This window comes from Microcoleus sp. B13-B6 (assembly GCF_036705405.1).
Lineage (GTDB): Bacteria > Cyanobacteriota > Cyanobacteriia > Cyanobacteriales > Microcoleaceae > Microcoleus.
In genome coordinates this window covers 1-57,671 of sequence record NZ_JAUBUJ010000004.1, presented here as the reverse complement: position 1 = coordinate 57,671, position 57,671 = coordinate 1, and the positions used below count along the sequence as shown (strand labels likewise).

The following is a 57,671-nucleotide window of genomic DNA, read 5'->3' as shown; positions in this document are numbered from 1 at the left end:
GAGCTGAGCGGAAATTTGGGTAGCAAACTTAATTTCGGAAGATTCCCAGTTGCGGGGAGCCGAACATTGGTGTACGCACAGCAACCCCCAAAGGTCGTTGCCTTTCATAATCGGTGCAACTAAAGTAGCTTTGACCTGAAATTGCTCCAAGACTTGCTCAAAGCAATCTTCCAGTCCGGCTTGTGTGATGTCAGACATGGCGTGAACTCGCCCCTGAGAGTAGAGATTGGCGTAGTTTTCTCCAAAGCAGCGATCGTGCACTTTGACTGCCATTGCTGACCGAAAATCTGGCAAAACATCTTCGGCAACGAATTCGCCGTCCTTAAATTCTGATGCGGAATCGAAGCGGTAAACTGCCACTCTCTCTGCATTTAAAGCCCGCCGCACTTCCTGGGACATCGTGCTAAAAATCTTGTTTAAGTCGAGGGATTGCCGCATTTTTGCCACCACTTCAAACAGCACTCGTTGGTGTTGGGTCAACTGCTGTAGTTGAGCAGTGCGCTTTTGAACTTGATTTTCTAAATTTGTGTTAAGTTCCTCTATTTGTTGATCGAGTTGGTAGTGGTTAATAGCATTAGAAAAGTGGTTGCCCAAAATTTGGAGCAATTCAATTTCTTCAGCCTTCCATTCGCGAATTTGGGCAGCTTTTGACTCTTTCCACGCTTCAAAAGATATCCGAGATTGGGCGAGCCGCTCGTCGCTATCAAACTGTCTAGCCCAGAGAGTTTCGGTGTCAAATTCTTCTCGAAAAATGGTCAAGTAACCGAATATTTGCTGGCGGGTTATGAGCGGTACGATTAAAATGCTGCGAATTTTGGTCGATCGAAATGCAGGTTGCAGGCTTCTCAAACTGCTAATTTGGTACAAATCGGGAATTGCCCAAACCTGTTGCTCGCCGGATTTAAAATATTCGTGCCAGACGCTGTATTGCTCAACCTGCGGGTATTTGGCCGAAATTGGCATCTTCGGCCCTGAGCCGCAAGTGTAGACTGTGAGTTCCCGATTCGAGTTATCCGAATAGGGAACTAGATTCGTAACTTTGCTGCTGTCGCAAACGAATGGCGTGGCGAAAATGCACAGCCTGCCGCCGGCTGCATCTAGTGCTGCTACCGATTCTGCCAAAGCTGTTTGGAGTTCAATCGCCGGCGGGGAGTTAAGGGCAGTGGCGACGCGGTTGACGGCAGCTTCCCGTTGAGCTTTCGCCCTCGCTCTGGCGAGGAGGGTTGATTGGGCTATGGCGACGCCGAGCTGATCTGCCACCGTCTGAACGCCTTGGAGTTCGTTTTCTGTCACACTCCGGGACTCGGAGTGGTGAGATACCAACAACCCCCAGAATTCTTCGCCGTGAAAAATTGGTACTACCAAGCAAGCCTTGACGCCCAGTGCAGTCAAGTATTCAGCGTGGCAGGGGTCAACCGCACGAAAGCGCATTTCGTCGTCGGGCAGCAGTTGGCCGGAAACCGCCTCGCGACGCGGACTTTGGCCTAGCAGCCCGGAATCTATATCGACGATCGATCGCACCTGTAGTTGCGCGAACATTTCGCGGGCGTGAGGGGGAATATCGTCTGCGGGAAAATGCAGCCCCAATAGGGATGGCAAGCGGTTGCCGTTAATTGATTCGGCAATCACTTCACCGCTACCGTCGCTATGAAATTTGTAGATTTTTACTCTGTCTGTTCCCAAGAACGATTGAACTTCGGCTGCTGTTGCGCTCAGAATTTCGGGTAGTTCTAGAGAGTGGCGAATGCGCTTGGCGATGCGTTCGAGCAAATTTGCTCGATCGAACCTCACCTTGACATTTTCGATCTTTAATGAGTCCATTATTAATCTTTTGCTTTCCTAGCAATAATAGTAAGCGGCCCAAAACTTTTGTGCCTGTTAAAAAATTCGGCAAGCACAGCCATTTAATAAAATATAAATATGCTGAGGGCGATCGTCGATTAGTTTTGCACCTGTAGCGATCGGCCTTCAAATTGCAACTTTCCATTGCAACTTTCCATTGCAACTTTCCATTGTGTGGGATTACAACTTTTGTACTTTAAATATAAACTTTGTAGAGCCTGCCTTGCAAGCTCTTTACCCCAACGGATTAAAATTGTCAAGTTTCAAGAGTGGCAGAGTCATTCACCGCCACCGATGAAGGTCGCACCGAAATATCTCAGTCCTGGATGCAAAAGCTCGCTGAGGAACGAGCTTACGGAAAGAAACAGCATGGAATTCAAAAGGTTAACTCAGAAATCTGGTTTCTACCTCTAGGATTGTATCTGCTGCTAGTGGGATCGGAGAATGGTCGATCGACAATCCGCAGCTTTTTCAGATATGGGAGCAAAAAAAAGCTCCTGCCGTTAAGCAGGAGCCTTTTTTGATTAGACAATCAAATCAGGAATAAACTCGATCGATTAGTCTAAGTCTGGCATAGCCAGCACTGGTTCATTTTCGCGATCGATACCCTTCTCAAAGCCAGCGACAGCCGCGCGAGCGCGACCAGCGTGCCACAAGTGGCCGACCAAGAAGAAGAAACCCATCACAAAGTGGAAACAGGACAGCCAAGAACGAGGAGAAGTGAAGTTAAACGAGTTAACTTCAGTCGCCACACCGCCCACAGAGTTCAAAGAACCCAAAGGAGCGTGAGTCATGTACTCAGCCGCGCGCCGAGCTTGCCAAGGCTGAATGTCATTCTTGATTTTGTTCAAGTCCAAACCGTTAGTACCGCGTAAGGGCTCCAACCAAGGGCCTTGGAAATCCCAGAAACGCATCGTTTCACCGCCGAAAATGATTTCGCCAGTAGGAGAGCGCATCAGGTATTTACCCAGACCGGTGGGGCCTTGTGCAGAACCGACGTTAGCACCCAAGCGTTGGTCGCGGATCAGGAAGGTCAAAGCTTGCGCTTGAGAAGCTTCCGGGCCCGTCGGGCCGTAGAATTCGCTGGGGTAAGCAGTGTTGTTGAACCAGACAAAGCAGCAAGCGATGAAGCCCATCAGGGACAAAGCGCCCAAGCTGTAAGACAGGTAAGCTTCGCCAGACCAGATTAAGGCGCGGCGAGCCCAGCCGAAAGGCTTGGTCAAAATGTGCCAAACACCGCCAGCGATACAAATCAGGCCCAGCCAGATGTGACCGCCGATGATGTCTTCCATGTTGTTGACGCTGACAATCCAGCCTTCGCCACCAAAAGGAGAGCGCACCAAGTAGCCAAAAATCACAGCCGGATTCAGAGTGGGGTTCGTGATAATACGCACGTCGCCGCCGCCCGGAGCCCAAGTGTCATAGACACCGCCGAAAAACATGGCCTTAGCTACCAACAGCAAGCAACCGCCACCCAACAAAATTAGGTGATAGCCGATGATGTTGGTCATCTGGTTCTTGTCTTTCCAGTCGTAGCCGAAGAAAGAAGAGTATTCTTCGAGAACTTCCGGGCCGCGAACGGCGTGATAAATGCCGCCCAAACCGAGAACTGCAGATGAAATCAAGTGAAGAACGCCGACTACGAAGAACGGGAAGATATCAGTGACTTCACCGCCGGGGCCTACACCCCAACCCAAAGTAGCGACGTGGGGCATCAAAATTAAGCCCTGTTCGTACATGGGCTTTTCTGGGATAAAGTGAGCGACTTCAAACAAAGTCATTGCACCGGCCCAGAACACGATCAAACCAGAGTGAGCGACGTGTGCGCCCAGCAGTTTGCCGGAGAGATTGATTAAACGAGCGTTGCCAGACCACCAAGCGAACCCGGAGGATTCTTGGTCGCGACCGCTTGCGTAGGAATTAGAGAGCGTTACCACCCGGTAGAACCTCCAACGATTTTAGATTTTGGATTTTGGGTTTTTTTGTTCCCCAGTAGGACACGGGAGTACCGCACCTGCGCCGGGGAATTGGGATTTGGATTTCAGATTAATTTAAAAAAAGTAAATTAATCTGAAATCCAAATCCTGATTTTTTTAAAGTGCGTTACCGCGAGGCAGAACTTCTTCAGGGAAGATGAAGTTTTCGTGAGGTTGGTCTGTCGGAGCCATCCAAGCACGAATGCCTTCGTTAAGCAGAATGTTCTTAGTGTAGAACGTTTCAAACTCAGGATCTTCAGCAGCGCGTAATTCTTGTGATACGAAGTCATAGGCGCGCAGGTTTAATGCTAAACCGACGATGCCAATGGAGCTCATCCACAAGCCTGTGACAGGTACGAACAGCATGAAGAAGTGTAACCAGCGTTTGTTGGAGAAGGCAATTCCGAAGATTTGCGACCAAAAGCGGTTAGCTGTAACCATCGAGTAGGTTTCTTCTGACTGAGTTGGGTTGAAGGCGCGGAAGGTGTTTGAGCCTTCGCCGTCTTCAAACAAGGTGTTTTCTACGGTTGCACCGTGGATAGCGCACAACAGCGCACCGCCCAAGATGCCTGCAACGCCCATCATGTGGAAGGGGTTGAGCGTCCAGTTGTGGAAGCCTTGCAGGAATAGCAAAAAGCGGAAAATTGCTGCGACGCCGAAACTGGGGGCGAAGAACCAGCCTGATTGACCCAAGGGGTAAAGCAGGAACACCGAAACAAACACGGCGATGGGGCCGGTGAATGCTAGGGCGTTGTAGGGACGGATGCCGACTAAACGGGCGATTTCAATCTGACGCAGGCAAAAGCCGATCAGTGCGAAGGCGCCGTGGAGGGCGACAAATGTCCACAGCCCACCGAGTTGGAACCAGCGAGTGAAGTCCCACTGTGCTTCGGGGCCCCACAGGAACAGCAGGGAGTGTCCGAGGCTGTTGGCTGGGGTGGAGACTGCTACGGTGAGGAAGTTGGCTCCTTCGAGGTAGGAGCTTGCCAAACCGTGGGTGTACCAAGATGTGACGAAGGTGGTGCCTGTTAACCAGCCACCGATGGCTAGGTAGGCGCAGGGGAATAGCAGGATGCCAGACCAGCCTACGAAGACGAAGCGATCGCGTTTGAGCCAGTCGTCGAGGACATCAAAGATGCCTCTTTCGTTCTGGGCGCGTCCGACTGCGATTGTCATTGGGGTAAAATCCTTTTGCTTGTTAAAAGACCAAGGTTTCTAATTAAAGTTAACATAACTATATATTAGAAGTTCATAATTTTTCAACTAGAACAGTAGAGTTCCCCCACTAGAGGCGTAGTCGATGAAAGCGTGGTTGAGAGGAAGGCCATCTTGGTTGACGATGCTCAGCAACAATCCAACTGACCCTTCGTCGCCAAGCGGCGAGGTGGCGGTGGTTGAGGAGTTGATACACAATCCCGATCAGTCGATCGCGATCGCCTCAGCGAAGCGTCACGCTCGGTGGACTAATTGAATTAAGATTTGGCTTTAAGGCTGTTTAATTTTATGACTGCAAAAACAATGACCTCGATCGATCCTGTCCTGCGCTACCCGGTTTTGGGCTCCCGCCGCTTCAGCAATTACTGGTGGGCGACGGTGGTCAGCATTGGAGGGACTGGTTTCCTGCTGTCGGGCATTTCCAGCTACTTGCACGTTAACCTGCTGCCTTTTGCTGACCCGACTCAGCTTGTTTTCATCCCCCAAGGCATTGCGATGGGTTTCTACGGTGTCTGTGGCGTGCTGTTGGCGCTTTACCTGTGGCTGACTATTCTCTGGGATGTCGGTGGCGGTTACAACGAGTTCGATCGACAAACTGGTAACATTCGGATCTTTCGCTGGGGATTTCCCGGCAAAAACCGCAAAGTTGATTTTACTTGCAAGACATCGGACGTGCAATCTGTGCGGGTGGACATTAAAGAAGGTCTCAATCCCCGCCGCAGTATTTATCTTAAGCTCAAAGACCGCCGTCAGTTTCCCCTGACTAGAGTCGGACAGCCGATTGCTTTGTCTGAAGTGGAAAATCAAGCGGCCGAATTGGCTCGATTTTTGCAAGTTCCCCTAGAAGGACTTTAGGGATTTTCGATTGGCGATTTGATATCTGAGATTGGTAATGTCTCGTAGGGTGCGCCGGGCCGCGCACCTTACCTACCTGGTAAGTGAAAAAGATTGATCGGCGAGTAAGCCCGTTACCAATTTTGGAATCTATCAATTAACCATACTTGCGAAAGTTTTTGATTGCCAACCGTAGAATAAGGGTTTCAAGGCTCCAAAGCAAGTTCGCTATCCAAGGAAAATCGCTGGTTTTAGACTACGAACTAAAAACAGTTCGGACTATTGAATTAAAATCTTTAGTTGCAAAGTCCGTAATTGACTCAAAGTGAAAATACAAATGCAAATGCAAATCAAAATTCAGCGGTGGTTGTTCTCACTTTTAATAATTGGCGCGTTGTTTGTCGGAGGATGCAGTAGTTCCCCTGTGGCAAACTCGACTCCGACACCGAATCCGGTGTCGGGTGAAAATATTTCTTTGTCTCCGTCTCCTTCTCCTGCTGCTGTAGCGGCGAGTTCGCAATTTAGCAATTTGCCACGATTGCAAGGAAAAGCAACGGTGGTGATGACGGTTAAAGGTGCTCCAATTACGATCGAGCTCGACGGCACAAATGCGCCAATTACTGCGGGCAATTTTGTCGATTTGGTTCAGAAAGGAGTCTACGACGGGCTGGTATTTCACCGAGTCGTGCGGGAACCTCAGCCTTTTGTAGTTCAGGGCGGCGACCCCCAGGGTAAAGACCCTAAATTCCCTACGGCGCGGCTGGGAACTGGTGGTTTTATTGACCCGAAAACTACTGTAGAACGCAGGATTCCTCTGGAAATTAAAGCTAAAGGTGCTGCCAATCCGACTTACAGCGCGACGCTACAAGAAGCTGGGGTTAAGGAAAAACCCGTGTTGATGCACAGTCGTGGGGCTGTTGCTATGGCTCGATCGCAAAGTCCTGATTCGGCTTCTTCTCAGTTTTACATTACTTTGACCGATGTACCGTTTTTGGACGGTAGCTATGCGGTTTTTGGGTACGTGAAGCAAGGGATGGATGTGATTGATAAGATTGAAGCGGGCGATCGCATTGAGAAGGCTACTGTTACTCAGGGTTTGGAAAATTTTAAGCCGGTTAGCTGAAGGTAGTCATTAGTGATTAGTCATTAGTGATTAGTCATTAGTGATTAGTCATTAGTGATTAGTCATTAGTCATTAGTCATATCAAATCCGGTAGCATCGGAATTAATCTTACCCACAGTCAGGACACGGCACTGCCGTGTCCCTACAATTAATCTGGCGCGCAAGAAACGGCACTGCCGTGTCCTCTATACCATTCCGGTGTAACCGGAATAGATATCATTAGTCATCAGTCATTAGTCATTAGTGAATGGATGTTGTTGTTACTGGAATTGGTCTAGTTTCGAGTTTAGGCAGTCTGGAAACTAGCTGGATAAGACTGCTGTCTGCAGAGTCGGGAATTCGGGAACATCAACCTTTTCTAAAAATTGAGCCGCAACCTTTGGCTTTAATTCGCACAAAACCTGCGGATTTAATAACTTTAATTCGGCAGGTTTTAGCAGATGCTTTGCAAGATGCTAATTTGACTTTGCCTTTGCCAGATTGCGGGATTGCGATCGGTTCTAGCCGAGGTTTCCAGGCAAATTTGGAACTGTTGGCGAGGGAAGGAAGAGGGAAGAAGGAAGAAGGAAGTTCAGCAACGAGCACTGTACAAGATGTAACGGATGGATGGAAGACCGAAGTTGGAAGACCGAAGTTGGAAGAAGGAAGAGGGGAGAAGGAAGAGGAAAGAGAATTCTCAATTACCGATTCTCAATTCCCTATGCCCCATGTCCTATGCCCCATGCCCCATGCCCTATGCCCGATTCCCAATTCTCAATTTGTGAATTTTTTGCCTCACATGGGGGCGATGGCGGCGGCGAGGGCAATTGGCTCAATGGGGCCGGTGCTGGCGCCGATGGCTGCTTGTGCGACCGGCCTACAGTCGATCGCCCGTGCTGTTGATTTAATCCGCACTGGTGAGTGTCAGCGGGCGATCGCAGGTGCTGTGGAAGCGCCTATCACACCGCTTACTCTGGCTGGATTTAGCCGGATGGGTGCTTTGGCAAACAATGGGTGCTATCCCTTTGATGAAAATCGGGAAGGCTTTGTGCTCGGTGAAGGCGGGGCTTTATTTGTATTAGAATCTGCCGAGTTGGCAAGGCGTCGTGGCGCTAAAATTTACGGTCGAGTTTCCGGTTTTGGCTTGACAAATGATGCTTGCCATGCTAATGCCCCGGAGCTGGGGGGGAAAAGTGCGATCGCGGCGGTAAATCAATGTTTGAAACGCAGCAATTTATCGGCGATTGATATAGATTTTATTCATGCTCACGGTACTGCAACTGAGTTAAACGACCGACACGAAGCACTGTTAATTGAGAAGTTATTTCACCCAGGAGTTGCTGTTAGTTCGACTAAGGGGGCGACGGGTCATACTTTGGGAGCTTCGGGAGCTTTGGGCGTGGCTTTTTGTTTGATGAGTATTAAATATCAGATGTTGCCGCCTTGCGTGGGAATGAAAAAACCGGGGTTTGAATTAGATTTTGTTCGCTGTGCGCGATCGGCTATTGTCAGAAATGCGGTTTGTTTAAGTTTTGGCTTTGGCGGGCAGAATGCTGCGATCGTTTTAGCGGGCGATCGTTAATTTTTGTAAACTCGGTCGATCGGCATTTAAATTACACGATCTCTCTACAGTTAAAATCTTCTGAGGAGGCCGGAGAACCCCCGCACATCCAATTTAAATCTCAAAAATACTACAATACTTATGTATTTTAGTCAATTAACTGAGAATTTTGGTGAGATTGCTGGTGCTGCTATGCTAGTCTGGCTCTGCATCCCGACGCTAATCCTTGCGTCAAAGCCTCGGAGGCTAGAAAAGAGAGCCAGATTAAAGCAGTATTGTATTTTATTAACGCACCGATGGTGATCAGCGAAAATAGAAGAAAGAAACTGTTTAAATTAAGTCTCAGGTATTTTCACATGGATCTGGCCTCTCATCGATTTATGTCTTATTTTGAACCAGAGCAAGCTGCTCACCTTTGCCAAATAGCTGTTTTGGAGAGTTTTGCTGAGGAAACGCTGGTTTTTGAAGAAGGAGAAACAGCGGATTTTTTATATCTAGTTTTAGAAGGTAAAGTCGAGTTTAGCAAGCGGATCGAAAATCATAAATATCAAACTGTTGCTGTCGCTAACCCAGACGATTATTTTGGCGAACTCGGAGTTTTAGACGGAGAGCCTCGCAGTGCTAGAGCTGTGGCAGTTACCGGCTCGACTTTGGCCAAAATAGACCGTGAAGAACTAATAACAACTCTCCAGTTTGCTAAAGGCAGTTCGGTACTGCAAATGTTTAGTTTCATTACTAAAAATTTACGGGATACCACGGATCAATATGTTAGCCAGTTGGTACACAAACAAAAAATGGTATTGGTAGGAGAAATGGTGAGTACAATTATTCACGATTTCAAAAGTCCTTTTACCGGAATTAAACTCTCCAGTGAAGTGCTCAAAGAAATGCACCCGGATGAGGAAACTCAGGAGTGGTGCGAACTTATTCAATTGCAGGTTCAGCGAATGTTGGGGATGGCTGAAGAAGTGTTAGAATTTTCGCGCGGCAATTCTGTATTAAATAAAAAACCAGTTAATCTAATTCAGACGTTGCAGCAGTTTCAAAAGTTGAACCGAGTTTATTTTGAAGCAGCAAAAGTAGATTTGGTAGTACGGGTGACAGAAGTGATAGTGGAAGCGGATGAAAATAAGATTTTGCGCGTTTTACAAAATTTAGTTGGGAATGCTGTTGAGGCTTTTGGCGGACGAGGGGGGCGGGTGGAGATTGCTGCGTGGCAAAGTGAGGATTGGGCAGAAATTAGCATTTACGATAACGGCCCCGGCATTCCACCTGCAATTAAGGAAAAGTTATTTGAACCGTTTGTGACCTATGGTAAACGGACTGGTACTGGGTTGGGAACGGCAATTGTTAAGTCGATGGTTGAGGCTCACAAAGGGCAAATTACTTATGAGTCGGAGGACGGAAAAGGGACAACTTTTTACATCCGCTTGCCGAAAACCGAGGCTTTAGCAGATCAAAATTAAGTAGGTTAGAAGATATATACTGAGGACTTTTTCACTAAGCCTCAGAGACTTGGTTGATGAGTAGATATTTTGTAATCAAACAATATTTTTCTAAGAAACCGGCTGGAAGAGCGTAAGTCCTAATACTGTGTAGCGACTTGCAGAATAAAGTAGAATTGAATTAACGAAATGCTAAAAATCTGATGCCAGTTACTATTCAAACCTTACCCACAGAAGTTATCAATTTAATTGCCGCCGGCGAAGTGATTGACTCGATCGCCGCAGCGGTACGAGAATTAGTTGAAAATTCTCTGGATGCTGGCGCAACTCGCATCGTTGTTTCTGTCTGGCCCGAACAGTGGCGGGTGCAAGTTGCAGATAATGGTACAGGAATGGATCTGGAAAATTTGCGGCAGGCGGCTTCCCCTCACAGTACGAGCAAAATTACCACTGAAGCTGACCTTTACAAAATTGATACTTTGGGATTTCGTGGGGAAGCTTTGCACAGTTTAGCTCAGTTGGGCTGTTTGGAGGTTTTGAGCCGATCGAATGATTTGGGATTAGGGGATTTTTCGGAAAATCGAGATTCGGCGCAAACCCCCGCTAAATCTTCCTTTAACAAGGGGGGAGTTGAAAATGCTCGATCGGGCTGGCGGGTGGTTTACAATAACGCAGGCGTTGCTGTAGAGCTGGAAACAGCGGCGATCGCTCCTGGTACGGTGGTGACTGTTGATAATTTGTTTGGCAATTGGCCTGTGCGCCGCAGTTTTTTGTCGCCGGCACAGCAAATGCGATCGATCCAATTAACCCTTCAGCAAATTGCTATTTGTCACCCGCACGTTAATTGGCAGTTGCGTCAAGGAAATACGCCTTGTTTGCACGTAACTCCTGGTAGCACAGCGGAACAACTTTTACCTCAATTCGTGCGGGGAATTCGCTTGAATGATTTGCAGTATTTAAAAGTAAATTTGCCTTCATTTCCTGAAAGGAATAAATCGCCAGATTATTTCGCACACACGCAATTGTTTTTGTCAAAAACACAGCCGAGTTACCCATGCCCAATTCCCGATGCCCAATGCCCAATGCCCAATGCCCCATGCCCAATTCCCAATTCCCAGTTTTTAGAATTAGTAATTGGTTTGCCCGATCGCTGTCACCGCAGGCGGCCGGATTGGGTGAAGGTTGGGGTAAATCGGCGAGTTGTGCGATCGCCCGAATTAGAGCAAACTATTCTCAGCGCCTTTGCCCGCACTTGTCCGCGCGATCGCTATCCCGTGTGTTTTGTTCACCTGCAAATCTCCCCTTCGGAAATCGACTGGAACCGCCACCCGGCTAAGGTTGAAATTTATCTGCACGATCCGAGTTTTTGGCAAGAACAAGTTAGCGCGGCAATTGCTCGTGCTTTGCACCTGAACGATGAAGTTTTGCCGTCTGCCCCAATTCCCGATCGAGTGGGAAAATTGCTGAAGGCATCGGAACAAAAAAGTGCTTACAGTGTCGGGATTTCGGCTATACAAAATGAGGAAGGCGACGAACAGGAAAAAGCTAATAAAATAGGATTGATGGAATTGAGGGCGATCGCTCAAGTTCACAATACTTACATTGTTGCAGAACATTCCAGCGGCATGTGGTTGGTGGAACAACACATCGCTCACGAGCGCGTTTTATACGAGCAATTATGCGCGGCTTGGCAGCTAAAATATCTGGAAAAACCAGTAATTCTCAGTCAATTATCGGCGCTGCAAATTGAGAATTTATCCCGCTTGGGTTTGGAAGTAGAAAGTTTTGGCGAACAGCTATGGGCTGCCCGCGAAGTTCCTGAATTGTTAGCCGAGCGAGATGACTGTGCGGATGCGCTGTTTGAGCTCAGTAAAGTCGCAGATTTACAAGCGGCTCAAGTTGCGACTGCTTGCCGTAGCGCTATGCGAAACGGTACTCCTTTGAGTCTTTCCCAAATGCAAAATTTGTTGGATGAATGGCAGCAAACTCGCAATCCGCGCACTTGTCCTCACGGCCGCCCTATCTATTTTGCTTTGGAAGAATCGACTCTGGCTCGGATTTTTCGCCGCAGTTGGGTGATTGGTAAAAGTCACGGGATTTGAAAGTTCATTTGACATCCGAGGGCGTTCACGTCAATCTGGCTCGATCGAAAAAAACATCGTGAAGCTTTATTAAAAATAGGGGCTGATTTAGATAAAACAACTTAGAATATATTAAAATTTAAATAATGCAGTGTTTTTAATATCTTTTGGGCAACAGGCAAGATGCCTGTTCCACAAGAAAAAATGCCTCTATTACCAGCATAAAAAGTTTCATTGTACTACAAAAAGCTGCAACAGGCAAGATGCCTGTTCCACAAGAAAAAGTTCCTGCTTTACCATGAAAAAGGTTAATTATACTACAAAAAAATGCCGATTTACCCGAATAATCTTTGTTGTGGAACAGGCATCTTGCCTGTTCATGATATTAGTCCAATAAGTAAATTAAAAATAAATCAATAAATATGGATTTTCCGATCGCCCGACAACTCTTTTATCGAGAAATAAATCAGCCTGATGGCTCGATTGACCTGGCGAAAGCTGCTCTTTACATGGCTTTGGAAGAATACCCAAATTTAGATCCACACGAGTATCTCAACGCTCTCGACACGATCGCAGATGAGGTGCGCTCACGCCTGCCGGCACAGAATTATCCGCTGCGGATTATTCAAACTATTAATAGCTATTTATACGGGGAGTTGCAGTTTGGGGGCAATGATGCGGATTATTACGACCCCCGCAATAGCTTTTTGAATGAAGTGATCGATCGGCGTACTGGCATTCCCATCTCTTTATCTTTGGTTTATTTGGAGGTTGCTAAGCGCATTGATTTTCCGATGGTGGGAATTGGGATGCCAGGACATTTTTTAATTAGACCGGATTTTGAAGATGCTGGTATTTTTGTTGATGCGTTTAACGGCGGCGAAATCTTGTTTCCTGAAGATTGTCAAGCCAGACTTTCTCAAATTTATGGTCAACCTATGGAGTTGCAGCCGGCTTTTCTCGCCCCGGTAAGTCGCCGACATTTGTTGGGGCGAATGCTGGGAAATCTGAAGGCGATTTACTTGCAACAGGGAGATGCTGTGAGGGTACTCTGGGCGATCGAAAGGATTTTGCTGCTGTTTCCCGAGGCGCTGGGGGAACGGCGCGATCGCGGAATTCTCTATTATCAACTGGGACGCTTGGTCGAAGCGCGCCACGATTTGGAACTATACCTGAGAAATGCTCCGAATGCTCCTGATGCTGCTAGAATTCGCCAATTGGTCGATCGGCTCGATCGGGATCTGTGAACGTGAACAAACCTGACGGTCAACTGAGTACAGTTAGACTGCAGGCTTCTTTTTCCTTTTTTTTCTCATGCTTTTTATAGTGAGGTAGTTCCACCCCCACTTGCTAATATAGTATCAGAGTATTTCCCGATCATGAAGGGGTATAAAAGAATAATTGTCGCTTTGGGTCCCTACACCCGACGAGCCTTTCATCACGCGGGCGTAATTTATTCGGGCTACGGGGCTCCGCGCTCAGATTAATCCCCTCTAAATATACGCCCGGGACTTCCCGGCTGGTAGTTAAATTTGGTATATGTCGCACAGCACACTATAAGACATAAAAGTGAGACTCAATAAACTGCTGACCGACGACCAAATTTCGCTTTTATAATTTTTGCAAAGGTATCTAAAATTGTCAAACAGCTAATTATAACATATTAATTCTCAATTAATACCTATCTTTTGATAGGTTAAATTTGCTTGACATGACTGTAAAATCATAGGTCATTTACCGAACTTCCGAGTCCACTTTCCCGACTGATACCCGCACTGATACCTGCACTGATACCCGCAATGACGAGCGATCGAAAAAGTATTTTGACGTAAAGAGGCACAAACTCATGAACTTTCAGTTTCAACAAGGTTATCTCAACGGAATGCAACCGCTGTCAGCCAATTTAACCAAAAGAATGTCAAAGTCTTTATCATTTGGTTTGGCGCTTTTGTTGGGAACAAGTGCAGTATTCCTAAGCAGCGGCAAAGCCTTGGCATTAGATAATGTCACCGTAAAATACGGTGCTGTTGACGTAACATTACCGATGAGCGACTTACAAAGCTTTGCACAAACCGGCAAACCATCATCTCAACTGCAAAGCGTTCTGAGTCTTGCGAAACAAACTCCCGAGTCGGTGCGCCAAATATTAACGCAAGAAGTCCCTTTAGATTCCCAATTAGTAGCGGGGCTGGCAAATACTTATTTTGGGGAAATTGTTTTCAAACAATTGGGGGAGGTTGCTTATACGCCGGCCACTCGTCTTCAAAGCGCGCCCGCACTGCGCGATGCTTTAGTCGCAGCTTCCAAAGATGGCAAAATATCGCTGATTGAAGTGATGCAAAATTACGGCCCTGCGGCCTTAGAAGTTGACGGGAATCAAGCTATGGCTATTTACCAACGAGTGATTAAAGACTTGCAAAATTTGCAAGCTATGTATCAGAATTCCCCTGCTTTGCAAAATACCGCCGGCCAAGCGGTGAATTCGGCCCGACAAATGATTTGTCAGCCCAGTCCATCAGGAAGTGCGAAATAAATAACTGAAGTTGGAGGGAATTGGGAATTGGGAATTGGGAATTGGGAATTGGGAATTGGGAATTGGGAATTGGTGCTTTTTTTCCTATTAGCTCTAGCTTTCAGCTATTACCAATTACTCATGACCAATTACCAATTATTCGGCTACGCGAGGGTAATAGTTTCCCAGGGAGCATCTCATATTTGCAAAAACACTTCTTTCTTCTTCCTTCTGACTCTTTTCTCCTGGCTCCTGACTCCTGACTCCTAATTCCAATTTCGAGCTTTGCTGCTTTCATTGAGATGCTCCCGTTTCCCATTACCCATTATCCATTACCCCTTACCCATTCTTTGAGATAGTTGCTCGGCTACCCGCTTGAGTCGGCGGAGTTGGTCTTTCATATCTTTTTCCGTCCAAGGGGCGGCAAAGCGATTGAAACCAAATCTAATTAAACGATTGGGAATTTGAAATTCAAAGCGGTTAATCAAGAGAGTTCCTTGGATTTGCGGCTGGCATTCCCAACGATCGCATCCTTTGAAAAATCCGTCAAACCCCCAAACAATTAAACCTGGTTGTCGCTCCAACACAACACTCTCTAAAGAGGGTTGCAAAACAGGAATTTTTATGATAAACAAGCTGCGACTTCCTACGGCAGTATCCCATTCGCCCTGGGGATCGCAGCGTAGCAAGGGATTGAGCCACTTGTGCATTAAAGTACGATCGACTATACAGCGCTCCACCAGAGTAGCAGCAGCCTGAATTTCAATGGATTGCTCGAAAACTTGACGAATTGACATGAGAACCTGCAACAACGAGGGTATTACAAAACTTTGCTTACTTGATAGTCCTTTATTTACTTGTAACGTCAATTTTTCCAGAAATTAAAAGATTGACACACTCATAAATACAGTGTATCATCTTCAAATAAAGTATATATACTGATTATGGAGTTAGTCGAAAGGCACATCATTAAACCAAATCATAGGTTTTATCGAGAAGGCGATCGACTGTCTTGGCTGTGCAAAAATCTTTACAATAGCGCTAACTACATCTACCGTCAAAACTTTTTCGCCAGCCAACAAACAAATGCTCTGGCTGTTTATCTCGCGCTCAAAATAAGTCCTGATTACAAAGCACTGCCCGCAAAGGTAGCACAAAGCACGATCGGCTTAGTCCTCAAAGCATGGACTAGCTATTATCTGGCGGTGCGAAACTATCAGGAATACCCAACTAAATTTAAAGCCGCCCCGAAAATCCCTCATTACAAAGGTTCAAGAGAGCGAAAAAGAGAGGACGGGCGCTATGTAGTTGTATTTAATTGTCAAGCTGTCAGCAAAAGAGCCTTAAAAAAAGGATATGCTCGTCCCTCTGGGACTAATATTTGGTTGCCCTCAAAAGTCAGCTCGATTCTGGAAATCCGGATTGTTCCCAAAGTAGGTTGTTATGTTGTCGAGGTGGTCTATGAAAAGTTAGAACAGCCTTTACAAGTTAATCAGAGAGCAGCAGCCATAGATTTAGGATTAAACAATCTGGCAACATTAACTTACAATGTTCCTGGGTTAGTACCGACAATCTTCGATGGACGGGCTGTTAAGTCAACCAACCAATACTGCAATCAAGTTTCATCGGCATTGAAATCATTGCTGCCCGCAGCGCAAAAAAACAGTAAAAAACTTGCCCCATTGTGGCACAAGCCTAACTGTAAAGTGGATTACTACCTCCACACGACGAGTTCCGCAATTATTAAAGAACTCGTTAATCATCAAAGGGGCTTGCTAGCGATAGGCTGGAACCATGATTTTCAAGATGGGATTAATACTGGTAAGGTTAATAATCAAAATTTTGCCTGTATTCCCCATCGCCGATTCGTGCAAATGTTGCAGTACAAAGGACAACTTGCGGGAATTAAAGTTGTGTTAGTTGAGGAGAGTTACACATCCAAATGTTCAGCTTGGGATTTGGAACCAATTCAACAACATTCCGACTACATTGGCAGTAGGGTAAAAAGAGGATTGTTCAGAACCCAAACTGGACACTTCATAAAGGCCGATGTAAACGGTTCTTTGAATATTGGCACAAAAGCAGTCGGAGATGGGTTGATCCCAAATTCGATAGAGGGTTTTGTAGTTAACCCAGTACATTAAAAGTGTACAAACATTAAATTTAGGCGATGTCTAGATTTTTTGGAACTATTATTAAAGTTTCGTCTTCTCCTTGTCAAATGTGACGTTAACCTGAGAAAAAAATGAATGAAACTTGGCAAGAAATAACTCAACCGATATCGGGCCCCATAGCGGCTTTGTCCGATCGCCTTTTGGCACAGGCCCAGCCCGCAAATCCGCTGGCACAAGCCGAACGCGGAATTAACAATCTCTTTCAGGGCTCAAACATTGAAAATCTCCTCTGGGCCGTCGGTATCCTGCTAGTTGGCTTGATAGTATCAGCCGTCGTCTCATCTATAGTCGGGGGATTGCTCAAGAAGACGACGATCGACAATCGGCTGGCGGCTTGGATTACCGGCCGCCCGGAAGGAGCTGAAACCCCGCAAGTGGAAAAATGGATTTCCACAGCGGTGTTCTGGATCATTTTTATCTTTTTCCTAATTGCCTTTTTCGATCGCCTGAATCTAACGGCTGTCTCGCAACCGCTCAATACTTTTCTCAATCAAATTACCGGTTTCTTGCCGAAGTTAGCCGGCGCGCTAATTTGGTTGGGGATTGCTTGGGTGTTGGCGACAGTCGCCAAAATGGCCGTATCGCGCGTGATGCGGACTTTTAGCGTAGACGAGCGCTTGAATCAGGAGGTGGGCGCAGCGCCCACTGAGCGCCCTTTGCTGCTGAGCGATACTGTGGCGAATGCGCTGTACTGGTTCATTTTTCTGCTGTTTTTGCCGCTGATTCTCGACTCACTGGAAATGCAGCAGGCTCTGCTGCCGGTTAATAATTTACTCAACCAAATTCTGGCGGCAATTCCGAAAATTCTGGAAGCTGTGCTGATTGGGTTTGTGGGCTGGCTACTGGCTATGGTGGTGCGGCGGATTGTCACGAATCTGTTGGCTGCTGCTGGGGCGGACGGTTTGGGCGCTCGGTTTGGAATTTCGCGGACTTCTGGCGGACAATCGCTGTCGTGGATTGCCGGGACGATCGTCTATGTTTTGATTTTGATTCCAACCGCGATCGCAGCTCTCAACGCTTTGGACATTCAAGCGATTTCGCAGCCGGCAATCGCGATGCTCAACGACATTTTGGGCGCGGTACCCAAAATCTTCACGGCAGCCCTGATTCTGGCGCTTGCTTACATTTTGGGGCGCTGGGTAGGCGATTTGGTTACTAATATCCTGACCGGAATTGGCTTTAACAATGTCTTTTCTTGGTTGGGAGTGCAGGCACCGAAACAGTCGCTGAGGCTACCGCCAAGTTCGATCGATCCGGAGGCAACGATTCTTCAGGAACCGGAACTTCCGGCCCGCACACCTTCTGAGTTTGTCGGTATTGTGGTGCAGGTGGGCATCATCCTGTTTGCTGTGGTGGCAGCTACCGACGTGCTGCAAATTCCCGCGCTGACGGCGATTGTTAGCGGTATTGTCCTGGTTGCAGGTCGGGTGCTCGCCGGTTTGGTGGTATTTGCGATCGGCTTGTATTTGGCGAATCTGGCGTTTAGTTTGATTGCCAGTTCTGGAACTCGTCAAGCGCGGCTTTTGGGCCAAGCGGCTCGGATTGCTATTATTGCCTTTGTTTCGGCCTTGGCGCTGCAACAGATGGGCATTGGCAGCGATATTGTGAATTTGGCTTTCGGGCTGCTGCTTGGGGCGATCGCAGTTGGTATTGCTCTAGCTTTTGGTTTGGGCGGGCGCGAGATTGCGGCCGACCAAATTCGCGAATTGTTAGCGTCGTTTAAACAAGATAAGACGCCGCGTTCGTAACTCTATAAAATGGCGTTTGTCAAGTACAAACGCCATTTTTTTATGATTAATTTCATTGTAAGGGTCGCGAACCAATCGCAAAGCCTTTGAATTTGAGGATACAGCTATAGCAATCCTCGCATCATTTGCATAATTATTGTAGGGGCAATCCCACGCCCGGTTGCCCGATAGATAGGGGGTAGGCACTCTTAGCACTACCCGTACAAATTTATCTGAATCATTTAGGATTGCTATAGCGCGTCGCGTGAGAACCCCGGTCTTTCCCGCAGGGTATGAAACGCAGTTGCAGCCTTTAGGCTGCGAGTAATCTGTGTTATAATCTAACAATGCGGAACAAGTAGGCGTATCAACTACGTGTTGAACCATTCCTAGAACGGTGAAATTCCGGGCAGTAAGACACCCTCAGCATTTTTGACCGAAGAACGAGCCCGCCTGGCCCCTGGCTTTAGACGGGGGGATAAGTCGGTAGCGGTTTCAACCGCCTTCAGTTTTTGATATAATTCAAACAGCAAGTAAGAATAACCATCTACGCGAAGAATCATCAAGCGTGCGGAGAAATCCCGGCAACGGAGACATCCGCCTTTGATGCGGAATACTTAAAGGGCGAATAATGGCAGGGTGAGGAGCGTACCTATCTGGCTCGTGCGATGGACTCTGAAAGTAAGAAAAACTCTAAAAGTAAGCGCAATTGCAATATCTTTGATACGGGTATTGTTTTGAGCGTCTAGGGGGACTTTTGCCTGTCCCTTCCAAGTTTAGCTTGGAGAATCCCCAGGCTTCAGCCGTGGGGAGTGTCAAATCACCATAATCAGTGGTTTTTATTAGCCCGTTTGGAGCGAGCCTTTGGGAGGGTTGGGTAATTTTTGATTTTAGATTGACCAGCGCAAAAGTTGAGGTAGAGCAACTCAACCATTCTTAGGCCGCTTTTTGACAATTTTTTCAACTTTCAGGTCCATCAAATTAAGGAAGTATTTATTACGTTCAGATAAATTTAATTCAATCCTCACAAATCACTTTTCTGTAAAACTCCAAACACCATTCCAGTTATCAGGCACACCCTCCCTCATCAATTGCTCAATCCTCTCCAAATAAAGGAGAGCAGTTTTATCAGCAGGATGTACAGCAATCACCTTCTCAAAACTTTCTCTCGCAGATTCCAGCCGATCTTTGTGCCGATATAATTCCAATCCTTGTTCAAAATCCAGTTTGGTTTTCAACTTCAGTACCCTGACATCCTCATGTTCTGCATCCAGGACCTCATAAACCGCAATCGGCTCATTTCGTCCCTTCACAATCGCCCGGTCTAAAAAGCGCAATTGGTATTCATCGGCATTAGTTGAATCGTCTAGCACTTGCTGAGAAATCAGAAGAGAAACGCCGTAAAACTTTGTTAGCCCTTCCAACCGTGCCGTTAAATTAACATTGTCAGAAAAAGCATCACCCTGCATCCGGTTCTCTTCGCCGACCATGCCCAGCATCATGTGACCCACATGAATACCAATCCCAATCTTAATAGGTTGCTCACCTGCCTGAAGTCGCCCCTGATTAAATTGCTCAACGACTCTAAACATAGCAACGCCCGCCGCCAAAGCATCATTGCCTCCATCTGGAAAAACAGCCATCATACCGTCCCCCAGAAACTTGACAATCAAACCATGATTAGTACGAATTTCTGGACTAACTTTCTGCAAATAAGTATTGACAAAAGCAAAATTTTCCTTGGGAGTCATTTTTTCAGACAGCGTAGTAAAGGAGCGAATATCAGAAAACATCACTGCCATAACTTTGCTGACATGATCCCCTAATTGCACATTAGTAATACTTTTCTTCCGCAGAAAACGCAGATAATCATGAGGAACAAAGCGACCATAAGCTGTCAGCAGCTCTTCCAAATTTTGATTTGCCCTGGTCAATTCCTTCTCTCGTGCTTTGACCGTATTGACCATCTGAGTAAAGACTCGTGCCAGTTGTCCTAGTTCGTCACTGCGTTTAGCAACCTCTGTTAGTGCATCCGGTTGAAAAGCATCTCGTTCCACCTCAGAAGCAGCACTTGTCACCTTACCAACTTGCTCAATATATGCTGCTTGACGTAAAATTTCAGCTTTGAAAAGTCCTTCAGCTTCCTGTCGCTTGAGGAAATTCAAATAGGCATTGGAGTGATAGCGGATGCGAGCGATCAGTTCCATGCGATCTGGCAGTTTCACTAGGTAGTCATTGGCGCCAAGTCCAAAGGCCTTAGCTTTGATAGTAGGGTCTTCTTTACTGGACAGCACAATTAGCGGAATATTACAGGTAAAACTGTCTTTGGATCGTAGAAATCGAACTAACAGCAAGCCATCCATTTGGGGCATAACCAGGTCTTGCAGTATGACAGTTGGCTGGCACTCCTCCGCAATGTCAAAAGCTTGAGTTGGATCGCTACAGTAGTGAAATACGATGTCCGGTTCGGAAGCCAACATTCGACGAATGGCTTCACTAATGATGGGTTGATCGTCAATTAATAAAACTGTTATTTGCTCGTGTATCAAAGTTGTCATAAGTGGTAAAAAGAATAAAGTCAGTATAGAGAGCCAGCTTTTAACTAATCCGTGTTTGACGTTTTATTAGATGTATTTACTTAATTAGCGGTTTAGTATGAGATTTTGGCGGAGGGTAGTGCCGATCGCATCTGGTGATAAAACCTCTACAGCAGCATTCAACTCAACCGCTGCTTTAGGCATTCCATATACCACACAACTGTCCTTATTTTGAGCAATCGTGTGCCAACCTTGAAGCTTCAATACGCTTAATCCCTCCGCCCCATCTCTACCCATTCCTGTTAGCAGAATCGCAGTTCCCTTGCGCGTCCAATGTTGAGCAACACTCTTGAAAAATACGTCAACTGATGGACGATAGGGATAATTAATCGGCTCTTTGGTGTAGCCGAGAGTCAAGTCCGGTTTTAAATACAAATGATCGTTAGTACCTGCCACTAAAATAGTTCCCTTTTCCAATCGATCGCCCGCAACCGCAATTCTTATGGGCAATACTGTTTGTTGTCTCAACCAATCAACCAATCCACTAGAAAACTGATCGTCTATGTGTTGGACGATCGCGATCGCTGCACCAAAACTAGCAGGTAGCTGCGAAAGGATGGTTGCTAATGCTTTCGGGCCACCTGTAGACGATCCAATCGCCACTAACGGGACAGTAGATACAGTAGATGAAAGTCCACTTCGTCGATCCAATTCCAGCGATGAAATGGACTTTTTTGCTTGTATCTTTGTTGAAGAAGGCTGTTTTAGCAGTTTGCGAATTGTGCCAACTTTAGCGAGTAGCGCGTTTGCTGTATTAGCGGTATCTGTGCCACTCAAAACAGGTGTATCAACTGCATCTAAAGCGCCGTATCCCATCGCTTCATAAACTTTTGCAAGATTTTTATCAGCACTGGCTGTAACAATCAGAATACGGCAGGGAGAGTGTTTCATAATCTGACGGGTTGCTTCTACTCCATCCATGACAGGCATCAACAAATCCATTAAGATCATGTCTGGCGTATCTTGAGCGCACTTAGCAACTGCTTCGGCTCCATCCCGTGCAGTCCAAATCACCTGGTAGTCAGAAACTGTCTGCAAAACCCGTCGGAGTGCAGCAGTTGCGATCGCCAAATCATTAACAATTGCAATTCTCATCAGCAAATCCCCCTAAATTAAACGTAAAACACGGATGAGTCAGTCGATTTTAGATTTTAGATTTTAGATTTTAGATTTACCCACAGAAAAATCAGGAAGCTTGAACTTTGGTCTAAATTTTTTATCTTTCCACGGCTTAAGTACGTGGCACGGTATCCGTTTTTGGGCTGGGTCATCAGTCGATTTTAGATTTTAGATTTTAGATTTTAGATTTACCCCACAGATAAATCAGGGATCTTGAACTTGGGTCTAAATTTTTTATCTTTCCACGACAGGAGTACGTGGCACGGTATCCGTTTTTGGGTTGGGTCAAAAGCTTGGTGTCTATGCCTTCTCCCTCCTGCCTTCTTCATTCTACTTATCAACGCCCAATTAAATTCACGACAGCCTCAATCAGGGTTGCATCATGAAAACTACTTTTAGTTAGATAGTAATCTGCACCCGCTTCTAAGCCCTGAATCCGATCCTCCTCGCGATCGCGATAAGACACAATAATCACAGGAATGGAATACAAACGGGAATGGTTCTTCATTTGCTTCACCAGTTCAATCCCATTCATGCGTGGCATATCAATATCACTGATCACTAAATCGTAGTGGTTAGTCCGAACAGCATTCCATCCCTCCATCCCATTGACAGCAATATCCACGCTATAGCCGCGATTTTCTAGCAGCTTACGTTCCATTTCCCGCACCGTGATCGAGTCATCCACAACCAAAACTTTCTTGCGTTTGTCTTTAACGACATCCGTTACCTCGCCTCCCACCTTTGTTAATCGTCCGGCGTTGAGGATAGCATCGATCGATCGCACCAGATCCGATACATCAACAATTAGAATCGGCGAGCCATCTCCCATTATAGATGTGGCACTAATATCAGGTACTTTGCCCAAACGCGGATCGAGTGGTCGAACCACTAAATCGCGCTCACCTAAAAACTTGTCCACCACCAAACCATAGGGATTAGATTGATCGCTGATCACCACCACAGACAGCGAACCTGGATTAGAGGATGGTTCAGGTAATTCTAGAACTTGATGGGCAGCGATTAAACCAATATTTTGTTGATTCATCGTAAAGTATTGGCGATTTTCCACCTCCGAAATGTGCGATCGCTCCACAGTAACAATCTGATCGATGCGAGCCAGGGGCACCGCATACGGCTTGCCAGAAACTTCCACCAACAACGTGCGAACCACCGACAGCGTTAGCGGCAGTTGAAAGTGGAAACTCATTCCTTTGCCCGGTTGCGATATAGCACGCACCGTTCCGCCTACTTCCTGTGCCATACTTTTAGCAATATCCAGACCCACACCTCTTCCAGAGATTTCCGTTACCTGTTTAGCGGTGGAGAATCCAGGTAAAAACAGAAACTCCATCAATTCAGCATCCGTAAGCTGGGCTGCCATTTCCGAAGTTGCCAGGTTTTTGTTAATCACCTTTTGGCGCAACTGCTCTGGATTGATACCTCGCCCATCGTCGGAAATGGTAATTGCTAGCATTCCACCTCGATGAAATGCCTCCAGTCGAATCATACCCACCGCCGATTTTCCAACAGCAGTCCGTTCGTCTGGTAGTTCAATTCCGTGATCCGTTGCATTTCGCAAGATATGAGTCAGGGGAGCTTCCAGCTTTTTGAGAATGTCGCGATCGACCGGCGTTGCCTTACCTACAATTTCTAACCTAACTTGCTTATTCAACTTGCGTCCCAAGTCGCGGATCATGCGCGGAAAGCCTTGTACGCCATCCACAAAGGGACGCATATGCGAGGTAATGACTTCCCGGTAGAGGCGATCGGACAGATTAGCAGTCCGTTGGGCATATAGCTCCAGTTCCCCCAAGCGCTCGCCCAGAAAGTCTAGACACTCTTGTTCTTGGTTTCTTGCTGTTTCTAGATACTCCTTTCCTTCTGGCTGATAGGCACCGTGTTCAAGGCTATCCTGCAACTGTTCTAGCGTTCTGGAAATTTCGACCATCCGCCGTTTCAGGGACATCATGGAGTCTGCGTAGGGTTGCAGCCAGTTGGCTTCAATCAGTGACTCACCTGCGAGCCCCATAATTCGATTTAAGTTCTCAGCACTGACTCGCACTACGCGATCTTGAGTAGCCGCGTGTTCTGATTCTGAAGAGGAAGATTTACCCCGCTCTGGACTTTCCTGCACCATCACGTCTGATGGCGATGATTCAGCTTGATCGATCGCGATCGCGGTATATGAAGATGTGGACTGAATGCTAGATTGGTTGGAAATTTCTAGGGATGATTCGGAAACTGTAGAAGCGACTGAAACACGGGACTGAGAAACTATATTTTCCTCTTCTCCATCTCTAACTCTCGCGCGATCGAGTTTGGGTGCAGATTCTGGGGTCAAAATAGCAGCGATCGCCCCTCTTGTTATTTCAAATTCGGCATTATGTTCTGCTAACCAACTGGCTAATTCTACATCGCTTACTTGACCTATACCTTCGAGCAAATCCACACCTTGAAGCAGCACATCGACACAATCGGGATTCAGTACCACTGTCTTGTTCTGTGCTGCCACAAAACAGTCCTCCATCACATGAGCTATATTGACTAACGCATCGAGCCCAACAATGCGAGCAGCCCCCTTAATCGAGTGGGCTGCTCGCATTAATGTTTCCAATGCCTGCGTCGATTGAGAATTGCTTTCCAATGCCAGCAATCCCTCATTCAAGATAGCAACCTGTGCTTCTGCTTCCAGGCGAAATAAGTCCATCATGGAGTCATCGCCAGTCAGCGTCGCTGTTACATCTGGGGGTGCTGTAGGGGTTGTTTTTGTAGTATCCAGTGCCGCTGACACAACTGGGGGTGCTGTAGGCGTTGTTTTTGTAGTATCCGCTGCCACTGTTACATTTGGGGGTACTGTAGGCGTTGTTGTGATAGTTGGGTTGGAGGAAATGGCGATCGCCCTTTCTTCGTGTCCTGCGTTATCAGAAGGGATAAGTTCAGAAGGGACAACTAAAGTTGTCTTCGGTACAGACTCAGAAGATGTTGTCTCCTGACTAAATGAAGACACATCAGTACCCACTTCGTTCGCCTGAACTGAAGGAACAGCCATCATGTTAACTTCAGAGGACAAGACGATCGAAATAGCTTTTTGGGTCGTTGCCAAATCCCAGGAATGCTCCCTCATCCACCGCTCCTGCTCCTCCTCTGTCACTTTGCTCATACCCAAAAGTAAATCACCCGCATGAAGTAAGACATCAATTTGCTCATCACCTAGGGTAACGGTCTTGTTCTGAGCGGTAATCAAACACTCCTTAATGAGTTGTGCCAGATGGGAAATCGCCTCCATCTTTACAATTCGAGCAGTTCCCCATACCGAGTGGGCTGCCTGAATTGCTTGCCCAAGTTCGAGCATAGAGAATGGTTGCGTTTTGAGTATAGGAAGCACTTCCTTGAGGATGGTGACCTGAGTTTCAACTTCCTGACGAAATAGCTCCAACTTCGAGTGATCGCTCATAATCCGCTCCGTGTTCTGCTACAAAATTTTGTGATTGAGGGTGTAGAACAACAATTCAGAATCGAGATAATTGACTTGATTGCCATGCCAATGAATAATTCCCTGGGTGTAAGCCTCAGTGGCTTTAGTAATCACAATAGGGGCATCTCGTAATTCATTTAGGTGGAAGCGGTAAACTCCATGAACTTCATCAACCGGAAAGACCCACTTATCGTTTCCCTGCCCTGCCATTATCATTCGTTTGGCATTGGCGGATGTGACAGTGGAGGAAGTCTCCTTAGCCGATTCTAAATTCAACAAATGACTCAGGGAAGCACAAAGCAACGTTTCCCCGCGAATGTTCACCAGTCCCAAAAATAACTCGTTGCTGCGATGGGGCAGGGGTTGAATGACACAAGGAGGGGTCACTTCTTGCAGAATTCGGACTGGAAGAGCTAATCGCTCATTCCCAAGTCGAAAGATCATGACCGAAATAGCATCCGCTGTGTGGATGACTATTTCATCGCCTTCTACATCCTCGTGGTCTACGGGTGTTTCTGCCAGAATATTGAGCCACTCATCTAAGTAATTCAGTGGTGGTTCGCGTTCTAGCAAACTATCGCCAGCTTCTGCATAAACTGGGCATTCATAGCAATGTATCACAGTTGCTAATTGACCGCATGAGCGATCGCCCATGACCCCAATTTGATTCCAGCAGTCATTCAGGGAGCTTTCTACAGTCAATGGTTCACTCCAAGGGTTAGTCATAACTAATTTGGTTGTTAAGTAAATCCACCTAATTAAACGTAATGTCGGGCTAAATGTCGGGCTAAAAAGTTTGCTGTATAAGCATTCTTCACCTCGATATTCTTCCTCATTCCTTCTATAGCGGTTCTCAAGCGTTGTGATGTATGGGGGCGAGTCCAATGCCCCATGCCCCATGCCCGATGCCCCATGCCCCATGCCCGATGCCCCATGCCCCATGCCCCATGCCCCATGCCCGATGCCCCATGCCCCATGCCCGATGCCCCATGCCCCATGCCCCATGCCCCATGCCCCATGCCCCATGCCCGATGAGCACCTCATGTTACTGAGAAAGGCTATAGTTAACCATCTTTACCGATAAGTCTTAGACCGGGATATCTCTTTCCGTAATCCTTGGGCTGCATCATCCAGTTGTTCCAAGGCACTATTCGTTTCACGTAAAGCATCCACTGTTTGATGAGAAGCTTGACCGAGTTGCTCCATTGCCTCGCTAATTTGCTGCGCCCCCTCCGATTGGTCTTCAATGCTTTGACTGACTTGTTCAAATCGAGGTGGCAAACTCTGTACTTGAGTGATGACTTTCGCAACTTGGTCGCTAATCTTGCTGACTCGATCTACACTATTGTTCACCGAGTTGTTGAATTTATCCATTTCCATCACACCAACCGTAACCGCCGATTGCATATCTTTTACGATTTGCTCAATTTCGAGCGTAGCGACTGCCGTCTGATTGGCAAGTCGTCGAATTTCTCGCGCAACAACCGCAAAACCCGCACCATATTCTCCCGCTTTTTCTGCTTCGATAGCTGCATTGAGTGACAGGAGGCTGGTTTGGTCTGAGACCTTTGTGATTGTGGTCACAACATTGCTGATGTTTCCGGCTTTTTTATTCATCACTCCTAGTTTGGAGGAGATAGAAGTCGTTGCCTCCGCCAGTTGCCTCATGACATTTTCCATCTCGGCGAGTTCATCCTGACTGTCGTTTGCAGAGATGGCGGTTGTTTGAGCCATCCCAGCAACTTGTTCCATTGTCTTTACCAAAGTTCTGGAGGTTGCAGCAATTTCCTGTGCAGTGGCGGTGACTTCGTTCGTGGAAGCAAGTTGTTCCGCAACAGTGGCCTCCAATTCTTTACCAGATGCTGCAATTTGAGTTGCAGAGGTTGTAATTTGCACCACTGACTGTTGCAAGCTCTGAATCAGCGCATTACTGAGAAATCGGCCTAAAAGAATTGCTACCCCAGGGCCGATCAGCATAGCAATAATTGTCCAAAACTGTGATTGGCTAATAGCTTGAGTGGCATTTTTTTCGGCTATAGTAGCAGTGTCTTCATTAATTCTCAGTGCTTCTAGAATCGCTGCTGTTGCAGTATCAAAAGAGGCACGATTTGTCTTGGCACGATTGCGTAGCTGCTCGAAAACACCAAGGGCTTTTCGAGTATTGGCTATTTCTAGAGGATTATTTGGCTTCTGACCAATTAACTCCACTTCTCTGGCATAGGGATGCAGAATTCCTAAACTTTCAAATTGCTGGTTGAGTTTGAGAAAATCTTCATGATCGCTTTTCCATCTATCCCAGTTACTCTGGAGGTTTTTATAGTTTCTATTTTCTTCTTCCGTTCGAGGAGTTGCTTCATACTGCTTAAACCCTTCATCGATCTGATTCCAAGCTTTTTTGATTCGCTCTAACTCAGCTTGTCGTTCCTGGGCAGTTAGTCCAGCAACCAATAAAGCTCGTTCTGACGATTCAATCTGGGTTTGCCCTTCGTTGACTTTCCACAATCCAACCAGGCTCGGCAAACTATTATTGCTTAATGTATCGATGTTACCACTTAAGCGCAACGTAGAGATTAAGCCCACTAGCCCTACGATAAGAACCAATGCTCCCATGAAATTGAAAGCGGTCTTAATGCGACCTTGTAAAGATTGATCTTTGAACACGTTATTCACCATAAATACTGCCTCATTGTTATCCGCATAATTGGGTATTTTGCTGTATCTTTTGAACTCGCTGCTTAAGAATTTCTGCACCCACAATATCGCCCCGATGTTCTTTCAAAAGAGATAGATGTATCAGGGCTTCGTAGCAGTTAGGATTAAGGTAAAGTGCTTTCTGAAAATATCGCTCAGCTTGAGCATTTTCAGTTTTTGCTTGATACAATGTACCCAGTAAAGTATAGGCTTCAACATTAGTAGAGTTGCCAGCCAAATATTCTTGGCAATGATTAATTGCCTTTTCTACTTGCCCGACATCCGCTAATTGTCTAGCCAGTTCCAGCCCCGAATGAGTTTTTGTGCTGCTGACTTTATCTGTTGATTGGATTGCTTTAGAAGGCAATTGAGAAGTAGACTGACGGGTAACGATCGCGGTAGAGGAGGTATTGCGTGCTAGAGTTCGGGGCTGTTCAATCTGGGTTATGTGACTTTTGTTCAACGGTAAGCTTTGCTGTGATTCAGTAGATGCTGAAGTCTCTCTCAATGGCGACTGCACTTGAATGATATCCGATTTCCGGTACGCAAATGTAAAGGATTGTCGAATTGAAATAAAGGGATGGCTGGGAACTTTTCCGGTTTCAGCCGATCCGACGCAAAGTAATCCGTTTGGAAGTAACAAACGATCTAGGGTATTGAAGACTTGAGTACAGGCAGTGGGTTCCAAATAAATTAATAGATTACGACAGAAGATAATGTTATACTTGGTTTCGGCATCAGAAAACACATCTAAAAGGTTGCCCTGGCGAAACTTAACGATATTCCGAACGGGTGCAATGATTTCATAGCCGGCTACTGTTTGTTGAAAATAACGATCGCGCTCAATCCAGTCTTCGCCCCGAAATGAGTTTTTCCCATAAATGCCTCGCTGCGCTTTGGCGAGCGCCTGTTTGCTAATATCGATCGCATCAATGCTGAACCGATTTACAGACAAGCCAGCCTCCAGTAGCGCGATCGCCATTGAATAAGGTTCTTCGCCACTGGAGCATGGTACGCTTAACAGACGCAGTTTGGTTGAACCTGATTTGTTTAACCATTCAGAGCGGACGTAGTTGATCAGGAAATCAAAGGGTTTGCGATCGCGAAAAAACCAGGTTTCTGGAACTACAATTTTTTCAATTAGTTCTTCTAATTCTTGGCGTGAGGTTTGTAAAACTTTGAAATAGGTATCAAAATCGGGTAAACCACAAGCTGTTTGACGAGTTTGGACGGCTTTGGCAATTTTGTGAGAGCCGATGATATTAGCGGCAATTCCAATTTTTTGACTTAACAAGGTTTCAATTTTTGCTAGGCTCATCAGTATTGGGCGCTCCTGCTGCTAAATAAAGGTGTCGTGCATCAGTGAATAGTTGCTCCAGATGAATCCGCTGAATCATGCCGTTTTGATCTAGAATCATTCCGCCTAAGTAAGGTGCTACGTTCATGCGAGCATCGGAATTTACTAATTCAGTTTCTGGCTTATCCAATGTCTTGATTACCCGTTCCGCCATCAATCCCAGGTATTGCAGCCTATTATCATTAGTGGAAGAGCTGACCATAATAATCCGCGTACTCAATTTAAAGCCGCTTGGTTTTCCCTGAATCAGATGGCAAAGGTCAATAACAGGTGCTATTTTACCTCGGTAGTTAAATAATCCTGCGACATACTCCGGTACATGATTCATCTTCCTGAGAGGAACTCTAGGTATTACTTCTACTACGCGAGAACTCTCGATGGCATAGGAATCTTTTCCAATATAGAAGAGTAACATTAACATGGTAAGACCTCTTGCTTCCTCAAATAGTAGGTAAAAATACAGAAGTTTTGAAGTTAAAAATTACACATAAAACTGTTTAAACTCGGCTAAGTTTTTGACTGTAGTCGGGAGCGTATCACTTGTGCAACCCAGCTAGAAATTGGAGTTTGGAGACACGAGACAGGAGCCCGAAGAAGTGTTTCTACAAATATGAGATGCTCCTTGTAGTAACCAATATAGTCAATATTAATTGTTACACTCATTCCCTAGGAATGTCAAGGATATTCTGGACATTTTGACCACAAATAATGGTGAGCTCGTTCTCAACACCTGTCTTTTCAATTATACTACTTATGTAATGCTCCAGCTTGAAGAATGTAATCAATACTTCAAGTGGTGTATCTTCGGCGGTAGGAGTCCTTGAATCAATCTCTTGAATCGTTGTCGGATTTAAATATTGAAAGACCTGATAAGTCAGAACTTCAATTGCGTCTGCTGGCAAATGTTCAATCTCACTGGCATATCGAGTCAGGCGTGACTTGGCAAAGCTGATTTGGAAGCGAGCACGCCTCAGAAGGCGCTGCCGGATATTCTCATAAAGTTCTGGATTTTCCGAAGCCAAAGTTTTATGATTTAATAAGATGGGAATGACATCGGGATTTTCTTCTAAGAACAAAAGACTACCTTCTCGCTCATAGGCTGCTACTCCTTCCATTCCTAATGCTCCAATATCTGCTAAGGCAATAATTATCGCTAGAGGTGATAGAGGTTTGCTGGAGTCATAAAGAGCAGGTTGATAAATCGCTTGCTCGGATGGTTCGTATATGCAAATGGTGGCTTCGATGGCGTCTTGAATAATCAATAAGTCTGCATCCGAGAACCGTGCAAGACTATTCAGATTTTGTTCGCATTGCTGTTGATTTAGGATGTTAATGTATTCAAACAACTTTTCAATTGTTGCTGCCTCACTTACACCCATCTCGCGTCGTCTGGACTTGTGAGGTTGGGTTTCAGGAACAAAAAGTTGCAGCATATCATGGGCAGTTGCACAAATATCTAGTAGAAGTTGCATTCGTGCCATATAATCTGGCGCAGCATTGTCCTTTAGGGATGTTTCCCAATGAGGACGGATTGCTTGAAAAATAATGTTCGCTCGGTGCTGTACGTTATTAATATGCTCGCGGGTGTGATAGTAAAGCTGCTTTTGAGCAATTTCTCGATCGAACTCCTCAAGAGCTAAGTTTGTGAGTTTAGCAATCGCCGACGCAAAGGTAATGGGAGTCCGTTCTAAGTTTTCTTCAGAGTGGTGTGGTGATTTAAAATTTTGAGAATTTAACGAACTCATGTCAGGTCAACTCCAAAACTAAGTTGGCAAAAATAAATTTATTAACAGCTATCATCTATTGAATTCCGGTCCACTCGCGTAAGAACGGTAGCAAAAAGGTAATCGGCGCTTGTTCTTCCACCTTTACCCGCAACGCTGTTGTAGTTCCCGGTGTCAACTTCATATCTGGTCCCTTCGACGATGACCACTGGTAGCCGCTGACATTACTGGGTTCTGATATTAACTCTGCAATCACCTCCACCTTGGCGGTTTTTTCGGTAAGCCTATCTGCCAGTTCAGCATTACCTAATTTTGAAGCTGCTCCGGTTGAGGTAACAGGATAGGCAGACACGGATTTCACCATTGCGACAATACCTCCAAATCGCTCCCGCTTGACCGTATCCGGTGTAATTTGAATTTTCATTCCGGGCTTGATCCGCTTACCATTTTTCACATCAAAGTAGGCGATGCTAGTCAGATGAACTTTTCCTTGCTCTTGAGTTTGCAGAGCACCGAAGCGCATACCCGGACTGACAACTTGTCCAACTACAATACTGACTTCTAGAATGCAACCTTCTTGGGGACTTTGAATTAAGCTCCGCTCCTTAATTTGCTGTTCTAGTTGGGCAACAGCGCGAGAGCTCTCCGCAATTTCGTTTTCTCGATCGTTAGATGCTTTTAAATTGTCTTGTTCTAAGCGTTTGCTGCGGGTGTTTAACTCTTGTAGCTGAGATTGAATTTCTGAGATTTGACTGCGATTTTCTCTAAAAGAATTTTCAACTATAATCTCCTGGCTATTAAGTTGCTGCAATTGAGCTTGAATGTCAGAAATTTGGTTGAGATTCTCTCGAAAAGATTTATCAATCCCTACTTCTTTACTGCTTAATTCTTTTAACTGAGTTTGAATACTAGAAATTTGAGTACGGTTTTCTCGATAATCATTTTCCGCCTCCAAAACTGTATCCTGTGATATCGCGCCTTCAGTTAGAAGAGCCTTTCGACCGTCTAACCTCTTTTTGAGCACTGGATTTATCTTAGAAACATCCTGAAGACTTTCCTCAAGGGAAAGACGCTGCTGTTTAATAGCACTTAACTCTCGTTCTTTAGAAACAGACGCTAATGCCTGCGTATTCTGAAACCTTTGTTGCAGAGTTTGGCGTTGCTGCCCAATAGTAGCTAAAGCTCGCTCCTTGAGAACCCCAGACATGGCTTGAACATCTTGCAACCGTTGGGTCAGATTTGCTCTCATTGCTGCAATCTCTTCTTGCTCCAGTTGGGTACGCTGCTCTTGGAGTGAATTAGTTTTGATATTTTGTACAATTAATTGCTGGCGTTTAGCTTGTTGTAGTTTCAGTTGTTCCTGTAACTCGGTGGGTTTAATCGTCGCTATAATTTCCCCTTTTTTGACGCATTGATTATCTTTAATCAGTAAAGATTCTAACTGTCCGGCAATCGGTGATTGTAATTCTACAACTCGTTGCGGTGAAATCAATACTCCTTGTCCTGTCACTGTGATAGGAATTCTACCAACAACGCTCCAAACTAGCGCCATCACCATAAATCCCCCCACGGCTATAGCTGGGATAAAGTCTTTGGTTTTGACCACTTGCATGAGTTGGTCAAGGCGTTCTGGAGAAGCAACAGATTCTAGAGATTGCTGTTGATCGGGGGTATCATTTATATCTGAAGCAGTCATAACAATTAATTCCTTTGTAGCCGATTCATCATCCACTTAAACCGAGTACCTGCCAGTAGGGTTGGTTCTAGCACGTCCAGAGGAATTTCATCTTCATACTCAATGTCCTCGGCTAGTTGTTGGTCTTGGCTGTAAGCTTTTTGACCAAAACCACGTTGTATTAAGCCTTCACGCAACCGATCGATTAACACCAGAGAAATAGCGCGATAAAAGCGAGTGGCAAATCCGCGATCGCGTTGTATTTTCTCTCTTAACATCTGTTGCGGTACGGCTAATACCACTGAATTCTCCGCACATTTAATACTTGCAGAGGCGTTCCCTGCTTCTACAAAAGACATCTCACCGACAATTTCTCCACTCGCCCGTCGTGCCAATTCTTTTTCCACTGGTTTTCCCTCTACCATCATGGAAAATATTACTGCCAAATTGCCTTGTAACAAAAAGTACAAGGCTTCTACGGGCTGATCTTGTTGAATTAACGAGGTTCCAGCGGGAGCATTTTGTTTTTTGCCACGAGTTACCATCCAGTCGATATCATTGTCATTCAGGATGGCAAAGAGAAATAGGACTTTTCGCAATGCTTGTCCTGGGACGATTTTGTTTTGCGCTAGTAATTTAGAGACACTTCGTAGGCGGGAGGATAAGATGGCAGTCAGTTCTTGGTAAAGTCTAGCCCCAAAATCTGGATCTCGCTCCATCTTTATTTGTAACTGCCGTTTAGATAAAGCTAATACTAGCGAGGGTTCTACGGTTTTGACAGTGGCGGAGGGGAGGCGATCGTCTATGAAGGACATCTCGCCAACTACTTCACCTTTACTGCAACGAGCAATTTCTTGATCGTCTTCGGAATTGTTCTGCGAAATTAAGACTGCTACAGTACCGTCGAGGATAAAGTAAATTGAGTCTGAGTGCTGACCTTCTTGAATCAGCACTGTATCAACCGGCATTTCTTTGTGAGTGCCCGTTTGAACCATCCACTCTATATCGGGTGGTTCGAGAACTTTTAAGTTGTTGAGTTGGGTAAGTACAGGTGGCATGGTTGAAACTAATGAGAGGGCGGTTTTGTTTATATGGGCGATCGCATTGTAAAGCGTGGATAAAAGCGGTAAAAAGGTGGAATAATTGCAGTTTTGGCTGATAGATACAGTAAAATCCGTGGAGGCAGGTTATCGAATTTTTCCCTTTTTCAGTTTTTCACCTTTCCTTGCTTCGCTATCAATTTGGCAAACATACCCTCCTGAGAAGCTAATTCTTTAAACGTCCCCTGCTGAACCACTCGACCGGCTTCAATCACGTATAGCAATCCTAAATCATTTGTAAAAATATGTAGGGGTAGTGCTACCCCTACTCCCCGTGCCTACCCCAGCCAAGGCGGGGCAACCACGGGGGGTTTGCCCCTACAAGAATTACACGAATCATTTAGGATTGCTATAGATGCGATCGGCATTACGAATGGTACTAAGACGGTGGGCGATCGCGTCTCTTAATTTCCAGGTTTCGCCCCAACTCACCCTTATAACTGAGATATTGCACCATTCTCAATTAGCCGTAGGGGCGGGTTCGCCAACAGCCTTAAAGCTTGCAAATAGGTTCTATAGACCCGCCCGACCCCACGAAAAATCCTCTTATTGATATTGCTGCAAGATGTCAGTTATAACCAACTCACCCTTCTAAGTATAAAATAAAATCTTTCTTTTGGTAGATGACTTTTGAGGCTTATAAAAGTATGCCACGCTTGGTTAGTCTTTGCCCTCCGAGAAATTACGTAGGGGAGTGGCAGGGGTTCTCCTTAAACTTGCGTGCTATCCGCAGTGAATCTCTTGGTTTTCCCCTGCTTCGCTATCAATTTGGCAAACATACCCTCCTGAGAAGCTAACTCCTCAAAAGTACCTTGCTGAACCACACGACCGGCTTCAATCACGTAGATGCGATCGGCATTACGAATGGTACTAAGACGGTGGGCGATCGCAATTCGCGTCACCTTCAGGCGATCCAAACTCTCACTCACAATTGCTTGGGTACGATTATCTAACGCACTGGTCGCTTCATCAAAAAAGATGATTCGCGGTTTCAATACCAACGCACGGGCAATCAGTAACCGTTGTCGCTGTCCGCCAGATAAGTTTGCACCCCCCTCTGATATCACCGTGTGTATCCCCATCGGCATATTTTCAATATCTTCGGCAAACCCTGCCATCCGCGCCGCATCCCAAGCTTCCTCCATACCGATTAATGCACCACCGCTAATATTTTCAAACACGCTTTCGCTATTGATGCGCCCGTTTTGTAACACCACACCCAGTTGACGACGCACCGCAGCAACATCTAAACCCGATAAATCTTGTCCGTCGTAGTAGACAGTACCCTGTTCGGGAACGTCGAAACCCAGTAACATCCGCAGAGTGGTAGATTTACCGCTACCAGAAGGACCAACAAAAGCAATAAACTCACCCGGTTTGGCTTCGATGGTCACATCATCCAGATTTAATGGCCCATCTTCTCGATAGCGGAAGGTAACGTGGTCTAGCTTAACATATCCCGAAAGTCGCCCCGGATCGGCTTTATTTAAATCTACCTCTGGCAATTCGTCTGCGATCGGTTTAGCGTGTTCCCACAACACCCCAATTTCTAACATATCGATCAGCGTGTTGCTGAGAGTTGTTACTCCTGTAATAAAGATAGCAAACGCCGCATTGAATGCTAGAAAGGTTCCGGTAGTAATCCTATCTGTTTGTGCCTGATTCAGCAAGCTAGCAGTCATCCAAAAAATCAGGATAAGGGTTAGGTTAGACTGCAAAAGATTAAAAGTAGCGATCGCATCTTCAATCCATTGGTTATCCTGCATTAATTTCAGTTGCTGTTGATAATACTTCGCCCAATAAGCAAAGGCTCGTCCTTCCGCGCCTGTAGTTCGTAATTTGGAAATTCCGCCGACTAGCTGAATAGTAAGTCCACCAATTTCACCTTCGAGTTCTTCCAGACGAGCAGTTTTCTGGCGTTTGAAATAACCGGCAATACTTGTGACAATAACAGTGAGAAAGACTATTACAGCCGCAATAGATGCCAGTGGTGGACTGTAGACAAACAGCAGTCCTAAATTGAGCAGGGAAAATAAACTCCTGAACAGGATATCTAACTTATCAGCGCCCAATTTGTCGCGAATTTGATTAATTGCATTAACGCGGGACAGCATCTCTCCAGAGGAATACTGGCGGAAGAAAGTAAGTCGCAGTTTGAGCAGCCGATCCCACATGGCACTCTGTAAGCTGAACACGGAATAGATTCCAAACCGGCTCAAGTTAACTCCTTGAGCCAGTCGAAAAACTGCTACACCAAAACTAGCAGCTACTAAGGCCAAAGTGAGTTGAAGCAACAACCCGCGATCGGCATCGGGAATGGCAGTATCAATTAAGATACCTGTTGCTTGGGGAACCACCATACCCGCTAAAGCCGCAGCAATTCCCAACACCACAATACTAAAAATTTCCCGTCCTGTACCGCGCAGAGAATACTGAAACAGCGTTAGCAAATCTATCTTTTTTTCCGGAAAAGGTGGATAAAACATATAGGCATTGGCAGCCAGCAATTTAGCAGTACGATCGCTCAATAAAAGTCGCTGTCCAGTTACCGGGTTGTAAATTTCATAGTTGCGCTTGTTATTTATTAGTAGCGCCACTGGGGTATTATCTGCTTGAAGATAAGCGAGCATTGGGCCACAATCGCCTCGCCACCAACGTTCTGTCAGAAGTACCCGTCGAATTCGCATTTGGGAAGCACGGGCGATCGCCTCCAGTGGCTCCTTTACCCGCTGCATATTTTCCGACTTACCCGCCGGCTTAATCTCAATCCCCATCGCGTGTCCTACGGCTCCTGCGGCTGCTAGGAGGGGATCTCCGATAAAAGTAGCAATAGCTTGTTTGGGCGCAATTAGAGAAACAAAATTCGCCAACGCACCCACAGTTGCAGATTGGTTCAGGCGTTCCCGTTCTTCAAACTGCGCCAGAGTCTCTAATTGAGACTGCTGTTCTAGTTCTTGCAAGCAGCTAAAAAACTGCTGATGGAAGTTGTCTAAAACAGTGAGTTGAGTTTGCCAGGGAGTATGACTCGAAAGTTCAGGGGCGGGTAGCAAAATTCCGCTGAGGTCAAAGACGGAACTCAATTGTCTAAACCAAGCGGTTAGAAGATTGCTGGCAGATGGCAAAGTGGGATCGGGGTCGGGATTGTTATCTAATTCTGAACGCTGGGAATGTAGCAAGGTCGAGTCTGTAACGGGAACTGCCAGAATACATAAAGTGTTGGGACTTTTGAATTTTGATAAATCATCAATATCCGTTGCAAATCCAAACAGGGCTTCACCCGCTTCTGCTGTGAATAAATACCGCCGATTTTCTTGTAAAGTTCCATCTTTAACCGGGCTAACAAACACAGCCACTGAACCCGATTGAATTGTCCAGACTTGTTGCGGATTATCCAGTGGCAATACCTCACCTTGGCCAACAAATTTTGGGGAATTTAAAGCGGTATATTTATTCTTCATTTTCTTGTTCTTCCTCACCTTGAGCCAGTTCAGCGTAGAATCCACCTATTTGAATTAATTCTTCGTGCGTTCCTCGCTCCACTACAACACCGCGATCTAACACGATGATTTCATCGCAGTCTTTAATTGAACTGAGGCGATGTGCCACAATCAAACAACTACAGCCACGTTGCCGCAGGTTATTGTAGATAAACTGTTCGGTTTCTCCATCAAGGGCACTGGTTGCTTCATCCAAAATCAAAATTGAAGGGTTATAAATTAGCGATCGCGCAATTTCTAGCCGTTGGCGTTGTCCGCCACTTAAATTTGCGCCTCCTTCCAATAGTTCGCCGTTATAGCCACCCGGTATCGCTAGAATTACGTCTTGAATTTTGGCATCAATGCAGGCGCGACGAAGTTGGGAATCAGAAACTGTTGTATCCCATAGTGTTAGGTTATCGCGCACGCTTCCTGAAAATAGGAAAACTTCTTGTTCAACAGTAGCCATCGACGTTATTATAACCGAACGGGGAATAGCATTTCTCAGCTTACCATCAAATAAAATCTCGCCCGACCAAGGTTCATAAAGTCCCGCGACTAATTTAGCAACCGTCGATTTTCCAGAGCCACTGCCCCCTACCAACGCCACCCGCCGCCCCGGTTGAATCGTACAGCTAAAGTTTTCGATTAGGGGCCGATTGACTTTTGCATACCCAAAAGTAACGTTACGAAGTTCAATATGTCCTTGCAGACGAATTGTAGAGGCATCAAGGGTAAGAGATGAAGTTTTAGGTTTTTTGTTTTGAGTTGTAAGTTTTGAATTCTGACTTTTGGTATCGATACTGCTTTTTGCAAGTGATGGATCTGTATCATTTGCCAGTACGTCATCTAACCGCATCAGGTTGCCTGCTAAAGTTGGCAGAGTAATACCAAACCCCATCAACTGATTAATGGGTGTCTGAAAGCTTATTAGCAGCGCTTGGAATGCTACCAACATCCCGATGCTTATCTTTCCCTCCATAACTTGCCAACCACCTACTGTCAGCACTAGCGTGGTTGTTAATGCTGTAAGTAAGATAGGTAGGACTTGCAGAATCTCATAGGGTACGGCTATTTTTGTATAGGAATTAACTGATTTGGCGAAATAACCCGACCATCGGGCAAAAAAGTCCGATTCTAGCGCTGAGGCTTTTAAGGTTTCCATGCTTTGAATTCCGGCGATAGCTACCCCCTCCACCTTGCCCAAGTTTTTATCATCCTCCATGAAGGCTTCTTCTAGCCAACCTCCGACTCCTAATAGCGCCACAATGTTTACAACTGCCAACACCAGAGCGATCGCTGTTAGCAGTGGGTTATAAGCAAACATGACCAACAGGTAGATAATTGTCATCACTATGTTGATGATCGTCTCTGCCATACTGCCAGAAATGACCTGGGCCACTTTGTCGTTGAGCTTCACTCTTCCCCCGATTTCACCAGGGAACCGTTGGGTATAAAATCCCACAGGGAGTTTCAACATATGCCAGAAAAATTGACTGGACATACTGGCAGCTAATTTAATTTGCAACTGTCTTAAATAGCGTCGCTGCTGGGAGAACAAAAACGCCTGAATTAGGGCGGTGAGGAGCATTCCCAGCAGCAATGGACGCAGCCAGTCGGTGCGGTCTTCAACGAGAATTTGATCGACAAATACTTGACTGAAAACAGGTAGTACCAGTCCTGGAAATACTAGCAAAAAGCCAAGTAGGACACTGAGCGAAACTGCTCCCACCGAGCTTTGCAAGCGTTGTAGTAGCGATCTCAATACGCTAGACCGTTGTCCCCCCCGCTTGAACTCCGGCCCCGGTTCCATTGCTAGGATAAACCCAATATATGCCTCGTCAAATTCCTGCAAGGAAACCGTGCGCGGTCCGGTTGCTGGGTCGTTGATGTAAACTCGGTCTTTTTCAAAGCCTTCGACTACTAACAAATGGCTGAAATTCCAGAATGCGATCGCGGGTAATCGCATCTTAGCTAGCTGAGAAGTTTGTTTTTTAAATGCTTTTGCCCGCAGGCCGTATTGTCTAGCAGCTTTGACGATGCTGGCAGGTTGGCTGCCGTCACGAGAAACGCCACATTCCTGCCGCAGTTTGGCTAGGGGGACAAATAGTCCGTAATAGCCCAGCATGATGCCTAGTGCTGCTGCCCCGCATTCTACTTCTTCCATTTGCAATACGGTAGGCGTTTTAACACGTTTCTTGGGCTGCTGTTCCATTATTTGACTGAGCCACTGTTTTAACACTGCATTACTCCTCAATGGTTCCTATAAGAGGCAATATATTTATTAATTACTTTCAGAAAAACAAATAAATTCATTGAATTTGAGATAATCGGGTAAAACTTTTCAGTCAGTGTATAGGAATAACTATCTTCTCTTTTGTTTCTCTGGAGAACCTGGAAATTACTTAACTTCTTGTGAAAAAAGGGATAGGCTGTGTACGTGAATTCTCTCTTGACAACTATCCCCTATTCTCGTAAAGTCATTCAGGTCAGATATAGAGAATGAGCCACCTCTATTTTTAGTTGTGAATTATTTAACTTTTTTTGGCGCTGAGTTACAGAATTTCCAGGCGTACCGCGAATAATTCCCCGACACTTAGGCGACCCGCACTGACACTGAAACTCTGGAAAATCTTCATTCTCGATTGTTGCGTAGTCTACGGTTAACTCTTCTCCTGCTGCAATATCCCTGAGCGCGTATATATTGAGTCCTCGGTAGCCTATATTGGGTTCGCAAGAGTGGTTTTGGGGTATCCAGTTGGCTGGGTTTTCGTCCCAAAACATAAAGACTTCTTCACTCAAAGGAACAGCATACTGCCGAAACTCTTCTTGCTCTGATGCACTCCAGTGGGATTGGACATAATCACGGGTAACAATCCTTTTTGGATACTCCTCTCCCTGGAAGATAATTTCCCCAGCTTTCAAATCAGTCACCGCATAAATGCCATAGCCAGAAATAGCATTTCCACATACTTTAAATTTTTTCTGACGGCGTTGGTATCTGGTAATACCTTCCGTTATGATATGTTTGAGAAAGCTTGATGCACCTACCTCGTCATACTTTAAAATGTAGTCAGCCGATGCTTCTGCGCCTCCTTCAAAAAAAATAGAAGGGTTAAAGCTAACTTCAAGAAATAAAATTTCTTTTTGCTCATTTACTCGAAAATCTAGACGAGCATAGCCAGCACCGTTAAAAGCTAAGAAAATATTCTTAGCAGCGTCTCTCAAGCGGAGGTCAAGTTCTGAATCGGAACAAGGAATATTACGCTTTGGGTGATGTTGTCGCACCTTCAAATCGTAGGTTTTAAATTGTTCTCCTTCCGGAAAGACGAACTCTAGAGATTTATACGTTATCGGAGAGCGGCGCTCTTCAGGGTTAGCAGCCACAAGGACTGTAAACTCTCGCCCAGGTATATACTCATCGATTAGAACTTGACCAAAGTTGGCTATGAGTTCAGCCACTTTGCTCTGTAATGCCTCTTTTGTTGTTACATAGGATTGATGGTCAATTCCCAGACTGTCTGATGAGGCTGCTGGTTTAACAAACAGGGGGAATTGCAAGTTTTGACAAGCCCTCTCAACATCAGCTAACGTTTCAGCTTTCACAAATGCTGGTGTGCGTACTCCTGCAATGTAAGCAACGTACTTCATTAACTCCTTGCCTGGATCGTAGAGGTCGAAAGTCGGACCCGTGTAAGGCAAATTAAGCTGCTCCAAGGCAACGATTACATCAATAGAGGGAACATCCCAGTCCAAACATCCCGTACAGAGGTTGACAAAAATATCGTAACCTTGCTTCTTTAAATCTTTAAGCTGACGATAGGTTGTGGCTTTATTGAGAAATACATGGTCTACCTGGTCTTCTGGTAGTAGATGAGAAAGGTTACGTGGCGGTTCGCAGTTTTTGTAGTCTGCTTCTACTGTTGATTGAGAATAGTCAGGTTGTAGAACGCAAATTTTCATGTTGATTTCCTATAGTGTCAGTTTAGTACAAGTATCGTAAAAGATTGGATTAGTTTTGAGTTATTGCGATCGCCTCTCGGATTTTTAAGTGCTATCATCTCAAAGACGGGCAATCGCCTTTTAGATAGAGGAACTGCAAGAAGATAGTGCAGCTATCCCTGAACCTGTTGCGCGAGGACGAGTATGGGGCAACTGGCTTAAGGAGCGATCGCTCTGTGCCTGCTCAAGAGAATTCCTTAGCCGTTCCGCTAAAACTCGTACATGAGGCTCCTTGACAATGGTGTAGTGATCGCCAGAAATTGTATCAATCTTCACTCCACCTTCCGTTAACTGATTCCAACCCGTTGTGGGGTCTGAATTCTCTAACCCAAACGATTCCTCCGCACGAAATACCATAATCTGGTTTGGATAAACAACTGGCGTGTAGGTGCGTTCAGCCTGACGATTTGCCAAAACAACCTCTAGCAGACGGCGAATTTCAACCACTCCAGCATCAGGAAGCACAACGTTAGCAGCCCTCGCCCGCTCCAGCACATAGCCCAACTGCTCATCCGGCGCAAGCGATTGGAGAGCGCTAACCGATACAGCAAGCTCCTTCCCAAAATAACTGCCCAAATCCTTAGCAAACCAAGCTAGTGTGGCAGCAGTATCAACCTCCATCGGTTGACTGTTACGCTGGGGTGCTGAACTATCTATCAGAGCAAGCAACGCCACTTGCTCACCTGACGAATACAACTGTTGAGCCATCTCAAACGCTACCACTCCACCAAATGACCAGCCTCCCAGCAAATACGGACCTTGCGGTTGAATCTCGCAGATTGCCTCGATATAATAACTAGCCATAGCTTCAATCCGGCTCTTTGGCTCCCCTTGCCCATCAATCCCCGACGCTTGCAAACCGTAAAAGGGCTGGTCTTCACCCAGATGACGAGCTAAATCCAGGTAACAAAGCACATTGCCCCCGATGGGATGAACGCAGAAAAAGGGAGGCTTCGTACCATCTGGCTGAATCGGTACTAAAGGAGAACTCAAGAGAGAACCCGTCGCCTGACGCAGAATGCTTGCCAGATGCTCAATCGTCGAACTGGGAAAAAGCGTCGCTAGCGATAACTTCTGCCCAAAATGCTGCTCAATCTCCAGCATCAGGCGTACTGCCGATAGAGAGTCACCGCCCAAGTTAAAGAAGTCGTCTTTCACGCTAATGGGGTGAATACCCAGCACCTTTTCCCAAAGATGAGCCAACTGAAGTTCCCAAGTGTCACGGGGAGCTATAAATGCAGTTGGTTCAATGCGTCTGCTGTCCCTTGGAGTGGGTAGTGCTTTGCGGTCAACTTTCCCATTAGAATTCAGTGGCAGGGACTCCAAGAACGTAAACCCTCCCGGGAGCATATAAGCTGGTAAGCGCTCTTTCAAGTAGGTGCTCAGGCTTTTATCGCATAGCTCTCCGGGAGTCGGTTGCTCGTTTAACACTACCTCTTGCGCGAATAGGCGATTGTAAAATAAGTTGCTCTTTGAGGGAGTCTTGTAGAGAAAAGAATCATATTCAAATTCAAGGCGTTCTCCACTCTGTTTGAGCAAATAGCCTCGAATGTGATAGTCAGGACTTAACTGGTCTTCACTCAACTGAGCGCTACAAACGGCTTCAATTTTGTCTCCAGCCGCCACTTCAATACCCGGATAAAACACTGGAAAATAAACAGGTAGCCAGCTACCGACATAAGCTAGACTGTCAATGACTTCATTCTCAACTGTGTGTAAATTAAGCCATAACAAAAATCCATCAATTTTGCCACTTTGAGTGATGGTAAGGCTTATCTGTCGGTCATATTCTGGATTAGAGACTTGATTGAAATCCAAGTCCTCAAAAACATCTACAGTGGAGATGATGTTTGACTCAGGAAAATTTCGGAAAGATACCCTTAAGGAAATTTTCCCTCCGAGCTGGTTGAAAATCTGCTGAGTGTAATAACCCGATAGTTCCGAAAAGTGAGGCTGACTGGCAAACGTTTCAGGAAGATAAACAGCAGCGATATTAGTCACGCAGCGCTGGGGAATCATCATTCCATCTTCCTTGAGAAACCTTCTGGCATCATTGAGAATCGAAACCGCCCCTTCTGAATTACCGATTACGCCAATCAGTTCTGAAACACACAGATCGACTTTTTCCGGGAGTTGCACTTGGGTGGCATCCCCATAAATTACCGATATTTTGTCTGACAACCCCAGAGATTTCACATAACTGGTTGCCTGTTCGTAAGCTTCAAGTTGCATCTCAATGGCGTAAACTTTCTTAGCGCCATGTTCGGCACAGAATTTCGCCCAAACAACATCCTTACCCGTGCCAATGTCTACAACGACTTTGTCCTTAACAACTTTTTTAAGTGCCACCTCATAACTATGATTTCTCACATGGTCATAGGTCATGGCATAGTACAGGATGGCATCATAAACTCGGTAGTCTCCCGGACAGGGCCATAGTTCTACCTGAGTGTTTTTGGGTTTGGGAACGACATAGGCGACGAGGCGTTGCTTGCCTGATTTTTCTTCGTGAGCCACTACCACACTGTCTTGCACCAATGGATGCTGATTGAGAGTTGCTTCGATTTCCTCCGTTTGGATGCGGAAGCCGCGTACTTTCACTTGGTTATCAATGCGCCCCAGGATTTCGATATTACCGTCGCTCCCGATACGGGCTAAGTCCCCGGTTTTGTAGAGGCGAGAATTTGCTTCATCACTAAAAGGATTGCGGATAAACCGCGCCGCCGTCAATTCGGGACGATTGAGATAGCCTTTTGCTAAACCAAGGCCACCAATATATAATTCGCCCGTCATCCCTTTAGGCACGGGCTTTTTGTTTTCATCCAACAAGTAAATCTGGGTGTTGGCAATGGGACAACCTATAGGTACAGAGTTGACATCCGGCAATTCTTTCCAGATATCTGGTTCGTAAAGCGTGGATGTGATAGTGGTTTCAGTCAGTCCATAGGCATTAAGCCAACGGACGCGATTACCCGCTATTTTCTGCCAACTCATCAATCGCTCTGGTAAAACTTTCTCATTGCCAACTACAACTAGGCGCAGCGTGGGAGGTAATTGCGCCTGTGAACTAGACAAAGCAGATACCCATTCATGCCAGTAAGAAGCAGGGAGGTTGAGAACAGTCAGCTTTTCCCGCTCTATCAGTGCTTGAAACTCTGCAACAGTTGGAGTTACAGAACCAGGACGGAGAACGACAGTACCCCCGCTTAACCAGGTAGGGAATAACTCTTCTGCTGCAACATCGAAACTAATCGAAGCAAACTGTAAAACCCGATCTGTTGTCTGCAAATTATAGTGCTTGGCAATGGAAACACTGTGGTTGGCTAAAGCTTGATGCGGAATCAGAACTCCTTTTGGCTGCCCTGTAGAGCCTGAAGTGTAAATGACATAAGCTAGATTGTCAGATGTCGTGCGGGTGTCAGGGTTCTGCTCGCTGTATTGGGCAATCTCCTCCCAATCAGCATCTAAACACACCACTTTTGCTTCGTGTGGGGGAAATTTTTCTAGCCACCGTTTTTGAGTTAACAGCACTGGTGGTTGAGCATCCTCTAGCATCAAGGACAGTCGCTGTTGCGGGTAGGTTGGATCTAGGGGGATGTAGGCAGCACCCGCTTTGAGAATACCCAACAGTGCGATCGCCATTTCCAAAGAGCGTTCCACACCAATCCCAACCAGAGCTTCTGGTTCCACTCCTAAAGAAATTAGGTAATGCGCTACCTTGTTGGCTCGATGATTTAATTCCCGATAAGTGAGGCTTTCCCCCTCAAAAATCACGGCGATGCTATCAGGCGTTTGTTCTACTTGAAACTCAAATAACTGAGGAATACACAATAGTTGAGGCGTTGATGAATTAATATTATTTGCCATTTGTTCTCTTGGTAGTCGCCGTTAATCCCTGCAATACACTGTTTGTCTAAAGTTGAAAGAAGAGCGCATTAAAGTTTCAAGACTGCATTAAGAGTCTCCATTATGGTTCCCCAACTCCGCCCGCGTCAGTCAGGAAAGTCGGAGCGTTGCGTAAACTTTTATACATTACGAAGATAACTTATGTCTTAAGGGGGATGTCAATCAAAATACCCCTGTAATAAGTAAATCTTCCGTGAATACCTTTTTTGAAGAGAAAATAAATTGAACCATCCGAGGTAACAATACAGTCAAAGCATAAGTTGTATCAGCCTCATACCCCTGATTCCAAAGCTGAAAAATTGGCAGCTTCTTGCGCTAGCGCACAGGATGTCATAAAAGAAGCGATCTGAAGAGCAGCAGCGCTTGCGCTATCGCCTCTAGGACTGCGCTTTTTGCGATCGCTTCCCTTGTTGTCAAGCTTAACCAAAAAACGATTGCCTTTCCTCAAGTAAAAAAGAGGAGGGATGGCACTCGTAGTTTCTACTTCTTTAAGACGATTCCTAAAGTCACTTTCTGAATTTTTCGAGTTAGAGGCTTTTTTTCTAACTTGATGCCCCATATGAGATGAGTGCGATAAGCGGAAAAGGGGGCGATCGCACCCCCCTATCTCCAAACTCCACCAGCCGCGATCGCACCAGAAGGCAATATACCTAGAAACGGGACAGTTTCGGCTGGGAGGAGTTCAACCCATCTTTTTCGTCTGACTCTCTAGGAGTCGAATGAGTACTTCCAGAGATTTGTTTCCGATGGCGGGGAATATACCGATATCCAACAGGGGATGTCCCCTTTCTCCTAAACATGAGTGCTTTGTACCTGAAGCCGCTTGACGATAAGATGGCTGAGATGGGCTGCTTTTATGTACGATACATGGATGACTGGGTGGTGCTTGCTCCCACGCGGCGGGCGCGGCGGCGAGCAATTAAGGCGACGAACCAAGTGTTATGCGATTTTTTTTCATTTTCTGGGTTTCCGTCCGGTTTATGTGCATTGGCTCATTCGTATTTCTTGGCTGTGTAATATGGTCGCAACGTCGCTCCTTTTTGCAATACTGTTTTCAAGATCGCATGATCGAGCAGCTCTCTTTGTTCCTCTGTGAGTGGTTCAGGTCCGTCCACCATCCACGTTTCGGATGTCAAATCTCCTCCTATCAATAACCACGCCACAGGGGTTTGGGCTTTTTTCCATGTGTAATATATCTCTTTTGCTGTGTACTGCCAAAGCATAGCACCGAGTTTCTCGTTAACCCACTCTATGAATTCTATTCCTGACCCTCCGTATCCGAAGTACAGGAAGAAAATTCCTTCTCCGGGCATTATCAGCACCGCTTTTTCCACTACTCCGTGGAAAATATGATGCCCGTTCATCGTCATTGCACACCATGCGTGGACTGTGGCTGTCTGCTTCTTTCCGTTTACTTCGATCGGCAACTTAGTAGTTTTGACGACCGTCGTGCCTATGCGATCGCATCCGTTGAGCACCAATGTTTTTTCACTCCAGGTGGATGTGTTTCCTATGTTGCCTTGGGCATCGATCTGCTGCGCTTGCACTGTGTTTTCTTTTTTTACTTCCATATCTAAGTCCAGCAAGTTCACAGTTTTGTACGTGAGTTCTTGGAACTTGTCGGATGACCACTTATTCGCGTCATCTGCGAAATTCGCATCTTTCACAGCCGTTATATTTAACTGGCTGTGCACGGAACCTTGTGCCTCGGCTGTTATTGTTTTGCTCAGTGTCTTGCCCAGGCTCATCTGGTTGAGAATCTGCACGAACGGGGTGATTTTATCGCTCGTGATATAGTCCCTGTATTGATAGTCGATTTGTGCTATTCCTTTCGTCTTGATGGTGGCTTTTCCCAAAATTTCCGCGTTTTTACGTACCAGGTCGGGAATCTTCCATTGATTTAGGATAAGGTCGGCAAAATCTGGCTTTGTGGTTGACATTTTGCCTGCGTACTTTCTGACCAAGCTTGTAAGCTGTGGGTTTTTGAGGAGGATTTTACCGGATTGCATTTGGTCTCGTTTATCCTTCTGATTTGTGATCGGGACGCTTGATTTTTTAGCATCATTTATGGCTTCTACTATTTAGACGATTCTCGCCGTCTCTTTCTGAATTTTTTGAGTTAGAAGATTTTTGCCAAAGTTGTGTATCTTTCATCGCGTCCGCTGAGTTCAGTTGTTTCCGCCGAAACTGGAGTTCCATAAATTGTGGGCGGCGTAGGTATGGACATAGCCCAATCAAAAAAACGTAGTATTTGCGTCTAACCTGTCCTTTTTCCTTGCTTCTCGGCGCTTGCAAGTAAATAGATTCCTAGCTCCTAGTTGTAGAGCTAATAATTTACTCCTCACAGATGAACCTATATTCTTCCCTCTTGAGAGAATGCTCCTCTAAAAACCTCTTCATTTTCTGCTTTCCATCGGCAATATTTTGAGAGCGAATAGCTACAGAAGCATAAGGTTCTTCATATTTTTCATCTGATGGGATTTCTTTGTCTAGAAGGATTACAAAGAAATCCGGATCTGACGATAACTCTTTAAGCTTTGCTACATCTAGAATATGCTTATGTAATGAGGCATAGCATAGAAAACCGTTGTAGTACAGGCGGGGTAAGCTGTTTTGATTAACAAACGGTTTAATCCTACAAGCAATCAGATACGAATACAGGATTAGGTTGACATCCCGTAAATTAAATTGCCATTTAGATATATAAAAACCACCCATTCTCGCATTAATTTCTAAAATTTTTACTCCCAGTGGTGTATAAATTACGTCAACACAAAAAACACCATATTTTAAGCCAATATTGTGGCAAGATTTCCAGGCTGCATGAATCATATTTTCTTGTTTTTCTCTGTCCAGCAAACTCGGCATAATTTCCGCCATTTCCTTACAGAGAGTAGGCATTGTTGGGCTTTTATCAGTTACATAACCAGCTACTAATTCACCATCAAACATAATGAGATCAACATGATGCTCAGAGCCTTGCAGGTAAGGAGTAGCAATTATCTTATAGTTGAAACTCAAGCCCATACCTGTTTGAGTGGCGGTTTGAATATAGCTTTTATAGTCTTCAAACCTAGCTAATAATTCTTCTTCTGTTTGAATTACCTCTACACCAAAGGAAGTACTTCCAGTATCTAGCTTAATTACTAAAGGATAGGAAAATTGTGGAATATTAAGGACATCTGCAACATTATTTAAAGCCCAAAAATCTACGGCGTTGGAGAATTCTCTACATTCACAAGCTAGTTTATTGGACTCATCAGCTAGAAGTTTTTTATGAGTCAATAATTTGCTTTTAGCGATGCTTGCGCTTTGATAATCGTTGGCTGGTTTACCTAAAAAGCTAGCGACTAAAGAGGACAAAGGTACATTATCTTCCCAAAACGTAACTACGCCGTCCACGCTGATGCAATGATTGCGGACAACTTCCACAATTGCTAGGGCATTTTCAATATCTTTGCTATGGTCGTCAATGTCAATATTGAAAAACTGGCTGCTGTAACTGGCAGCGAAATGTTGAGAATCCCTATCAATTAAAATAATATTGATACCTACTTGATTGGCAAATTCAAAAACATTCAGCTTTGAGTAGCCTCCACCTCCAATCATCAATATATTCCTGCCTTTTAGCATATATTGATAGGAGCGGTACAACATCGTTTCCACCCATTTATCAAGGATGTCAGTCCTGTTGGGAGAATGTTGCACTTCGTATATCTGCAAGGTGGTAATGCAATCGTGATCGTTGACTTCAATTAGAAACGGTTCTAATTGATTATTGTGATTCCTAAAAAAAATATCTAAACCAATGAAATCCGTTTGTTTTTTTTGTTGGGTGACATGGGTTAAATATTGCGTTTCGTAGCCAATAATAGACTCTAGTACCGCTTCACCTAATCGGTTAATTTTTTCAACAAGCTGATTCTTATCCTCGTTTGTCAACTGGAGCAAGTTACACAGATAGTCGATTGAAAAACTCTCGGAAGTATCTCCATTAATGGGTTGGTCAATATAACCTAGATTGCAGATAATCCCAGATGTTTCAACCACATTATTGGGGCGGCGGGTTACAAACACCCTCAGTCTCGCACCCAGGTTACTATTCTCAGTAATGCTTGAATCGATAAATTCCTCCACAAACAGACAATCATTGTCTTGGAGTGAATCCATACATTTCTTAAAGTTTTCAACAGCCCTGTTCAGATTATCTTTTGATTCAATAGTGCATAGTCGGCTTCCCATCCACCTTGTTCCAGAAGGCTTAATCACAAATTTAGAAGTAGGAAATGCCGTCAAATATTTTCGGATTTCATCACTAGAAAGATTTTTGGATAGGGAAATCAATTGAACTTGTGGAGTGATGGGATGATGGCTATATTTCTCCAAAGAAAAGCCAAAAGCCATCGTTTGGGGTACATTTACATTTCTTGCAGCAGCAAGTAAGCGGGTATGCAGTTTGTCATTGGTATATTCTTCCAGTTCTATACCACTTGACATCGGACAGTCCGCCAGTCCTTCATAGAACTGAAATTTTTGAGCCTTCTCTTGGTGGACTGGTTCATAAAAACTGAAACCCGCTTCGGTACAAAAATTACATAAAAAAGTTATCCTCTGAGGAGTTTTGAATTTGGTATGAAAACATTGACCAAATTCATTCATGGTAATCCCTTCAAGGATGTATAATACAGATTTATCCCCTTTTTGAATAACTTTTACCCAAGTCTGTTCAGTTACTATAAAAGCACTTTCAGGTAAAATTCTACTTGCAGCTAACAGTAATGTAAGCCTTTCGTCCGCTAAAGTAAAGAAAACAATACAGGGTTTGCTTTCATCTGATTCTAGTTCCGCCTCAGCTTCCTTAATCGGCTTCAGATTATAAGCTTGGAGAACTGAGTTGAGTGTCTCAAACATATTTGACTATACTTTTATGAAATGACTGTTAGCTAATCAAATCGAGGAACTCTTGGGGATGTTAAAAAGTTGGCTAAAACTCCCTAGATTATTCCAGAGTTGCTAATTCTATTCTTTCGGACTGCCGATGCTATGCTCAAAGCAGTTCTTCAAATCCAAGTTGGCGCTTTCAGTATCACTCTTGACTGTAAGGGGTTGCGAAGGGTCGAATAGGAGTTTGTTCTCGCAAGGGGTTAAGGTTTGGTGGAAAAATTCTTTACAGCGATTTTGCTCATCTGCAACAATAACCCGCGCTGTATGCCCTGTGCGTAAAACATCAGTGCGATCGCACCATTCGTAGGAGAATATTATCAGGATGTCTCCAGGCTGGCACAGAAGCGCGCCCCCACCATTGGGACAAATGCAACCCGTTCCTGCCTCTCCTGGCAGAGCATAGGTTGACCAACGGTTACCGTTGCTGACGTTGACTATCTCCACTTCTTCGAGGGGCAGTATTCCGACTTTCTCCAATAACTCTTGGTCAATGGTGATACTGCCTACATAATCGCGCTTGGCATCGGTCACACGTACTCGATGAAGTTTAGCGTGCATCAGTCTGATTGTAGCCATATTACTCCTTTTGATAGTCATCTTTTTCTGCTTTTATAATGGGCTTGGCCCAGACTCTAGGTGCGCTTCATCTTCGTAAATAATCGCCATATTTCTAACTCCGTCGGATTGTCCAGCTTACTAGTGTGTGACTTATACCCTTCTGCTATTTTCTTCTTCCATGCGAAAAACCAGGGGGGGTATGTGCCGAATCCAGATTAGTCCTACCTAAAGGTTTTTTCATGTAGAAAGATACTGCGGTAAATACCGACTTAATTTCAGTTTTCCAACAGATTGCCAAATACTGCACCGAACACGCGAATTTTGCCGTAAGGCATCGCCAAAAGTCACCTTTGAGATAAGGCAGATTTGAGGAATTTTGCCTCAAACGAACCCTCATCTTTCTCTCCGACATATTCTTGACAAGGGATTGAAAGTGGGAAGAAGATTCAAAGGAGGAGAGCGGGACGGTAGCATACATTTTCCACATCCTTTCCTCATCTCTAGCAATTCCCGCCTCCTCAGCACTGCCAGACAGGAATTCCCCCAACTTCCACTTTCTTCATCAAATTTTGCCAACGCCAAAATCGGTACAGGCTGCCTTTCACACAGCCCCACCTCAACACACCAACAACCATCTCTCCTTACCTCTAACTTCCCATCATTAGTCGCCGCAACCATCACCGACTCAGAGTGCTGCACATCACGCAATTCCTTAATCGCTTCCTCAGCCCCAACACTTTCTACTTCCTCCACCGCAACGGATAACGTCACCGTCTCCCCTGCATCCGCTTCAACTCCCCCATTCCCCTGGGACATTTCCCCAATTGCCGACTCCGTTGCAGTTGGTGGAACAGATTTATCCCTATCCGTCCCCTCCTCCTCGATAAAATATCCCCTCAACTCCTCACGCAGAATCTTCCGCGCCTGGGAGATGCGCTTGCAGACATTCGGGTAGGAAATCTCTTGCTGTTGGGCAATCTCTGGATAAGACAATTCTTGATAAAAGTGCAGTATAAACGTCTCGCGCAAGCGAGGAGGTAAATTGTCAATCGCACGACGAATCACCATCCTTTTCTCGCCAGTCTCCAAAGCAATTTCTGGCGTATCCTCACTCCGTAGCAGTCCGTCCTCCTCAAAAGATGCGTAACCTTCTATATCCTCAACTCGATTCGCCCCCCGACTGCGTTCACGATAAATGTCCACGCACAGATTGCGAGTCAGCGTCGTCAGCCAGGCCTTAAAATTATTAATTTTCCCGGCAAACTTTTGCACCTTTCCCCAAGCCTTGAGCATCGCCCGACTCAAGGCATCTTCAGCATCAGTCAGATTGCCCCCCATCCACTTGATGCAGCAACGGTGAAGATAATCTTGATACTGCTGCCATTGCTGCCAAAACCCTTTCCCTAAATCTTCAGAGCAACCCTGCAAGTATAATGCACTAACTGTTTGAGAATCTGACATAAATCAATAACTGGTAGTGAACCCTATTAAGGACAGATAAGACTTAAATTTTAGAAGGTTTTATCCATACAAGCTCACGCTGATTTGCTCACCAAAGGCGACTTGGTAGAATGCCGCTCAAAAGCCTCCGCGATGATTTCTGACATCAGTTGTGCAAACGGAATACCAGCCAGATGCAAGATAGTGCCAAGAGAGGTTTGGTTTAGGTCGGAGAAGTCAGTCAGAGGCATAGAAGAAATGGCACAGTTAGGATTAACTTCCAGAACAAAAAGCTCTTGAGAATCTTTGTCCATGCGGATATCTACTCGCGCATATCCGTTGCCACCAACCGCACAATACGCACGCTTGCTGAGATCGCAGAGTTTTTCGCTCAAATCCGAAGCTACCGATTGGCAATGGTAAAACGGTTCCGAGGATGACGATGAAGATTCTTCAAGGTGTTCGCCCCAGAAGTTATCGTAAGACCGAAATTGTTCGGTTTCAGGCAAGCTGGAATGAAACACCAATTCAATCGGCGGATAGATTTTGAGGCTTTCCGGTTGTTGGGAATCACCTAGCAGGAAAACTGTAAATTCACGACCGCTGATAAATCGTTCTACAAAGATGCTGTCCGGTGGAAACTGCATCTCGTGTACCCCTTGCAGCAATCGCTGAACCTGTTTACTCACCTGTTCATCGCTTTCAACAACCGACTCTAGTGAAATTCCGATACTGCCATAGCCGAGTGCTGGTTTAACTAATAGAGGTGTGCCAAGACGTTCGCAAACTCCCTGAACGTGACTAGGGTCTGCAATGACTTCGTAGGGAGCCGTAGCTACATCCGCCTCGACAAAGGCACGCTTCATTCTGAGTTTAGATGAGCCAAGATAATCAAAGGTAGAATCTGCACCCGTAAAGAGGATGCCTTTTGCTTCCAGTAGTTTGATGACGCAAGTGCCAGGGAAGTTGGGGTCTTCATCCCCAGCACAATAGTTCAGTACCACTGGAACGTACTCCTTTTTGGAAGAAGCTACCTCCTCAACAACTTCGTGCATATTTTCAAAGGTGATTGACTGCCACTTCCATTTGATGCCGAGTTCTGCAAATACGTCTGCCAGTTCCTGACGAGCTGAAGGAGTATCGTATTCTTCACTAACCAATCCTTGTTCTGTAATACGGTAAGGAATAAATACCCAGACAAATAGCTGATTGCTAGGCACAGGAAATTTTAGCGAAGTTATCATTGTTTTTGTAGTTTTTTGGGTTGACAGTAATATCAGTAAACTTTCAGGCTGCTTTGCTTACCAAGAACGACTTGGCAGAATGCCTAGCAAAAGCCTCCGCGATGATTTCTGACATCACTTGGGCAAACGGGATGCCAGAAAAATGCAGGATAGTTCCAACAGAGGTCTCGTAAGGTTTTTCATTTTCAGCTTCTCTAGAGTCATATTCTTCAGAAATAGGAATAGAAGATAAAGCACAGTTAGGATTCACCTCAAGAACAAACAGTTCTTGGGAAACTTTATCCATTCGCACATCAACTCGTCCATATCCATTGCCACCAACAGCACAGTAGGCACGCTTGCTTAACTCGCAAAGTCTTTCTTGCAATTCGGGAGCAACCAGTTGGTAGTGACAGAGTGGTTCTTGAAGTGAGAGGGAACTTTCTTGTTCATCTTTTTCTCTGTCGTAAGCCAAAAATTGTTCGGTTTCTGGCAAGCTGGAGTGAAACACTCGTTCCATAGGTGGATAGACTTTAAGGTGTTCTGGTTTCTGAGCCGAACCAACAATGAAAACTGTAAACTCAGAACCATTGATAAACCGTTCCACAAAGATGCTGTCCGGTGGGAATTGCATCCCGTGCTGTCCAGAGAGCAAGCGTTGAACTTGTACTCTCACCTGCTCATCGCTGAAAACTACTGAACTTAAGGAAATTCCATGACTCCCATAAGAGGTTGCAGGTTTCGCAATCAGAGGAGTGCCAAGTCGCTTACACACTCCTTCCATGTGGTTGATGTTAGTAATGACTTCATAGGGAGCAGTAGCCACACCTGCATCGACCAAATCACGCTTCATTAAAATTTTGTTGTCACACAGATGGCAAAAGTTAGCATCTGCTCCTGTAAAAATAATGCCTTTTTTTTCCAAGAGTTTCACCAGAGAAAAGCCAGGGTAGCCATCAAGCTCTTCAAATCCATCGCAATAATTTAAGACTAATGGAATGTACTCTTTACTAGAAGCCGCCACATCCTCAACAATTGCGTGCATATTCTCCAAGGTGAGCGGTTGCCACTTCCACGCTATACCAAGCTCTGCAAAGACATCTGCCAGTTCCTGACGATAAGCAGAATGGTCGTAGAATTCGCTAATCATCCCTTGTTCCGTGACGCGGTAGGGAATAAACACCCAGACAAATAGCTTATTGCTAGATACAGGCAATTTCTGAAACATTGATATTTTCTTCATGAATTGGCTGCCCAACTGTGACATAGATTCCTCCTAGTTGAATTAAATCTGTAGGTTAACCACTAACAACGAGGCACTCTTTATCCATCACAAACATGACCTTTGCACGCAAAGCATGAGCCATGCGGTGGGTAATGACAATCACCGTGCATTTCTTGGCAATGCGCTCTAAAGTTGTCATGATTTCCGCTTCCGTCGCGAGGTCTAGTGCTGATGTAGCTTCATCCAGAATTAGACTCACTTTCACTTGGAAGACAGCTAACTGCACCCACTGTTCTCCCATATCTTTCAGCACCTTTGAAAAAGTTGGCTCAGTACGAAATTTGTTGCCGGACGCGGCTATTGCACGCATGCGTCCGCTGTTGAATGCCTTGGCAGCAGTAATATTCTGATTTATCGAGCCATTACCCCCTGTAGATTCAATTTAATCTTTTTGCTAGCCTTAATCCTCAGCTTGTTTTATTTGTCATCTATCTCTAGACATATTTAACATAAGTCTTTGGATAGATGCTTGTCAAGGGAAATCAATAAAATTTGTGTAAAGAAAACGTCATAGAAGGTAAAAATTCAACATTTCCTGGTTTGGGCCTGAGTAACGTAGAAAAAGGTTGAGAAGAAATGCCCCAATTTACATTCACCTCTAGAGCAAATAGTTCTTGAGATAATTGGTACATCCTTATATCCCTCCGTCCATAGGGGATTTACTGATCTAACAATGATGTACGCACTATTCTGTAAATTACGAGCTAAAAAAATAGCCGTAATTTCACGCTCGACGTGCGATCGTACACGCTCTGAACAATATGGTAGTAATTAAGTAGAAGTCCCTTGTGTAGCGTGAAACCCTGATTATAACTGTATCGTTCAAAAGCTATGAAAGTCTATTAATTGCTTCCACAGGTTGTGAAACGGCATCTGATCTCTATAATACTTCCTCTCCCCCGCCTTTGTAAGTCGGAAAAGTCGGATCGTAAAGTCGGAAAAGTCGGATCTTGCATAATCTATCGAGCTCAGGTTCCTACAACTTTAGGGAACTGTGTAGGACTGGTGCAGGACAGCTATCAAAACCAGACAATGCTATGGCTGCGGTGGTGGGACACCGAGGGCAATTTGCTGCTGACAGGTGCAGAACGAGCCTCTAGAACCCAACAAGCACTTTTTGATGCAATTCCTCGGCTGTTGGGAATGGGATTGAATGCAGAGCAAGTGGGATAAGCCCTGGGTTTATCAGTAGAGTTCGTCAGGCAGCATTCCCAACCTTGGTGCAGCTAAATTTGGCTTTCCCGCACAAGAATTGTGGATTCTCAATCTAGCAAACCTTGCAGTGCATCCGGCTATCGCCGTCACTCCCTAAAAAACCCAGGACTCTCGTGGTCAGGGGGTAAATTTTTACCCGACTGTCAAGCTCTGCGAGACAACAACATTTTAGTCGATTGATTGTCAGGTTAGCCAGACAACAACATTTTGCCTTATTATCGAAGTCAGCCTTACACTCGTTTTCAGCCTCAACGGAGCGCAAAAACCAGACAGGCCAGCCTCAACTTTATTGCTTGCATAACGGCTGCTATGCTACAAAATCGCTTCATAAATTTTAGCTACCTGCCAATTTTCTCAGACTTCGTAAACTTGATTTTTTATTCAATTTAGATACTGTAACTTGACTATTAAATCAATTCACTTGTTGTTAAAAAGGCTAAAAAATAGCTAATTTTTGTGCGCCCTAAAGTCAGGCGTTTGCAGTATAAAGTCAGGCGGAAAGCAGTATAAAATCAGTGAGATTACAGGCATTTGCAGGGGCTGCACTTTACCTGCAAATGCCTCTGTAAATATCCTGCAAATGCCTGCAATTTTATGCCAAATTACTGCTTTTTTGTGTCGAGCGTACATTTGCCTGTTGGGACTGGTTATGGCTGTTCTCAATCGGTAGCAAGCAATGGTTTTGTGATCACAAACCTGACTTTTACGTGCAGAAACAAAAATAATGCACCCTTATGAATGGGGCATTCTAGGCGTCAAGAGGCTTAATTTTTACCCGATATTCGACTGTGCCGATTGCTCACATTGCTCCTGCTGTTGTGACAACTTCGTACCAGCACTGGCATCAATTCCTGCCGTCACACCTGGGTAGCGAGCGATCGGCTTGAGCGACAGCTCGATCGCCCATGACGGAGCTCATAGAATCAAACAGGCGATCAGCTACTCATCTCGCGCCGTAGCTTCAGCTATTAAGAAGGATTTTGCGATGGCAACCGACGTGGGTCTTTCTTGCATCCACCGATGTTTTGGCGATCGTCGGCAAGACGCAATTGGAAGAGTTTAAGCAGCTAAAAGGTGAGAGGCGAGCTCACAAAAACGCATAAAAACGCATATTGCCGAAAGTTTTCCTAGGTCTGCCGCTCTTGGATTTTCCCTTGCTGACCACGGAGACACCAGGAGCGATCGGCTTCTTCGGCAGCCCGATCGTTTCTGATTGATTCCCCGGTAAATCGATAGGGAATAAGAAGTTACTATTTCTATAAATGGATAGGCGGGGAAACAACACTTTCCCCCTTTAAAGCTGGAGACTGTTACAGCTCCCTCAGCCTATTCATATACAGCAAATTCCATGTAAATGTGGTACACTACATTCAGTACATCAGCAGAAAAAATGAAAGCTTATTCGCTCGAGT

38 protein-coding genes (1 of these 38 running past the window's edge) are annotated in these 57,671 nt (G+C 45.4%); 13 read left to right on the top strand and 25 right to left on the bottom strand.

Annotated features, from left to right (window positions below):
• On the bottom strand, positions 1-1,821 hold the 5' portion of the coding sequence (locus QUB35_RS02835) for a GAF domain-containing protein (protein ID WP_333139188.1). The gene continues 2,040 nt to the left of window position 1, outside the view; 1,821 of the gene's 3,861 nt are visible here — the first part of the coding sequence; it begins with the start codon at positions 1,819-1,821; its stop codon lies off the left edge, out of view.
• Positions 1,822-2,111: 290 nt separating this feature from the next.
• Here QUB35_RS02835 and QUB35_RS02830 point away from each other — a divergent pair, with 290 nt between their 5' ends.
• Entirely contained in the window at positions 2,112-2,366 is a 255-nt protein-coding gene (locus QUB35_RS02830; RefSeq protein WP_333139185.1) for a hypothetical protein, read from the top strand.
• Positions 2,367-2,399: 33 nt separating this feature from the next.
• Here the strand turns inward: QUB35_RS02830 and psbC are convergent, their stop codons facing one another.
• Both psbC and psbD read right to left on the bottom strand, forming a co-directional pair.
• Complete coding sequence (gene psbC, locus QUB35_RS02825; RefSeq protein WP_333139183.1) at positions 2,400-3,779, bottom strand: photosystem II reaction center protein CP43; 1,380 nt, start codon at positions 3,777-3,779, stop codon at positions 2,400-2,402.
• A 156-nt stretch (positions 3,780-3,935) separates the two neighbouring features.
• Positions 3,936-4,994 carry a photosystem II D2 protein (photosystem q(a) protein) gene (gene psbD, locus QUB35_RS02820; protein WP_333080069.1) on the bottom strand — a complete coding sequence of 353 codons (1,059 nt, stop codon included), beginning with the start codon at positions 4,992-4,994 and terminating at the stop codon, positions 3,936-3,938.
• Positions 4,995-5,118: 124 nt separating this feature from the next.
• On the opposite strand from psbD, the gene QUB35_RS02815 reads away from it, so the two are divergent.
• From QUB35_RS02815 to QUB35_RS02780, 8 genes are all read left to right on the top strand, one after another.
• Positions 5,119-5,289: a hypothetical protein gene (locus QUB35_RS02815; protein ID WP_333139181.1), complete on the top strand. Its 171-nt coding sequence runs from the start codon at positions 5,119-5,121 to the stop codon at positions 5,287-5,289.
• A 32-nt stretch (positions 5,290-5,321) separates the two neighbouring features.
• Positions 5,322-5,888, top strand: a complete 567-nt coding sequence (locus QUB35_RS02810; protein ID WP_333139179.1) for a photosystem I assembly protein Ycf4 — start codon at positions 5,322-5,324, stop codon at positions 5,886-5,888.
• 316 nt (positions 5,889-6,204) lie between these two features.
• Positions 6,205-6,990: a peptidylprolyl isomerase gene (locus QUB35_RS02805; RefSeq protein WP_445252062.1), complete on the top strand. Its 786-nt coding sequence runs from the start codon at positions 6,205-6,207 to the stop codon at positions 6,988-6,990.
• 247 nt (positions 6,991-7,237) lie between these two features.
• Entirely contained in the window at positions 7,238-8,551 is a 1,314-nt protein-coding gene (locus QUB35_RS02800; RefSeq protein WP_333139175.1) for a beta-ketoacyl synthase N-terminal-like domain-containing protein, read from the top strand.
• A 335-nt stretch (positions 8,552-8,886) separates the two neighbouring features.
• Entirely contained in the window at positions 8,887-9,996 is a 1,110-nt protein-coding gene (locus tag QUB35_RS02795) for an ATP-binding protein (protein WP_333139173.1), read from the top strand.
• 182 nt (positions 9,997-10,178) lie between these two features.
• The gene (gene mutL / locus QUB35_RS02790) at positions 10,179-12,077 is read left to right on the top strand and encodes a DNA mismatch repair endonuclease MutL (protein ID WP_333139172.1); all 1,899 of its coding nucleotides are present in this window, start codon (positions 10,179-10,181) and stop codon (positions 12,075-12,077) included.
• 401 nt (positions 12,078-12,478) lie between these two features.
• Positions 12,479-13,303 carry a SirB1 family protein gene (locus QUB35_RS02785; protein ID WP_333139169.1) on the top strand — a complete coding sequence of 275 codons (825 nt, stop codon included), beginning with the start codon at positions 12,479-12,481 and terminating at the stop codon, positions 13,301-13,303.
• Between the two features lie 599 nt (positions 13,304-13,902).
• A complete protein-coding gene (locus tag QUB35_RS02780) occupies positions 13,903-14,589 on the top strand; it encodes an alpha/beta hydrolase (protein ID WP_333139167.1) in 687 nt (228 codons plus the stop codon).
• A 311-nt stretch (positions 14,590-14,900) separates the two neighbouring features.
• On the opposite strand, the gene QUB35_RS02775 is transcribed toward QUB35_RS02780, so the two are convergent.
• Positions 14,901-15,365, bottom strand: a complete 465-nt coding sequence (locus tag QUB35_RS02775) for an SRPBCC family protein (RefSeq protein WP_333139165.1) — start codon at positions 15,363-15,365, stop codon at positions 14,901-14,903.
• A 147-nt stretch (positions 15,366-15,512) separates the two neighbouring features.
• On the opposite strand from QUB35_RS02775, the gene QUB35_RS02770 reads away from it, so the two are divergent.
• Both QUB35_RS02770 and QUB35_RS02765 read left to right on the top strand, forming a co-directional pair.
• Positions 15,513-16,712 carry a transposase gene (locus QUB35_RS02770; protein ID WP_333139163.1) on the top strand — a complete coding sequence of 400 codons (1,200 nt, stop codon included), beginning with the start codon at positions 15,513-15,515 and terminating at the stop codon, positions 16,710-16,712.
• 101 nt (positions 16,713-16,813) lie between these two features.
• Positions 16,814-18,490 carry a mechanosensitive ion channel gene (locus QUB35_RS02765; protein WP_333139161.1) on the top strand — a complete coding sequence of 559 codons (1,677 nt, stop codon included), beginning with the start codon at positions 16,814-16,816 and terminating at the stop codon, positions 18,488-18,490.
• Positions 18,491-19,500: 1,010 nt separating this feature from the next.
• Here QUB35_RS02765 and QUB35_RS02760 read toward each other — a convergent pair.
• The 21 genes from QUB35_RS02760 to QUB35_RS02660 all read right to left on the bottom strand — a co-directional run bounded on the left by QUB35_RS02760 (position 19,501) and on the right by QUB35_RS02660 (position 55,354).
• Positions 19,501-21,027 carry a response regulator gene (locus QUB35_RS02760; RefSeq protein WP_333139158.1) on the bottom strand — a complete coding sequence of 509 codons (1,527 nt, stop codon included), beginning with the start codon at positions 21,025-21,027 and terminating at the stop codon, positions 19,501-19,503.
• Positions 21,028-21,111: 84 nt separating this feature from the next.
• Complete coding sequence (locus QUB35_RS02755; RefSeq protein ID WP_333139156.1) at positions 21,112-22,161, bottom strand: chemotaxis response regulator protein-glutamate methylesterase; 1,050 nt, start codon at positions 22,159-22,161, stop codon at positions 21,112-21,114.
• A gap of 361 nt (positions 22,162-22,522) precedes the next feature.
• Entirely contained in the window at positions 22,523-25,642 is a 3,120-nt protein-coding gene (locus QUB35_RS02750) for a hybrid sensor histidine kinase/response regulator (RefSeq protein ID WP_333139153.1), read from the bottom strand.
• A gap of 18 nt (positions 25,643-25,660) precedes the next feature.
• A complete protein-coding gene (locus tag QUB35_RS02745) occupies positions 25,661-26,668 on the bottom strand; it encodes a chemotaxis protein CheW (protein WP_333139151.1) in 1,008 nt (335 codons plus the stop codon).
• A gap of 69 nt (positions 26,669-26,737) precedes the next feature.
• On the bottom strand, positions 26,738-28,336 hold the full coding sequence (locus QUB35_RS02740; protein WP_333139149.1) for a methyl-accepting chemotaxis protein: 1,599 nt from the start codon (positions 28,334-28,336) through the stop codon (positions 26,738-26,740).
• Positions 28,337-28,352: 16 nt separating this feature from the next.
• A complete protein-coding gene (locus QUB35_RS02735; RefSeq protein ID WP_333139147.1) occupies positions 28,353-29,672 on the bottom strand; it encodes a CheR family methyltransferase in 1,320 nt (439 codons plus the stop codon).
• Positions 29,653-30,132 (bottom strand): chemotaxis protein CheW, encoded by a 480-nt coding sequence (locus QUB35_RS02730; RefSeq protein ID WP_333139145.1) that lies wholly within the window; start codon positions 30,130-30,132, stop codon positions 29,653-29,655. The genes QUB35_RS02735 and QUB35_RS02730 overlap by 20 nt, the downstream gene beginning before the upstream one ends.
• Before the next feature lie 238 nt (positions 30,133-30,370).
• Complete coding sequence (locus tag QUB35_RS02725; protein ID WP_333139143.1) at positions 30,371-31,456, bottom strand: hypothetical protein; 1,086 nt, start codon at positions 31,454-31,456, stop codon at positions 30,371-30,373.
• Between the two features lie 55 nt (positions 31,457-31,511).
• Positions 31,512-33,131 (bottom strand): NHLP bacteriocin system secretion protein, encoded by a 1,620-nt coding sequence (locus tag QUB35_RS02720; RefSeq protein ID WP_333139141.1) that lies wholly within the window; start codon positions 33,129-33,131, stop codon positions 31,512-31,514.
• Between the two features lie 5 nt (positions 33,132-33,136).
• Positions 33,137-34,168 carry a cyclic nucleotide-binding domain-containing protein gene (locus QUB35_RS02715; RefSeq protein WP_333139139.1) on the bottom strand — a complete coding sequence of 344 codons (1,032 nt, stop codon included), beginning with the start codon at positions 34,166-34,168 and terminating at the stop codon, positions 33,137-33,139.
• Between the two features lie 752 nt (positions 34,169-34,920).
• On the bottom strand, positions 34,921-37,668 hold the full coding sequence (locus QUB35_RS02710) for an NHLP bacteriocin export ABC transporter permease/ATPase subunit (protein WP_333139138.1): 2,748 nt from the start codon (positions 37,666-37,668) through the stop codon (positions 34,921-34,923).
• Positions 37,658-39,928: an NHLP family bacteriocin export ABC transporter peptidase/permease/ATPase subunit gene (locus tag QUB35_RS02705; RefSeq protein ID WP_333139136.1), complete on the bottom strand. Its 2,271-nt coding sequence runs from the start codon at positions 39,926-39,928 to the stop codon at positions 37,658-37,660. Before QUB35_RS02705 ends, QUB35_RS02710 begins: the two co-directional genes overlap by 11 nt.
• A 242-nt stretch (positions 39,929-40,170) precedes the next feature.
• Positions 40,171-41,649: an SET domain-containing protein-lysine N-methyltransferase gene (locus tag QUB35_RS02700; RefSeq protein ID WP_333102512.1), complete on the bottom strand. Its 1,479-nt coding sequence runs from the start codon at positions 41,647-41,649 to the stop codon at positions 40,171-40,173.
• A 120-nt stretch (positions 41,650-41,769) separates the two neighbouring features.
• Positions 41,770-45,555, bottom strand: coding sequence for an amino acid adenylation domain-containing protein (locus QUB35_RS02695; protein WP_333139133.1), 3,786 nt, complete (start codon positions 45,553-45,555; stop codon positions 41,770-41,772).
• Positions 45,556-46,586: 1,031 nt separating this feature from the next.
• Positions 46,587-47,534 (bottom strand): hypothetical protein, encoded by a 948-nt coding sequence (locus tag QUB35_RS02690; protein ID WP_333139131.1) that lies wholly within the window; start codon positions 47,532-47,534, stop codon positions 46,587-46,589.
• A 394-nt stretch (positions 47,535-47,928) separates the two neighbouring features.
• Entirely contained in the window at positions 47,929-50,505 is a 2,577-nt protein-coding gene (locus tag QUB35_RS02685; RefSeq protein WP_333139129.1) for an ATP-grasp domain-containing protein, read from the bottom strand.
• 108 nt (positions 50,506-50,613) lie between these two features.
• Positions 50,614-51,114, bottom strand: coding sequence for an aspartate 1-decarboxylase (panD, locus tag QUB35_RS02680; protein WP_333139127.1), 501 nt, complete (start codon positions 51,112-51,114; stop codon positions 50,614-50,616).
• 375 nt (positions 51,115-51,489) lie between these two features.
• Positions 51,490-52,557, bottom strand: coding sequence for a sigma-70 family RNA polymerase sigma factor (locus QUB35_RS02675; RefSeq protein ID WP_333139125.1), 1,068 nt, complete (start codon positions 52,555-52,557; stop codon positions 51,490-51,492).
• Between the two features lie 74 nt (positions 52,558-52,631).
• Positions 52,632-53,780: an ATP-binding protein gene (locus QUB35_RS02670; RefSeq protein WP_333139124.1), complete on the bottom strand. Its 1,149-nt coding sequence runs from the start codon at positions 53,778-53,780 to the stop codon at positions 52,632-52,634.
• Between the two features lie 43 nt (positions 53,781-53,823).
• Positions 53,824-55,026, bottom strand: a complete 1,203-nt coding sequence (locus QUB35_RS02665; RefSeq protein WP_333139122.1) for a hypothetical protein — start codon at positions 55,024-55,026, stop codon at positions 53,824-53,826.
• 31 nt (positions 55,027-55,057) lie between these two features.
• Positions 55,058-55,354, bottom strand: coding sequence for a hypothetical protein (locus tag QUB35_RS02660; protein WP_333139120.1), 297 nt, complete (start codon positions 55,352-55,354; stop codon positions 55,058-55,060).
• Between the two features lie 695 nt (positions 55,355-56,049).
• On the opposite strand from QUB35_RS02660, the gene QUB35_RS02655 reads away from it, so the two are divergent.
• Both QUB35_RS02655 and QUB35_RS02650 read left to right on the top strand, forming a co-directional pair.
• Positions 56,050-56,217, top strand: a complete 168-nt coding sequence (locus QUB35_RS02655; protein ID WP_333139118.1) for a hypothetical protein — start codon at positions 56,050-56,052, stop codon at positions 56,215-56,217.
• 925 nt (positions 56,218-57,142) lie between these two features.
• Entirely contained in the window at positions 57,143-57,322 is a 180-nt protein-coding gene (locus tag QUB35_RS02650) for a hypothetical protein (RefSeq protein ID WP_333139117.1), read from the top strand.
• Positions 57,323-57,671 lie beyond the last annotated feature (349 nt).

Bases quoted from the DNA above. Each gene is read 5' to 3' on its own strand.
- psbD (WP_333080069.1), bottom strand. From the start codon at position 4,994: ATGACAATCGCAGTCGGACGCGCCCAGAACGAAAGAGGCATCTTTGAT.
- QUB35_RS02815 (WP_333139181.1), top strand. From the start codon at position 5,119: ATGAAAGCGTGGTTGAGAGGAAGGCCATCTTGGTTGACGATGCTCAGC.
- QUB35_RS02810 (WP_333139179.1), top strand. From the start codon at position 5,322: ATGACTGCAAAAACAATGACCTCGATCGATCCTGTCCTGCGCTACCCG.
- QUB35_RS02805 (WP_445252062.1), top strand. From the start codon at position 6,205: ATGCAAATGCAAATCAAAATTCAGCGGTGGTTGTTCTCACTTTTAATA.
- QUB35_RS02800 (WP_333139175.1), top strand. From the start codon at position 7,238: ATGGATGTTGTTGTTACTGGAATTGGTCTAGTTTCGAGTTTAGGCAGT.
- QUB35_RS02795 (WP_333139173.1), top strand. From the start codon at position 8,887: ATGGATCTGGCCTCTCATCGATTTATGTCTTATTTTGAACCAGAGCAA.
- mutL (WP_333139172.1), top strand. From the start codon at position 10,179: ATGCCAGTTACTATTCAAACCTTACCCACAGAAGTTATCAATTTAATT.
- QUB35_RS02785 (WP_333139169.1), top strand. From the start codon at position 12,479: ATGGATTTTCCGATCGCCCGACAACTCTTTTATCGAGAAATAAATCAG.
- QUB35_RS02780 (WP_333139167.1), top strand. From the start codon at position 13,903: ATGAACTTTCAGTTTCAACAAGGTTATCTCAACGGAATGCAACCGCTG.
- QUB35_RS02775 (WP_333139165.1), bottom strand. From the start codon at position 15,365: ATGTCAATTCGTCAAGTTTTCGAGCAATCCATTGAAATTCAGGCTGCT.
- QUB35_RS02770 (WP_333139163.1), top strand. From the start codon at position 15,513: ATGGAGTTAGTCGAAAGGCACATCATTAAACCAAATCATAGGTTTTAT.
- QUB35_RS02765 (WP_333139161.1), top strand. From the start codon at position 16,814: ATGAATGAAACTTGGCAAGAAATAACTCAACCGATATCGGGCCCCATA.
- QUB35_RS02760 (WP_333139158.1), bottom strand. From the start codon at position 21,027: ATGACAACTTTGATACACGAGCAAATAACAGTTTTATTAATTGACGAT.
- QUB35_RS02755 (WP_333139156.1), bottom strand. From the start codon at position 22,161: ATGAGAATTGCAATTGTTAATGATTTGGCGATCGCAACTGCTGCACTC.
- QUB35_RS02750 (WP_333139153.1), bottom strand. From the start codon at position 25,642: ATGAGCGATCACTCGAAGTTGGAGCTATTTCGTCAGGAAGTTGAAACT.
- QUB35_RS02745 (WP_333139151.1), bottom strand. From the start codon at position 26,668: ATGGGGCATGGGGCATGGGGCATCGGGCATGGGGCATGGGGCATCGGG.
- QUB35_RS02740 (WP_333139149.1), bottom strand. From the start codon at position 28,336: ATGGTGAATAACGTGTTCAAAGATCAATCTTTACAAGGTCGCATTAAG.
- QUB35_RS02735 (WP_333139147.1), bottom strand. From the start codon at position 29,672: ATGAGCCTAGCAAAAATTGAAACCTTGTTAAGTCAAAAAATTGGAATT.
- QUB35_RS02730 (WP_333139145.1), bottom strand. From the start codon at position 30,132: ATGTTAATGTTACTCTTCTATATTGGAAAAGATTCCTATGCCATCGAG.
- QUB35_RS02725 (WP_333139143.1), bottom strand. From the start codon at position 31,456: ATGAGTTCGTTAAATTCTCAAAATTTTAAATCACCACACCACTCTGAA.
- QUB35_RS02720 (WP_333139141.1), bottom strand. From the start codon at position 33,131: ATGACTGCTTCAGATATAAATGATACCCCCGATCAACAGCAATCTCTA.
- QUB35_RS02715 (WP_333139139.1), bottom strand. From the start codon at position 34,168: ATGCCACCTGTACTTACCCAACTCAACAACTTAAAAGTTCTCGAACCA.
- QUB35_RS02710 (WP_333139138.1), bottom strand. From the start codon at position 37,668: ATGAAGAATAAATATACCGCTTTAAATTCCCCAAAATTTGTTGGCCAA.
- QUB35_RS02700 (WP_333102512.1), bottom strand. From the start codon at position 41,649: ATGAAAATTTGCGTTCTACAACCTGACTATTCTCAATCAACAGTAGAA.
- QUB35_RS02695 (WP_333139133.1), bottom strand. From the start codon at position 45,555: ATGGCAAATAATATTAATTCATCAACGCCTCAACTATTGTGTATTCCT.
- QUB35_RS02690 (WP_333139131.1), bottom strand. From the start codon at position 47,534: ATGTCAACCACAAAGCCAGATTTTGCCGACCTTATCCTAAATCAATGG.
- QUB35_RS02685 (WP_333139129.1), bottom strand. From the start codon at position 50,505: ATGTTTGAGACACTCAACTCAGTTCTCCAAGCTTATAATCTGAAGCCG.
- panD (WP_333139127.1), bottom strand. From the start codon at position 51,114: ATGGCTACAATCAGACTGATGCACGCTAAACTTCATCGAGTACGTGTG.
- QUB35_RS02675 (WP_333139125.1), bottom strand. From the start codon at position 52,557: ATGTCAGATTCTCAAACAGTTAGTGCATTATACTTGCAGGGTTGCTCT.
- QUB35_RS02670 (WP_333139124.1), bottom strand. From the start codon at position 53,780: ATGATAACTTCGCTAAAATTTCCTGTGCCTAGCAATCAGCTATTTGTC.
- QUB35_RS02665 (WP_333139122.1), bottom strand. From the start codon at position 55,026: ATGTCACAGTTGGGCAGCCAATTCATGAAGAAAATATCAATGTTTCAG.
- QUB35_RS02660 (WP_333139120.1), bottom strand. From the start codon at position 55,354: ATGCGTGCAATAGCCGCGTCCGGCAACAAATTTCGTACTGAGCCAACT.